Annotated in this window: 52 protein-coding genes, 1 pseudogene and 1 riboswitch (2 of these 54 running past the window's edge); of the genes and pseudogenes, 7 read left to right on the top strand and 46 right to left on the bottom strand. The window is 72.9% G+C overall.

From position 1 onward, the window contains the following. The 23 genes from ABNF97_RS11475 to pyrR form a co-directional block, all read right to left on the bottom strand. Positions 1-63, bottom strand: the start of a protein-coding gene (locus ABNF97_RS11475) for a riboflavin synthase (RefSeq protein WP_349338502.1). Its footprint begins 594 nt before the window's first position; 63 of the gene's 657 nt are visible here — the first part of the coding sequence; the start codon lies at positions 61-63; its stop codon lies off the left edge, out of view. A 2-nt stretch (positions 64-65) separates the two neighbouring features. Continuing rightward, positions 66-1,127 (bottom strand): bifunctional diaminohydroxyphosphoribosylaminopyrimidine deaminase/5-amino-6-(5-phosphoribosylamino)uracil reductase RibD, encoded by a 1,062-nt coding sequence (ribD, locus tag ABNF97_RS11470; RefSeq protein ID WP_349338501.1) that lies wholly within the window; start codon positions 1,125-1,127, stop codon positions 66-68. 160 nt (positions 1,128-1,287) lie between these two features. Continuing rightward, positions 1,288-1,459, bottom strand: a riboswitch (FMN riboswitch). 80 nt (positions 1,460-1,539) lie between these two features. After that, on the bottom strand, positions 1,540-2,547 hold the full coding sequence (locus ABNF97_RS11465; protein WP_130460280.1) for a response regulator: 1,008 nt from the start codon (positions 2,545-2,547) through the stop codon (positions 1,540-1,542). Beyond that, positions 2,544-3,221 (bottom strand): ribulose-phosphate 3-epimerase, encoded by a 678-nt coding sequence (rpe, locus tag ABNF97_RS11460; protein ID WP_130460281.1) that lies wholly within the window; start codon positions 3,219-3,221, stop codon positions 2,544-2,546. Before rpe ends, ABNF97_RS11465 begins: the two co-directional genes overlap by 4 nt. A 38-nt stretch (positions 3,222-3,259) precedes the next feature. Next, positions 3,260-5,383 carry a xanthine dehydrogenase family protein molybdopterin-binding subunit gene (locus ABNF97_RS11455; protein ID WP_349338500.1) on the bottom strand — a complete coding sequence of 708 codons (2,124 nt, stop codon included), beginning with the start codon at positions 5,381-5,383 and terminating at the stop codon, positions 3,260-3,262. A gap of 152 nt (positions 5,384-5,535) precedes the next feature. After that, positions 5,536-7,059 (bottom strand): RsmB/NOP family class I SAM-dependent RNA methyltransferase, encoded by a 1,524-nt coding sequence (locus ABNF97_RS11450; RefSeq protein ID WP_130460282.1) that lies wholly within the window; start codon positions 7,057-7,059, stop codon positions 5,536-5,538. Beyond that, entirely contained in the window at positions 7,014-7,940 is a 927-nt protein-coding gene (gene fmt, locus ABNF97_RS11445; protein ID WP_130460283.1) for a methionyl-tRNA formyltransferase, read from the bottom strand. Before fmt ends, ABNF97_RS11450 begins: the two co-directional genes overlap by 46 nt. 7 nt (positions 7,941-7,947) lie before the next feature. Beyond that, positions 7,948-8,568 carry a peptide deformylase gene (gene def, locus ABNF97_RS11440; protein ID WP_130460284.1) on the bottom strand — a complete coding sequence of 207 codons (621 nt, stop codon included), beginning with the start codon at positions 8,566-8,568 and terminating at the stop codon, positions 7,948-7,950. Positions 8,569-8,758: 190 nt separating this feature from the next. Continuing rightward, complete coding sequence (locus ABNF97_RS11435; protein WP_130460285.1) at positions 8,759-9,742, bottom strand: AAA family ATPase; 984 nt, start codon at positions 9,740-9,742, stop codon at positions 8,759-8,761. A 218-nt stretch (positions 9,743-9,960) separates the two neighbouring features. After that, complete coding sequence (locus tag ABNF97_RS11430; RefSeq protein ID WP_349338572.1) at positions 9,961-11,904, bottom strand: primosomal protein N'; 1,944 nt, start codon at positions 11,902-11,904, stop codon at positions 9,961-9,963. Between the two features lie 38 nt (positions 11,905-11,942). Next, entirely contained in the window at positions 11,943-13,136 is a 1,194-nt protein-coding gene (gene metK, locus ABNF97_RS11425; RefSeq protein ID WP_130460287.1) for a methionine adenosyltransferase, read from the bottom strand. Between the two features lie 87 nt (positions 13,137-13,223). Continuing rightward, entirely contained in the window at positions 13,224-14,429 is a 1,206-nt protein-coding gene (gene coaBC, locus ABNF97_RS11420; protein WP_130460288.1) for a bifunctional phosphopantothenoylcysteine decarboxylase/phosphopantothenate--cysteine ligase CoaBC, read from the bottom strand. A gap of 19 nt (positions 14,430-14,448) precedes the next feature. Continuing rightward, the gene (gene rpoZ / locus ABNF97_RS11415; RefSeq protein WP_101366725.1) at positions 14,449-14,712 is read right to left on the bottom strand and encodes a DNA-directed RNA polymerase subunit omega; all 264 of its coding nucleotides are present in this window, start codon (positions 14,710-14,712) and stop codon (positions 14,449-14,451) included. Between the two features lie 197 nt (positions 14,713-14,909). After that, complete coding sequence (locus tag ABNF97_RS11410) at positions 14,910-15,422, bottom strand: nucleoside/nucleotide kinase family protein (RefSeq protein ID WP_130460289.1); 513 nt, start codon at positions 15,420-15,422, stop codon at positions 14,910-14,912. Between the two features lie 26 nt (positions 15,423-15,448). Next, entirely contained in the window at positions 15,449-15,766 is a 318-nt protein-coding gene (gene mihF / locus ABNF97_RS11405; RefSeq protein WP_130460290.1) for an integration host factor, actinobacterial type, read from the bottom strand. A gap of 171 nt (positions 15,767-15,937) precedes the next feature. Then, entirely contained in the window at positions 15,938-16,780 is an 843-nt protein-coding gene (gene pyrF, locus ABNF97_RS11400; protein ID WP_349338498.1) for an orotidine-5'-phosphate decarboxylase, read from the bottom strand. Positions 16,781-16,820: 40 nt separating this feature from the next. After that, positions 16,821-18,080, bottom strand: a complete 1,260-nt coding sequence (locus ABNF97_RS11395; RefSeq protein WP_349338571.1) for an adenosylmethionine--8-amino-7-oxononanoate transaminase — start codon at positions 18,078-18,080, stop codon at positions 16,821-16,823. A 74-nt stretch (positions 18,081-18,154) separates the two neighbouring features. Continuing rightward, positions 18,155-19,165 carry a quinone-dependent dihydroorotate dehydrogenase gene (locus tag ABNF97_RS11390; protein WP_349338570.1) on the bottom strand — a complete coding sequence of 337 codons (1,011 nt, stop codon included), beginning with the start codon at positions 19,163-19,165 and terminating at the stop codon, positions 18,155-18,157. A gap of 53 nt (positions 19,166-19,218) precedes the next feature. After that, positions 19,219-22,587 (bottom strand): carbamoyl-phosphate synthase large subunit, encoded by a 3,369-nt coding sequence (carB, locus tag ABNF97_RS11385; RefSeq protein ID WP_349338497.1) that lies wholly within the window; start codon positions 22,585-22,587, stop codon positions 19,219-19,221. Continuing rightward, complete coding sequence (gene carA / locus ABNF97_RS11380) at positions 22,587-23,777, bottom strand: glutamine-hydrolyzing carbamoyl-phosphate synthase small subunit (RefSeq protein ID WP_349338496.1); 1,191 nt, start codon at positions 23,775-23,777, stop codon at positions 22,587-22,589. The genes carB and carA overlap by 1 nt, the downstream gene beginning before the upstream one ends. A gap of 19 nt (positions 23,778-23,796) precedes the next feature. Next, positions 23,797-25,110 carry a dihydroorotase gene (locus tag ABNF97_RS11375; protein ID WP_349338495.1) on the bottom strand — a complete coding sequence of 438 codons (1,314 nt, stop codon included), beginning with the start codon at positions 25,108-25,110 and terminating at the stop codon, positions 23,797-23,799. Further along, the gene (locus ABNF97_RS11370) at positions 25,110-26,033 is read right to left on the bottom strand and encodes an aspartate carbamoyltransferase catalytic subunit (RefSeq protein ID WP_130460295.1); all 924 of its coding nucleotides are present in this window, start codon (positions 26,031-26,033) and stop codon (positions 25,110-25,112) included. Before ABNF97_RS11370 ends, ABNF97_RS11375 begins: the two co-directional genes overlap by 1 nt. Next, entirely contained in the window at positions 26,033-26,614 is a 582-nt protein-coding gene (gene pyrR / locus ABNF97_RS11365) for a bifunctional pyr operon transcriptional regulator/uracil phosphoribosyltransferase PyrR (RefSeq protein ID WP_349338494.1), read from the bottom strand. Before pyrR ends, ABNF97_RS11370 begins: the two co-directional genes overlap by 1 nt. Positions 26,615-26,897: 283 nt before the next feature. Here pyrR and bldD point away from each other — a divergent pair, with 283 nt between their 5' ends. Continuing rightward, positions 26,898-27,386, top strand: coding sequence for a transcriptional regulator BldD (gene bldD / locus ABNF97_RS11360; protein ID WP_101366736.1), 489 nt, complete (start codon positions 26,898-26,900; stop codon positions 27,384-27,386). Between the two features lie 52 nt (positions 27,387-27,438). Here the strand turns inward: bldD and nusB are convergent, their stop codons facing one another. The 4 genes from nusB to aroB form a co-directional block, all read right to left on the bottom strand. Continuing rightward, positions 27,439-27,849 carry a transcription antitermination factor NusB gene (gene nusB / locus ABNF97_RS11355; RefSeq protein ID WP_207230676.1) on the bottom strand — a complete coding sequence of 137 codons (411 nt, stop codon included), beginning with the start codon at positions 27,847-27,849 and terminating at the stop codon, positions 27,439-27,441. A 23-nt stretch (positions 27,850-27,872) separates the two neighbouring features. Then, on the bottom strand, positions 27,873-28,430 hold the full coding sequence (gene efp / locus ABNF97_RS11350; RefSeq protein ID WP_130460298.1) for an elongation factor P: 558 nt from the start codon (positions 28,428-28,430) through the stop codon (positions 27,873-27,875). A 101-nt stretch (positions 28,431-28,531) separates the two neighbouring features. After that, the gene (gene aroQ / locus ABNF97_RS11345; RefSeq protein ID WP_349338493.1) at positions 28,532-28,978 is read right to left on the bottom strand and encodes a type II 3-dehydroquinate dehydratase; all 447 of its coding nucleotides are present in this window, start codon (positions 28,976-28,978) and stop codon (positions 28,532-28,534) included. Continuing rightward, positions 28,975-30,051, bottom strand: coding sequence for a 3-dehydroquinate synthase (gene aroB / locus ABNF97_RS11340; protein ID WP_130460300.1), 1,077 nt, complete (start codon positions 30,049-30,051; stop codon positions 28,975-28,977). Before aroB ends, aroQ begins: the two co-directional genes overlap by 4 nt. Before the next feature lie 168 nt (positions 30,052-30,219). On the opposite strand from aroB, the gene ABNF97_RS11335 reads away from it, so the two are divergent. Genes ABNF97_RS11335 through ABNF97_RS11325 form a run of 3 tightly spaced genes read left to right on the top strand, consistent with a single transcriptional unit; the run spans position 30,220 to position 33,249 of the window. After that, positions 30,220-30,759, top strand: a complete 540-nt coding sequence (locus ABNF97_RS11335) for a PadR family transcriptional regulator (RefSeq protein WP_349338492.1) — start codon at positions 30,220-30,222, stop codon at positions 30,757-30,759. Further along, a complete protein-coding gene (locus ABNF97_RS11330) occupies positions 30,756-31,484 on the top strand; it encodes an ATP-binding cassette domain-containing protein (RefSeq protein WP_130460302.1) in 729 nt (242 codons plus the stop codon). Before ABNF97_RS11335 ends, ABNF97_RS11330 begins: the two co-directional genes overlap by 4 nt. Position 31,485: 1 nt before the next feature. After that, a complete protein-coding gene (locus ABNF97_RS11325) occupies positions 31,486-33,249 on the top strand; it encodes an ABC transporter permease (protein WP_349338491.1) in 1,764 nt (587 codons plus the stop codon). 117 nt (positions 33,250-33,366) lie between these two features. Here the strand turns inward: ABNF97_RS11325 and yczR are convergent, their stop codons facing one another. Next, positions 33,367-34,851, bottom strand: coding sequence for a MocR-like transcription factor YczR (gene yczR / locus ABNF97_RS11320; protein WP_349338490.1), 1,485 nt, complete (start codon positions 34,849-34,851; stop codon positions 33,367-33,369). Between the two features lie 25 nt (positions 34,852-34,876). On the opposite strand from yczR, the gene ABNF97_RS11315 reads away from it, so the two are divergent. Continuing rightward, complete coding sequence (locus ABNF97_RS11315) at positions 34,877-35,518, top strand: YczE/YyaS/YitT family protein (RefSeq protein WP_349338489.1); 642 nt, start codon at positions 34,877-34,879, stop codon at positions 35,516-35,518. Here the strand turns inward: ABNF97_RS11315 and ABNF97_RS11310 are convergent. The 3 genes from ABNF97_RS11310 to ABNF97_RS11300 all read right to left on the bottom strand — a co-directional run bounded on the left by ABNF97_RS11310 (position 35,445) and on the right by ABNF97_RS11300 (position 37,828). Next, positions 35,445-35,930: a shikimate kinase gene (locus ABNF97_RS11310; protein WP_130465547.1), complete on the bottom strand. Its 486-nt coding sequence runs from the start codon at positions 35,928-35,930 to the stop codon at positions 35,445-35,447. The genes ABNF97_RS11315 and ABNF97_RS11310 overlap by 74 nt on opposite strands. Positions 35,931-36,030: 100 nt before the next feature. Continuing rightward, positions 36,031-37,209 (bottom strand): chorismate synthase, encoded by a 1,179-nt coding sequence (gene aroC, locus ABNF97_RS11305; RefSeq protein WP_130460305.1) that lies wholly within the window; start codon positions 37,207-37,209, stop codon positions 36,031-36,033. Positions 37,210-37,303: 94 nt separating this feature from the next. Further along, a complete protein-coding gene (locus ABNF97_RS11300) occupies positions 37,304-37,828 on the bottom strand; it encodes a MarR family winged helix-turn-helix transcriptional regulator (protein WP_349338488.1) in 525 nt (174 codons plus the stop codon). Between the two features lie 94 nt (positions 37,829-37,922). Between ABNF97_RS11300 and ABNF97_RS11295 the strand changes: the two are divergent. Beyond that, positions 37,923-39,116 (top strand): annotated as a pseudogene (locus tag ABNF97_RS11295) (multidrug effflux MFS transporter); the annotation flags it as partial. 161 nt (positions 39,117-39,277) lie between these two features. Here the strand turns inward: ABNF97_RS11295 and ABNF97_RS11290 are convergent. Continuing rightward, positions 39,278-39,463 carry a DUF397 domain-containing protein gene (locus ABNF97_RS11290; RefSeq protein WP_349338487.1) on the bottom strand — a complete coding sequence of 62 codons (186 nt, stop codon included), beginning with the start codon at positions 39,461-39,463 and terminating at the stop codon, positions 39,278-39,280. Further along, a complete protein-coding gene (locus tag ABNF97_RS11285; RefSeq protein ID WP_349338486.1) occupies positions 39,456-40,232 on the bottom strand; it encodes a helix-turn-helix domain-containing protein in 777 nt (258 codons plus the stop codon). Before ABNF97_RS11285 ends, ABNF97_RS11290 begins: the two co-directional genes overlap by 8 nt. Before the next feature lie 506 nt (positions 40,233-40,738). Here ABNF97_RS11285 and ABNF97_RS11280 point away from each other — a divergent pair. Continuing rightward, entirely contained in the window at positions 40,739-41,029 is a 291-nt protein-coding gene (locus tag ABNF97_RS11280; RefSeq protein ID WP_349338485.1) for a hypothetical protein, read from the top strand. Between the two features lie 130 nt (positions 41,030-41,159). Here ABNF97_RS11280 and ABNF97_RS11275 read toward each other — a convergent pair whose 3' ends face one another. The 13 genes from ABNF97_RS11275 to aspS form a co-directional block, all read right to left on the bottom strand. Continuing rightward, on the bottom strand, positions 41,160-41,990 hold the full coding sequence (locus tag ABNF97_RS11275) for a shikimate dehydrogenase (RefSeq protein ID WP_130460311.1): 831 nt from the start codon (positions 41,988-41,990) through the stop codon (positions 41,160-41,162). A gap of 12 nt (positions 41,991-42,002) precedes the next feature. Then, a complete protein-coding gene (gene mltG, locus ABNF97_RS11270; RefSeq protein ID WP_349338484.1) occupies positions 42,003-43,223 on the bottom strand; it encodes an endolytic transglycosylase MltG in 1,221 nt (406 codons plus the stop codon). After that, positions 43,220-43,681: a Holliday junction resolvase RuvX gene (gene ruvX / locus ABNF97_RS11265; protein WP_130460313.1), complete on the bottom strand. Its 462-nt coding sequence runs from the start codon at positions 43,679-43,681 to the stop codon at positions 43,220-43,222. The genes mltG and ruvX overlap by 4 nt, the downstream gene beginning before the upstream one ends. 33 nt (positions 43,682-43,714) lie before the next feature. Continuing rightward, a complete protein-coding gene (gene alaS / locus ABNF97_RS11260) occupies positions 43,715-46,396 on the bottom strand; it encodes an alanine--tRNA ligase (protein WP_349338483.1) in 2,682 nt (893 codons plus the stop codon). Next, positions 46,393-46,698 (bottom strand): hypothetical protein, encoded by a 306-nt coding sequence (locus tag ABNF97_RS11255; RefSeq protein WP_130460315.1) that lies wholly within the window; start codon positions 46,696-46,698, stop codon positions 46,393-46,395. The genes alaS and ABNF97_RS11255 overlap by 4 nt, the downstream gene beginning before the upstream one ends. Before the next feature lie 42 nt (positions 46,699-46,740). Beyond that, positions 46,741-47,211 carry a DUF948 domain-containing protein gene (locus ABNF97_RS11250; RefSeq protein WP_130460316.1) on the bottom strand — a complete coding sequence of 157 codons (471 nt, stop codon included), beginning with the start codon at positions 47,209-47,211 and terminating at the stop codon, positions 46,741-46,743. 139 nt (positions 47,212-47,350) lie between these two features. Next, positions 47,351-48,028: a hypothetical protein gene (locus ABNF97_RS11245; protein ID WP_130465548.1), complete on the bottom strand. Its 678-nt coding sequence runs from the start codon at positions 48,026-48,028 to the stop codon at positions 47,351-47,353. A gap of 2,540 nt (positions 48,029-50,568) precedes the next feature. Beyond that, positions 50,569-52,080 (bottom strand): replication-associated recombination protein A, encoded by a 1,512-nt coding sequence (locus ABNF97_RS11240; RefSeq protein WP_349338482.1) that lies wholly within the window; start codon positions 52,078-52,080, stop codon positions 50,569-50,571. A 76-nt stretch (positions 52,081-52,156) separates the two neighbouring features. After that, on the bottom strand, positions 52,157-52,378 hold the full coding sequence (locus tag ABNF97_RS11235) for a hypothetical protein (RefSeq protein ID WP_107262832.1): 222 nt from the start codon (positions 52,376-52,378) through the stop codon (positions 52,157-52,159). Between the two features lie 126 nt (positions 52,379-52,504). Further along, complete coding sequence (locus ABNF97_RS11230; protein WP_349338481.1) at positions 52,505-53,773, bottom strand: MFS transporter; 1,269 nt, start codon at positions 53,771-53,773, stop codon at positions 52,505-52,507. Continuing rightward, on the bottom strand, positions 53,770-54,432 hold the full coding sequence (locus ABNF97_RS11225; protein ID WP_349338480.1) for an ArsR/SmtB family transcription factor: 663 nt from the start codon (positions 54,430-54,432) through the stop codon (positions 53,770-53,772). The genes ABNF97_RS11230 and ABNF97_RS11225 overlap by 4 nt, the downstream gene beginning before the upstream one ends. Positions 54,433-54,665: 233 nt before the next feature. Further along, entirely contained in the window at positions 54,666-56,234 is a 1,569-nt protein-coding gene (locus ABNF97_RS11220; protein ID WP_130460320.1) for a hypothetical protein, read from the bottom strand. A gap of 170 nt (positions 56,235-56,404) precedes the next feature. Continuing rightward, a protein-coding gene (gene aspS, locus ABNF97_RS11215) for an aspartate--tRNA ligase (RefSeq protein ID WP_349338479.1) crosses the window boundary here: on the bottom strand, positions 56,405-56,721 show its 3' end. 1,510 nt of this gene lie beyond the right edge of the window; the window shows 317 of its 1,827 coding nt (coding positions 1,511-1,827); its start codon lies beyond the right edge, outside the window; its stop codon occupies positions 56,405-56,407.

Genomic DNA, 56,721 nt, shown 5'->3' with positions numbered 1-56,721 from the left:
GTCGCCGCCGGTCTCGTCCCGCCGGACCAGTTCGCCCAACTCCTCCACGATGCCGGTGAACATCCTCAGCCCTCCGTCTTCCGGGGAAACGCGGTGACCCGCAGATCGGGGCCGACCGGTGCGATGTCGGTGAACTCCAGGTCGATGACCTCGGAGATCGTCTGTGGACCGGCGTCGGCCAGGGCCGCCGGGCCGGCGCCGAGCAGCTTGGGTGCCAGGTAGCCGACCACCTTGTCGACCAGGCCGGCGGCGAGGAAGGCGCCGGCCAGCGTCGGGCCGCCCTCCAGCAGCGCCGCCCGGACGCCACGCCGGTAGAGCTCGGCGAGCAGCCGGGTCAGCTCCACCCGGCCGTCCGGGCCGGTGCCGACCTCCCTGGCGGTCGCCACCCAGGTGGGTGCGGCGCCGTCCCGGACCCGGGCGTCGAGCGGGGTACGACCGGCGCTGTCCACCACCACCCGCAGCGGCTGCCGGATGGCGAGGGTGCCGTCGCGCAGGTTCCGGGCGGTCAGCCTCGGGTCGTCGGCGAGGACGGTGCCGACCCCGACGATCACCGCGTCGACGGTGCCGCGCAGCGCGTGCACGTCGATCCGGGCCGCCTCGGAGGTGATCCACATGCTGGTGCCGTCCGCCGCCGCGATCCGCCCGTCCAGGGTCGCCGCGTACTTCCAGATCAGGTACGGCCGGCCCCGGCGTACCGCGGTGAGCCAGGCGAGGTTGCCGGCCTCCGCCTCGGCGGCCCGTAGCCCGACCTCGACCTCGACGCCGGCCGCCCGCAGCCGCTCGATCCCGCCGGCCGCGACCGGGTTCGGATCGGGCACGCCGACCAGCACCCGGCGGATCCCGGCCGAGATCAGCGCCCCGCTGCACGGCCCGGTACGCCCGGTGTGGTCGCAGGGTTCCAGGGTCACCACCGCGGTGCCGCCGCGGGCCCGCTCACCGGCCTGGGCCAGCGCGACGATCTCGGCGTGCGGCCCACCGGCGTACGCGTGGAAGCCCTCACCGACGATCTCGCCGTGCGGGTCGAGCAACACGCAGCCGACCAGGGGGTTGGGACTCGTCGTGCCCAGGCCACGGGCTGCCAGCCCGATAGCCCGGCGCATCGCCTCGTCGGCGGAGACGCCCCCCATGCCGCTCCCGTTCCTTTCGCCCGTCGTCGTGGCGCGCGGGCGGGGCGGGAGGGCGCCGGCCGATGGCCGGGTGTGCGGCGGCGGAGCGTGGGGACGGCAGGCGCCGACCCCGGGGGACCACAGGGCGGCGCAGAGGCCGGCCCGGCGGGCCATCCGTCCCGCGCGCTGTCTCCCATCCGGACTGTCTGGGCGCGGGCACTGCCGCCCCCAACCGTCGGCCCTGGGTTCTCACCAGGTCCACCGGGCGGCCGAGGCCGACCGGGTCGCGGGCTTACCGGGCTTGCGCCCGGATCACCGCCGGTTCGGAATTACACCGAGTCCCGCCAGCGCGTGGTGGGTACGGATCGAGTCTTGCACGGAATCGGGGTCGTCGGGCAGGGGGGCGACCGACCTCACAGCAACGTGACCGTGCTCACTTCGCCCCGCGGCGCCGCTCCCCCGCCTCGGCCGCCGGTGTCCCCGGGGTACGCCGCCGGTCCATCGCCACGTACGACCCCGGCTGGCTCTTGGCCACCGTCTTCATCTCGGAGGCCGCCGCGATCACCTCCAGCGGGTCGGTGAACCGGCGCTCGGGCACCGACAGCGAGACCCCGATGGAGAGGGTGACCAGGTGGGCCCGCTGGATGTTGCCGCGCCGGTCCTTCAGCTCGACGTAGCCGCGCTTGGCGTCCTCCGGGTCGTAGAGCTCGTCGGCGGTCTTCTCGAAGTCGACCACGGCCCGCTCGGTCAGCGGCCGGACCTGCTCGGGCGCGCAGACGATCACGAAGTCGTCGCCGCCGATGTGCCCGAGGAAGGCCGGCGGCAGCCCGACCGAGACCACCGCCCGGTGCAGGCTGCGGGCCAGGGCGCTGATGAACTCGTCACCGCGGACGAAGCCGTACCGGTCGTTGACGCTCTTGAACCGGTCGATGTCGATGTAACCGACCGCGTAGTCGACGCCGCTGCGTACCCGGTCGCCGATCTCCCGGCGGACCCGGGTGTTGCCGGGCAGCCCGGTCAGCGGCGAGACCTCGCGGAACTCCTTGTTGCGGCGCAGCGTGGAGCTGATCCGGGCGACGAGTTCGGCGGTGTCGAAGGGTTTGACCAGGTAGTCGTCGGCACCGGCGGTGAGCCCGTGCACCTTGTCCACGGTCAGTCCCTTGGCGGTGAGCATGATCACCGGCAGTGCCGAGGTCATCGGGTTGGCCCGCAGCCGGCGGGTCAGCTCCAGCCCGTCGATCCGGGGCATCCGCAGGTCGACCACGGCCAGGTCGGGCCGGCGCCGCTCGATCACCTCGAGCGCCTCCTGGCCGTCGCTGGCGTGCACCACGTCGAAGCCGTGCAACCGCAGGTTGAACGAGACGAACCGGACGATGTCCTCGTCGTCGTCGACCACCAGGATCAGATCGGGCCGCTCCTCGGCGACCCCGTCGACGCTCACGCGGCGACGGCGCGCTCGGCGAGCCGCCGCAGCTCGGTCACGGCCGCGGCCGGGTCCGCCGCGCCGTAGACGGCGGTACCGGCGACGAAGGCGTCCGCACCGGCCGCCGCCGCCTGCTCGATGGTGTCGGCCGCGATGCCGCCGTCGACCTCGATCCGCAGTTCGAGGTGGCCGGCATCGACGTGCCGGCGGGCGGTCCGGACCTTGTCGAGCAGTTCGGGGATGAACCGCTGCCCCCCGAAACCGGCCTTGATTGTCATGATCAGCAATGTATCGAAGCTGGGCAGCAGGTCAAGGTACGGTTCGATCGGGGTGTCCCGGTCGATCGCCAGCCCGGCCTTCGCCCCGGCCGAGCGGAGGTCCTTGGCCAGCGAGACCGGGTTGTCGCAGGCCTCGGCGTGGAACGTCACGTTGTACGCCCCGGCGTCCGCGTAGCTCGGCGCCCAGCGGCGCGGGTCGGAGATCATCAGGTGTACGTCGAAGGGCAGCGCGGTCACGGCCAGCAGGCTCTGCACCACCGGCAGCCCGATGGTGAGGTTCGGCACGAAGTGGTTGTCCATCACATCGACGTGCAGCCAGTCCGCCGTGGACTCCACCGCCTGCACCTCGTCGGCGAGCCGGGCGAAGTCTGCGGCGAGGATGCTGGGCGCGACGATCGGCGCTGGTACGGTCACCGCGCCAGTGTACGAACGTCGGCCACCCCCCGCGCTCGTCACCCTCGGATCGCGGTACCGCCGGGGAAGAACCGGTCCGGGGTGATCGGCAGGTCCCGGACGCGTACTCCGGTGGCGTGGTACACGGCGTTGGCGACCGCCGCGGCGGTGCCGACGATGCCCAGCTCACCGATGCCCTTCGAGCCCATCGGGTTGACGTAGGGGTCCTCCTCGGCGAGCGTGTGCACCTCCACGCAGCCGACGTCGGCGTTGGTCGCGATGTGGTACTCGGCAAGGTCGTGGTTGACCACGTGCCCGAACCGGGGATCGACCACGCACCGCTCGTGCAGCGCCATCGACAGCCCCATCGTCATCCCGCCGAGGAGTTGGGAACGCCCCGTCTTCGGGTTGATGATCTGCCCGGCGGCGAAGACCCCGATCATTCGCGGCACCCGGACCTCCCCGGTCACCTCGTGCACCCGGGCCTCGACGAACTGGGCGCCGAAGGCGTACATCGACAGGCGCGCCATCTCGGGGTTCTCCGGCATGTCGGCGGCGGCCTCGATGCCGCGCGGCGGCGGGTCGGTGCCCTCTGCGGCGACCCGGGCCCGAAGCCGGCGGGCGGCCTCCACCACCGCGCTGCCCCACGAGGTCATCCCGGACGAGCCGCCGGCCGCCATCGCCGGCGGCAGGTCCGTGTCGCCGATCCGCAGCACGACCCGGTCGAGCGGTACGGCCAGCGCGTCCGCCGCGATCTGGGCCAGCGAGGTCCAGGTGCCGGTGCCGAGGTCGGCGGCGCCGATCGAGACCCGGTACAGGCCGTCCGGCTCCAGCCGGATCGCCGCCGAGGAGCCGGGCAGCCGGTACACCGGGTACATCGAGGCGGCCACCCCGGTGCCGACCAGCCAGCCGCCGGCCGCCCGCCGGCCGCCGGGAGTCGGATCCCGGCCCGCCCAGCCGAACCGGCGGGCGCCTTCGCGCAGGCAGGCCACCAGGTTGCGGCTGGAGAACGGCCGGTCCAGCTCCGGATCGAGCGCCGGCTCGTTCGCGATCCGGAACTCGACCGGGTCCCGTCCGCAGGCGATCGCCATCTCGTCCATCGCCGACTCCAGCGCGTACATCCCCGGGGTCTTGCCCGGGGCACGCATGATCGTCGGCACCGGCACGTCGAGCCGGACCATCCGGTGCGTGGTGCTGCGGTGCGGCGCCGCGTACATCACCCGGGTCGGCGTCGCCGTCTGCTCGGCGAACTCCTTGTGCCGCGCGGTCTGCTGCACCACCTCGTGGTCCACCGCGACCAGCCGGCCGTCCGGCCCGGCACCGAGCCGGACCCGCTGCACCGACGGGGTGCGGTAACCGACCTCGGAGAACATCTGCTGCCGGGTGAGCGCGAGCTTCACCGGACGACCGGGCAGGGCGAGCGCGGCCAGCACCGCGAGTACGACGTCCGGATGGGTGTGCAGCTTGCCGCCGAACGCGCCACCGACGTGCGGCGAGATCACCCGGAGCCGCTCCGGGGCGAGCCCGAGGAGCGTGGCCAGTGACTCCCGCAGCCGGTGCGCCCCCTGGGTACCGACGTGCAGGGTGAGCCGCTCGTCGACCCACTGGGCGATCGTCGAGTGCGGTTCGAGCTGGGCGTGCTGGTACCAGGGCGTGGTGTAGGTGGCGTCCAGCCGTACCGCCGCGTCGGCCAACGCCGCCGCCGGGTCGCCGCGCACGCTGTCGGTGGGGAACCCGCCGTTGACCACCTCCGGGGCGTACCGGTCCGGATGGTCGGCCCGCAGCTCGACGTCGTGCGGTCCGGCCTGGTAGTCCACCCGGACCAGGTTGGCGGCCCGGCGGGCGGCCTCCGAGGTCTCCGCCACCACCCCGGCGACGAACTGCCCCCGGTACGCCACGTCCGGCGTCTGCAGGACCACCAGTTCGGGGTCGTCGAAGGAGGCGACCCGGGGCGCGTTCTCGTGGGTCAGCACCGCCAGCACCCCCGGCTCGGCCCAGGCCAGCTCGGTGTGCACGGCGGTGATCCGCCCCACCGCGACGGTGGCCTGCACCGGAGACAGATAGGCCGGGTGGTCGACGGGGTGCTCGAAGGCGTACCGGGCGGTCCCGGTGACCTTCGCCGGGCCGTCGAACCTGTCCAGCGGAGTGCCGATGGCCCGGACCGGCAGCGTCTTCCCGTCCACACCTGCACTGTATGTAACGGAGTGTCCCCATCGACCCGCTTCCGCGGAAGTCAGGCCACGGCCCGGACAATCCCGACCATCGGCCCGACCGGTCCGGACCGGTCCGACCGGCCCGGCCGGTGCTGCCGGCGTCGCCGCCGGCCCGCCGCCGCTCAGCCCCGGCGCAGCACCGCCAGGAACATCGCGTCGGTGCCGTGCCGGTGTGGCCAGAGCTGCACGGTGGGGCCGTCGCCGAGGCCGGGCATGCCGGCCGGCAGCAGTGGCCGGGCGTCGACGAAGTCGACAGGTACGCCGGAGCGGCGTGCCGCCTCGGTCACCGAGACGTGCGTCTCCACCACGTGTGGCGAGCAGGTCACGTACGCCACCACCCCGCCGGGACGGACCGCCCGGAGCGCGGCACCGAGCAGTTCCCGCTGCAACCGGGTCAGCGCCGGCAGGTCGGAGGGCTGCCGGCGCCAGCGGGACTCCGGACGCCTGCGCAGCGAGCCGAGGCCGGTGCAGGGCGCGTCGACGAGCACCCGGTCGAAGGAGTCCTCCGGCAGGTCCCGATCGCGCCCGACGGTACGCCCGTCGGTGCTCAGCACGGTCACCGGCAGTCCGCGTACGGCCTGGGACACCAGCCGGGCCCGGTGCTCGGCCACCTCGACCGCGGTCAGCCGGGCACCCCGCTGGGCGGCCAGCGCGCCGAGCAGAGCGGCCTTGCCACCCGGTCCGGCGCAGAGGTCGAGCCACCGCTCGTCGGTGCCGTCGATCTCGGCGGCGGTGAGCGCGGCGGCCACCAGTTGGGAGCCCTCGTCCTGGACGTGCGCCCGGCCGTCGGCAAGCACCGCCAGCTCGCCGGGCGCACCTCCGGGCAGGTAGACCGCGTACGGCGAGAAGGCGCCCGGCGCCCCGCCCACCTCGTCGGCGACCTCGACCGCGTCCGCCCGGCCCGGCCGGACGCAGAGGTGCACCGGCGGCCGCTGGTTGTCCTCGATCAGCAGCCGGCCGGTCTCCCCCAGGTCGCCGCCGAGCGCTTCGGCGAAGGCCCGCACGATCCACTCCGGATGGCTGTGGCTGACGGCCAGGTGGCCGACCGGGTCGGTCTCGGCCGGCGGGGCCAGCTCGGCCAGCCAGGTGTCGAGGTCCTTGCCGGCGACCTCCCGGAGCACGGCATTGGCGAAGCCGGCCGCGCCCGGGGCGAGGGAGCGGACCAGGTCGACCGTTGCGGAAACGGCGGCGTGCGCCGGAACCCGGGTGTAGAGGATCTGGTAGGCGCCGAGCCGCAGCGCGTCCCGGGGCTGCGGGTCGATCCGCGCCACGTCCCGGCCGGCGGCGGCGGTGAGGACCGCGTCCAGGGTGCCCCGGACCCGCAGCGTGCCGTAGGTCAGCTCGGTGGCGAAGGCGGCGTCCCGGCCGTGCAGCCGCCGGTCGCGCAGGATGCCCGGGAGGACCAGGTTCGCGTACGCGTCGTCGCGGTGCACCGCCTCGATCGCCTCGTATGCCGCCTGTCGGGGCAGGTCGGCCGCTGGCCGCCCGCTCCGGGGCGACCGCCCGTCCCGGTCCCGTCGGCCCGCGCCCCGACCACCCCGGTCGGCGCCGTCCCGGGTACGGCTCCGGTCGGCGCCGCCGACCCGTCCGGTACGTTCGCTCACCCGAACTGCTCCCCACCGGCGACCCGGACGCCCCGGGCCCAGTCCGGGGCCGGCATGGCGCGTTTGCCGGCCGCCCGCACCTCGCCCAACTCGACCGGGGTGGTGGCGGTACCGGCGAGGACCCGGCCGCGCTCGACCAGCAGCTCGCCGGGCTTGAGCTCGGCGGCGTCGCCGACCGGCCGCACCGGGCCGAGCTTGACCCGGTCGCCGCGGAACCGGGTCCAGGCGCCGGGCGCCGGGGTGGCGGCCCGGATCCGGCGGTCCACCGCGAAGGACGGCTCCGACCAGCGGACCTCGCCGTCGGCGACGGTCAGCTTCGGCGCCAGTGAGACCCCGTCAGCGGGTTGCGGCACCGCCCGGGCGGTGCCCTGCCCGATCGCGTCGAGCACCGCGACCAGCAGTCCCGCGCCGCTGCCGGCGAGGCGTCCCAGCAGGTCGCCGGAGGTGTCGGACGGCCGAATCTCCTCGGTCACGGTGCCGAAGACCGGCCCGGTGTCCAGCCCGGCCTCGAGCTGGAAGACACTGGCGCCGGTGACCTGGTCGCCGTGCAGCACCGCGTGCTGCACGGGCGCGGCACCCCGCCAGGCGGGCAGCAGCGAGAAGTGCAGGTTGACCCAGCCGTGTACGGGGATCTCCAGCGCCTCCGGCGGCACCAGGGCGCCGTAGGCGACCACCGGTACGCACTCCGGGGCGAGCTGGCGCAGCCGGTCGAGGAACTCCGGCTCCCGGGGCCGGGCCGGGGTCAGCACCTCGATGCCCCGCTCGTCGGCCCAGGCACCCACGGGTGACCGGGTCAGCCCCCGGCCCCGGCCGGCCGGGGCGTCCGGCCGGGTCACCACGGCCAGCAGTTCGTGCCCGGACGCGGCGATGGCGTCCAGGCTGGGCAGTGCGACGTCCGGCGTACCGGCGAAGATCAGGCGCACCGGGCCGTCACCGGCCCAGACCGAACGGGCTGGCGGAGCGGTCCGAGCCGCCCAGACCCAGCTTGGCGGCGAGTCCCTGGCGCCGGTTGGCCGGCGGGTCGTGTGGGCTGATCTTGACCACCGGCGGGGCGTCCTGGTCGTACCAGTCCGCCTGCCGGATCGCCTTCATCGCCTCCTTGCGCGCCTCGGCGTCGAGGCGGTCGAGGAAGAGCACCCCGTCGAGGTGGTCGGTCTCGTGCTGCACGCACCGGGACATCAGGCCGGTGCCGACGATCTGCACCGGGTCGCCGTACTCGTTGAAGCCCTTGGCGATCACGTTGAGCCGGCGCTTGGTGTCGAAGTAGAGCCCCGGGATCGAGAGGCAGCCCTCGGGACCGTCCTGCTCGTCGGCGTCGGGGAACTCCAGTACCGGGTTGACCAGGTGCCCGAGCACGTCGTCGACGTCGAAGGCGAACACCCGCAGGCCCACGCCGAGCTGCGGCGCGGCGAGACCGGCGCCGTTCTGCTCGCGCATCGTGTCGGTCAGGTCGGCAACCAGCTTGCGCAGCTCGGCGTCGAAGTCGACGACCGGCTCGGCCGGGGTGCGCAGCACCGGGTCCCCGAAGAGACGGATGGGCTGGACGGTCACGCGGGACGGCTCCTTCACGGGTGGGATCGGTGGTGCCGTACCCAGTCTACGGGCGCACCGCGGGCGGCGACCGGTGCGCCGACCGACGGCGGCGCGACGCGGGTTCGGCGGGCCGGCAGTGAGATCGGTCACGGTGGCGCCGGACCGGGTGGTGGGACGTGCCGGTGCCGAGAGCGGCGGGCGCGACCGGTCAGGGCTGGTTGCCCGGCTCCCCGGCGAGTACGGCGTCGGTGCGCTCGAGGATGTGCTCGGGGAGCGGGAGCTGCGTACCGTGTGCCGCGTCCCAGTCGTAGATCACGCTGAGCCCGACCTCGGAGCGGAAGTACTCGATCGCGCTGAGCCCGCCGACCACCTGCTCGTCGCACTCGGCGACGAGCTGCCCCGGCACCAGCTTGAAGCCGTTGCGCAGCGCCGCGCTGAGCCGGCGGTGCCCGTCGACCACGAAGAACTTCTCGCCGGTGTAGCCGATCCGCAGCGGCTCCAACGCCTCCTCGCCGGCCTGCCCGATCTCGGCGACGAAGTCGGACTCCCAGAGACCGCGCAGACCCTGGATCTCCTGGGTGGGATAGATCCGGGTCGGGTCGAGCAGCAGCAGCGGCGGGGAGTCGCGCAGGATCTCCCGGCCGAACGAGCCCTGGTAGGCGGCGATGACGTGCTCGACCACCTCGTCCGCGGATGCCTTGGTGGTGTCGCAGATCAGGTCGTAGTTGCGCAGTTTCGCCTTGTCGACGCCGTACCGGACGAGGAAGCGGTTCCGCTCGCTCTCGCTGCGCTCGTGCAGCTTGGCCCGGGCCTCCTCGATCGAGGTGTAGCTCTCCGCCGGGCCGGACGGCCGGGCCAGCACCCGGCGGGCCGCCTCGGTCGGCTCGGTGATCATATGGATCTTGAGCGCGTCCTTGAAGAAGTGCCAGGCGAGCCGGCTGTCGACGATCAACTGCTCACCGGAGTCGGCGATGTCCTGCTGGAGCTGGTCGACGTAGCCGTCGACCGCCTGGTCCAGCTCGGCGTGCAGGTTGAGCTGGAGCGCGGTCATCTGCCGCTGCTGGGCCATCTCCCGATAGAGGTCGCCCACGCTGACCCGGCGCAGCCCGAGCCGCTTGGCCAGCTCGATGGAGACGGTGCTCTTGCCGCTGCCAAGGTCACCGTTCAGGACGATCGACTGACGACCGGTCACGACCCTATCCACCCCTGATCCCAGGCTTTTCAAGATCAATAGTTCAACGCCGAACCGGCGCGGTCACTCTCCGTGACGCCTCTCGCGGGGAGCATGAGGGGCGATGGTATCACCCGGATCTCCGACCACAGGTCGGACTCGGCGTGCGTCAACCCTCGGATACCCATTCCGGACCGTAGCCGAAACAACCCTCCGTGTCGGCCTCCGGCGGCACCCTGTCAGAAGATGTCCTGCGGATCGACCTGGATCCGCACCGGCTGGCCGGCCTTACGGGCCGTCCGGAGCGCGGCCGCCTCGTGCAGGGCCTCGGCCAGTGCCGCGGCCTGGGACCGGGGCACCCGGACCAGCATCCGCTCCTGCCCGTCCGCGGCCGGCACCGGACCGAGCACCTCGGCGGCCGGCGGCAGCCGGGCCTCGTCGAGGAACTCCGCCACCGCCGCCGCCACCCCGGTCAGGCTGGCCATCCGGGCGGCCGGTGGGAAGCCCAGTTCCCGCCGCTCGGCCAGCTCCCGGCCGGCGAACCAGCCCGGATCCCAGCGCAGCAGCGCCTGCACCGGCGCCAACGACCCGTCCGCGACCACCACCACCCGGCCGCCGGCGGAACCGGGCCGGGCCAACGCCGCCGCCGCGAGCCAACGACGCAGGGCCTCCTCAGCCGAGCGCAGGTCAGCCCGGGTCAGCAGCGCCCAGGAATCCAGCAGCAGCACCGCGCCGTAACCGCCCTCGGCCACCGGCTCGGCGCCCGGCGTCGCGATCACCAGGCCCGCGTCGCCGGGCACGGCCCGCAGCACCTCCTCCCGGCCCGAGGTCCGCACCGGCACGCCGGGAAAGGCCCGGCCGAGCTCCTCTGCGGTACGCCGGGCACCCACCACCGCCGCCCGGAGCCGCCGCCCGCCGCACTGCCCGCAGGCGTACCCGGCGGCCACCCGGGCGCACCACCGGCAGGCGGGAACGGCGCTGGCCGAACGCAGGGCGAGCGGACCGGAGCAGTGTGGGCACCGGGCCGGCGCCCGGCACTGCGCGCAGGCCACCGCCGGCAGGTAGCCCCGCCGGGGCACCTGGACCAGTACCGGCGCGTCGGCCTTCAGCGCCGCCCGGGCCGCGTCCCAGGCCAGGCTCGGCAGCCGAGCCGAGGCCGCGGCGGGATCCCGGGCCAGCTGGGGGTCATCGCCGGTCGGGGTGATCCTCGGGGTACGCGCCCGCAGCGTCGACCGGTCGGCCGTGATCTCCCTCGCCCAGCCGGTCTCGACCAGCAGCCGCGACTCGGCGGTCCGGGCGTACCCGCCGAGCAGCACCGCCGCGTCACCGAGCTGCGCCCTGGTCAGCAGCACCTCCCGGGCGTGCGGGTACGGCGCCCGGGGCTCGGCGTGCAGGTCGTCCCCGTCGTCCCAGATCGCCACCAGTCCGAGGTCGACGACCGGGGCGAACATCGCGGCCCGGGTACCGATCACCACCGGTACCCGCCCCCGCGAGGCGGCCAGGAACGCCCGGTAGCGCCGGGCCGGCCCGAGCGCCGCCGAGAGCGCCACGTGCCGACCGGTGCCGAGCCGCCCGGTCAGCGCGGCGTCGAGCCGGTCCAGGTCCCGGGCGTCGGCCACCACCGCCACCACGCCACGGCCACCGCGTACGGTCGCCTCGGCCGCCTCGGCGAACCGGGCTGCCCAGTCCTCGCCGGGCAGCGCCGACCAGACCGCCCGGGGCGCCCTCCCCTCGGCCAGGGCCCGCAGGAATCCCGGGCCGGCCGGATAGGTCCGCCAGCCCTCCTCCTCGGCCGGCGCCGCCGACGACGGCCCGGGACCGGTCTGCTCGGCGGCCGGCGCGGGTTCGCGCTCGACCCGGGCGTGCCGGGGCGGGATGGCCAGCCGCAGCACGTCGGCGAGGTTGCCGGCGTACCGGTCGGCGACCACCCGGGCCAGCCGGGCGACCTCCGGGGTCAGCACCGGCTCGGGCGAGACCAGTCGCTCCAGGTAGCTCAGCCGACCGTCGTGTGCGGAGAGCTCGGCCCGATCCAGCAGCCAGCCGTCGACCAACTGGCCGGCGAAGCGCACCCGGATCCGGGTGCCCGGCCGGGCCTGGTCGGCCAGCTCGGCCGGGACCAGATAGTCGAAGGGCCGGTCCAGGTGGGCCAGCGGCACATCAACGCAGACGCGAGCGACCGGCAGCCCGGGTGCGGGCTGCCGGTCGCTGCGCTTACCGGTGGTCAGGCTCCCGCGGCCGACTTGAGGTCGGCGGCGCGGTCCGTGTTCTCCCAGGTCAGGTCGGGTAGCTCGCGGCCGAAGTGGCCGTAGGCGGCGGTCTGCCGGTAGATCGGACGGAGCAGGTGCAGGTCCCGGATGATCGCCGCCGGGCGGAGGTCGAAGACCTCGCCGACCGCCCGTTCGATCCGGTCCACCGGCACGTTCTCGGTGCCGAAGGTCTCGATGAAGAGGCTCACCGGGTGCGCCTTGCCGATCGCGTACGCGACCTGGACCTCGCAGCGCTCGGCCAGCCCGGCGGCCACCACGTTCTTCGCCACCCAGCGGGTCGCGTACGCGGCCGAACGGTCGACCTTGGACGGGTCCTTGCCGGAGAACGCCCCACCGCCGTGCCGGGCGTACCCGCCGTAGGTGTCGACGATGATCTTGCGACCGGTCAGCCCGGCGTCACCCATCGGGCCACCGATCTCGAACCGGCCGGTGGGGTTGACCAGCAGCCGGTACCCGTCGATGTCGAGGCCCAGCTCCTCCAGCTCCGGCGCGATGACGTGCTCGCGGATGTCCGGGGTGAGCAGCGACTCCAGCGAGATGTCCGCGGCGTGCTGGCTGGAGACCACCACCGTGTCGAGCCGGACGGGGCGCAGCCCGTCGTACTCGATGGTGACCTGGGTCTTGCCGTCCGGCCGCAGGTACGGAATCGTGCCGTCCTTGCGGGTGGCGGAGAGCCGCCGGGCGAGCCGGTGCGCCAGGGCGATCGGCAGCGGCATCAGCTCCGGCGTCTCGGAGCAGGCGAAGCCGAACATCATGCCCTGGTCGCCGGCGCCCTGGGCGTCCAGCGCGCTCTCCGACGAGCCGGAGCGCAGCTCGATGGCGCTGTCCACCCCCTGCGCGATGTCCGGCGACTGCGAACCGATCGACACGCTGACACCGCACGACGCGCCGTCGAAGCCCTTCTTCGACGAGTCGTAGCCGATGTCGAGGATCGTTCCGCGGACGATCGCCGGAATGTCGGCGTACGCCTTCGTGGTCACCTCGCCCGCGACGTGCACCTGGCCGGTCGTGATGAGAGTTTCGACCGCGACCCTGCTACGCGGATCCTGGTCCAGCAGCGCGTCGAGGATTCCGTCGCTGATCTGGTCAGCGATCTTGTCCGGGTGGCCTTCCGTGACCGACTCCGAGGTGAACAAGCGACGTACCACGGTGCTCCTAAAGATCTCGAATTCAGTTGACGCGGCAGTGTAGTCACGACCGCCTGATGACCCATCACCGGAAAGCGTGCCTGCCGGTCATGACAGGCCGGTTAAGCGCGTTACTACCAGATCCCAGACGCCGTCGGCGAGATCTTCCTTGGATTGCTCGGGAAACGCTGTCGTCGAACCGTCAGCACCGAGCACTACCGCGACGTTGGTGTCGGCACCGAACACCCGGTCCGGCCCCACCTCGTTGACCACGATCAGGTCGGCCCGCTTGCGGGCCAACTTGGCCCGGGCGTTCGCCTCGGCGTTGCTGGTCTCGGCGGCGAAGGCGACCAGCACCTGCTCCGGCCGTCGACGTTCGCCCAGCTCGGCGGCGATGTCGGGGTTGGCCACCAGCTCGACGGTGAGCGCGCCGTCCCCGCCCGACTTCTTGATCTTGTCGGTGGCGTACGTCGCCGGCCGGAAGTCCGCCGGAGCCGCCGCCATCACCACCACGTCGGCCGTCCCGGCCGCCTCCAGGGTGGCCTTGCGCAGCTCCTCCGTGGTGGAGACCCGGACCACGTCCGCCCCGGCCGGGTCCGGCAGCGACACGTTCGCGGCGACCACCGTCACCCGGGCGCCCCGGGCCACCGCCGTCCGGGCGAACGCGTAGCCCTGCTTGCCCGACGACCGGTTGCCGAGGAACCGCACCGGGTCCAGCGGCTCGCGGGTGCCGCCGGCCGTGACCACCACCCGGCGACCCGTCAGGTCCCGGGGTTCGGCGACGCCACGGGCGAGCACCCGGCGGGCCACCGCGAAGATCTCGGCCGGGTCGGGCAGCCGACCCTTGCCGGTGTCGACGCCGGTCAGCCGGCCACTCGCCGGCTCGATCACCAGGACACCCCGGCGACGCAGCACCGCGACGTTCTCCACCGTCGCCGGGTGCTCCCACATCTCGGTGTGCATCGCCGGAGCCAGCACCACCGGGCAGCGGGCGGTCAGCAGGGTGTTGGTGAGCAGGTCGTCGGCGAGACCGTGCGCGGCCCTGGCCAGCAGATCGGCCGTTGCCGGGGCGACGACCACCAGGTCGGCGGCCTGACCGAGCCGGACGTGCGGCACCTCGTGCACCTCGGCCCAGACGTCGTCGGCGACCGGTTGCCCGCTCAGCGCCGCCCAGGTCGGCGCGCCGACGAAGCGCAGCGCGGAGGCGGTCGGCACGACCCGGACCCGATGCCCCGACTCGGTGAAGAGCCGGAGCAGCTCACAGGCCTTGTAGGCGGCGATCCCACCGCCCACCCCGAGTACGACCGCGGTCATCGCCGATGCCCGGACGACCCTACGGCTGGTCGGTCGGCTCGGCGGTGAGCAGACCGGCGTTGATCTCCCGCATCGCGATCGAGAGCGGCTTCTCCTGCGGAGTGGTCTCCACCAGCGGGCCGACGTACTCCAGCAGGCCCTCGCCGAGCTGGCTGTAGTAGGCGTTCACCTGGCGGGCGCGCTTGGCGGCGAAGATCACCAGCGCGTACTTCGAGGTGGTCTTCTCGAGCAGCTCGTCGATCGGCGGGTTGGTGATGCCTTCGGGACTGGCGATGGATCCCACGGAGATAAACCTCGGTGTCTTCTCGACCGCCGGGCGCGGCGGTCGGCTCGGAGTTGGCTTCGGGTCGTGCCCGACCCGGATCCGCGTCGACCGCGTCGGCCGTGCTCGCCGCGCTGGCCCGGACCGGTTGGTAGCCCGGATCGGGTTGCCCGCGTCGGCATTGCCTCAGGTCTGTGTCAGATCAGGTCGGTATCAGATCAGGTCGGTGTCAGGAAGGACGAACCGAGCAAGCTTACCAGTTCGTCCGCAGCGCGCCCGAGTACGTCGTTCACGACCGCCGCGTCGAATTCCCGACCGGCCGCGCGGGCATCGGACCAGGTCGGGGCGAGGTAGACCAGCCGGGCCTGTGGCATCGCCGCCCGCACCTGGCACGCCCCGCGCAGGTCGATCGGGAGCAGCACCGGTCGACCGGCCGACAACCGGGTCCGTACCGGCTCGCCGGCCGTCCCGTACCGATGGACGCCGATCTGCGACCACTCCAGCAGCTGCCCGTCGTCGAGCAGCCGGCGGAATTCGGCCGGGGCGACGAAGTGGTAGTGCACCCCGTCGATCTCGTACCGCCCCGCCGGGCGGGTGGTGACCGGAACCGGGAGCCACAATTGGGGCGACCGGGCCCGGACGAGTTCCGTCACGCTGTCCTTGCCGGCCCCGGCGGGACCGGCAAGGACCGTGAGACGAGCCGCTGGGCGGACATCGTCATGCGTACCCACTGCTTGTTTCTACACGGCGGGTGGAACTAGTTCGCCGAGAATTCTCCAAGCAGTGCCTTGCGCTGCTGCTCACCGAGGCCACGGAGGCGACGGCTCTCGGCAATCTTGAGCTTCTCCATGATCTGGGTGGCCCGGATCTTGCCGATTCCCGGCATGGCCTGAAGTACGGCCGACACCTTCAGCTTGCCGACAACGTCGTCCGACTCCGCACGGTCGAGGACGGTGGCGAGGTTGGTCTTGCCCTGCTTGAGCTCTTCCTTGAGCTTCGCCCGGGCCTTGCGGATCTCCGCGGCCTTCTCCAGCGCGGCTGCGCGCTGTTCGGGGCTCAGTTGGGGGAGCGGCACCAGTTCTCCTCAGGTCCCTATCGCGACGGGCGGGACGCGCCGTCGCATCTGTGAAACGTGGTGTGCCTGGCAACCAAAGGGGTATGTGGTTCCCAGCGCGGGGAAAACTAGCGGCCAACGAAGGTTTCGGCAACGTGGGCGCGCCATGATCATGTCAGCGTAACCGAGAGATCACTGACCGGCAGCGGTCAGCGCGGCCCGACAATCGGCCAGCGCCCGCTCCGCGGCGGCGCGCAGCGCGGCCGGATCGGGACCCGCCCCGAGCACCTCCCGGGAGTACGACGGAAGCACCCGACGGAGCTCACCGCCGAAGACGGTACGCAGGTCGTCGGCGCGTCCGCCCTGCGCGCCGAGGCCCGGCGCGAGCAGTGGACCGCCCACCCCGGAGAGGTCGTGCCCGGTCTCGCCGACGGTGGCGCCGACCACCAACCCGAAGCTACCGAGCGGCTCCGCACCCGCGTTGAGCTGCGAAATCTCTTCAATGATCGTCTGCGCGACGGTGCGCCCGTCCGCGCCGACGGCGCGCTGGACGCTGGCGCCCTCGGGGTTCGAGGTGAGCGCCAACACGAAGACGCCGCCGCCGTGCTTGCGCGCTGTGTCGAACATCGGGGCGAGCGAGCCGACCCCCAGGAAGGGGCTCGCGGTGACCGCGTCGACATACATCGGGCTGGATGGATCCAGGTACGCGTCGGCGTACGCGGCGACCGTGGAGCCGATGTCGCCGCGCTTGACGTCAAGCAGAACGAGCGCACCCGCGCCCCGCAACTGTCGGATAATTGACTCAAGTACGGCGACGCCCCGCGCGCCGAACCGCTCGAAAAACGCCGACTGCGGCTTGACCACCGCGACCCGGTCGCCGAGCGCCTCGACCACGGTCTGGCTGAACCGGGCCAGCCCGTCGACGTCGTCGGTCAGGCCCCACCGGGCCAGCAGCCCGGGATGGGGGTCGATGCCGACGCAGAGCGGCCCGCGCTGCGCCATCGCCCGGTGCAGCCGACTCCCGAAGGTCTCCATTTCGCCTCTCCTCTCCGCCGGAGACGTCACCGCGTCCCGGTCAGCCGGCCGCGGCGGCCGCGCCGATCGCCGTACAGATCCGGGCCAGGTCGTCGTCCCCGGTCAGGTACGGCGGCATGGTGTAGATCAGATTCCGGAACGGACGCAGCCAGACCCCGTGCGCCGCCGCGGCCTCGGTCGCCACCGACATCTTCACGTCGTGGTCGAGCTGCACCACGCCGATCGCGCCCAGCACCCGCACGTCGGCCACCCCGGCAGCGCCCCGTAACGGCGCCAGGCCGGCCGAGAGGGCGGCGGAGATCCTCGACACGTCCGCCGCCCAGTTTCCGGCCTCCAGCAGCCCGATGGAGGCGTTTGCGACCGCACAGGCAAGCGGGTTCCCCATGAAGGTGGGGCCGTGCGCCAGCACCCCGGTCGCGGAGATGCCCTCGGCGACCGCGGGGGTGCAGAGCGTGGCCGCCAGGCTCAGGTAGCCACCGGTGAGCGCCTTGCCCAGACACATCACGTCCGGGGTCACCCGGGCGTGCTCCGCCGCGAAGAGCGCGCCGGTCCGGCCGAAGCCGGTGGCGATCTCGTCGAAGATCAGCACGATGTCGTGCTCGGTGCAGAGGTCGCGGAGCAGCCGCAGGTACTCCGGGTTGTGGAAGCGCATCCCACCGGCACCCTGCACCACCGGCTCGACGATCACCGCGGCGAGTTCACCGGCGTGCCGGTGCAGCGCGTCGGCGAGCGCGGTCGCGTACCCAGGGTCGACCGGGGCGGTGAAGCCGGGCGGCGGAAGGTCGGCGAAGACCTGCCGGGGCAGCACGCCGGTCCAGAGCGAGTGCATCCCGCCGACCGGGTCGCAGACGCTCATCGGATGGAAGGTGTCCCCGTGGTAGCCGCCCCGCCAGGTGGCCAGCCGGTGCCGCCGAGGCCGCCCCCGGCCGCGCTGGTACTGCACCGCCATCTTGATCGCCACCTCGACGGAGACCGAACCGGAGTCGCAGAGGAAGACGTGCTCCAGGCCGGGCGGGGTGATCTCCACCAGGGTGCCGGCCAGCCGGACGGCGGGCTCGTGGGTGAGCCCGCCGAACATCACGTGACTCATCCGGCCGAGCTGGTCGGTGACGGCGGCGTCCAGCACCGGATGCCGGTACCCGTGGATCGCCGCCCACCACGACGACATGCCGTCGACGAGTTCCCGGCCGTCGGCCAGGCGCAGCCGGACCCCCTCGGCGCCGGACACCAGGTAGGGGTCGACGCCGGCCGGCATCGGGGCGTACGGGTGCCAGACGTGTGCCCGGTCGGCCGCGACGATCTCCTCCGGCGTCCGATACCCCTCCGACTCCTCCGGCGTCCGACGCCCCGCCGACCCTCGCCCGGCCCCGGCGCTCACGGCCCTGCCGCCCGGGCCACCGCGCGGACCAGTCCCGGCCCCCGGTAGACGAAGCCGGTGTAGAGCTGCACGAGGCTGGCTCCGGCGTCCAGCAGCGCGGTGCCGTCCGCCGGGTCGAGGATGCCGCCCACCCCGACCACCGGCAGCGCACCGTCCGTCTCGGCGTGCACGAACGAGACCACCGCCCGGGTACGCGCGGTCAGCGGCCGCCCGGAGAGCCCGCCCGCCTCGCCGGCCCGGTGCGCGTCGGACCCGGCGATCCCGTCCCGGCCCAGCGTGGTGTTGGTGGCGATCACCCCGGCGGCGCCCCGGTCGAGGCAGACCTGGAGCACCTCGGCGATGGCGGCCTCGGTCAGATCCGGGGCGATCTTGACCAGGATCGGCTTCTCCCCCACCAGGGCGGTCAGCAGCGCGTCGAGGTGCGCCCGGTCCTGGAGCGCCCGCAATCCGGGCGTGTTCGGCGAGGAGACGTTCACCGCGAAGTAGTCGCCATACGGCGCCAGCGCCCGGTACGAGGCCAGGTAGTCGGCGACCGCGTCGTCCAACGCGGTGATCTTGGACTTGCCGAGCGATATGCCGAGCGGCACCCCCAGCGGCCGGCGCAGCGCGGCCAGCCGGGCGGCCAGCGCCTCCGCCCCGGCGTTGTTGAAGCCCATCCTGTTGATCACCGCCGCGCTCTCCGGCAGCCGGAACAGCCTCGGTCGGGGATTGCCCGGCTGCGGGTGCGCGGTGACCGTACCCACCTCGACAAAGCCGAAGCCCAGCGCCGGCCAGGCCGGCAGCGCGGCGCCGTCCTTGTCCATCCCGGCGGCCAGCCCCACCGGATTGGGGAACCTGACCCCGAAGACGGTGCGCGGGGCGGAGACGGCGTACCGGGCCCGCAACACCGCGAGCGCGGCCGGAGAGCGGGACAGCCCGGCGAGCCGGCGCAGCGTCCACTCGTGCGCGGTCTCGGCGTCCCCGCCGCCGAGCCGGAACAGCGCCGGCCGGACGATCCGGTCGAACACCCCTGCCCCGCCCGCCGTACCCCGGCCCGGCTCCGCCGTCGTCGTCGGCGTACTCACTCGCCGGCCCGCAGCGCCGCGTGCAACTCCTGCAACGGCCGGACCGCCATGTCGCCCCGGATCAGCGCCTCGATCCCCATCACCGCCGCCGCCGCACCGGGCACGGTGGTGATGCACGGGATGCCGGCGCCGACCGCCGCGCTGCGGATCTCGTACCCGTCGGAGCGGGCACTCGCCCCGGAACCCTGCGGGGTGTTGATCACCAGGTCCACCTCGCCGGCCGCAATCAGCGACACCGCGTCCGGCGAGTCGGCGCCCTCCTCGTAGTGCTTGCGGATCAGCTGGCAGGAGATGCCGTGCCGGCGCAGCACCTCACCGGTGCCGGTGGTGGCGACGATCTCGAAGCCGAGGTCGGCGAGGCGCTTGACCGGGAAGATCATGCCGCGCTTGTCCCGGTTGGCCACCGAGACGAAGATCCTGCCCCGGATCGGCAGCGAACCGTACGCCGCCGCCTGCGACTTGGCGAAGGCGTGCCCAAAGGCGGTGTCGATGCCCATCACCTCGCCGGTGGACTTCATCTCCGGACCGAGCAGCGAGTCGATGCCCTTACCGGTCGGGGTGCGGAAACGCGTGAACGGCAGCACCGCCTCCTTCACCGCCACCGGCGCGTCGACGGGGGTGGTCGTGCCGTCGCCGGTCGGCGGGAGCAGCCGCTCGGCGCGCAGCTCGGCGATGGTGGCGCCGAGCATGATCCGGGCGGCCGCCTTGGCCAGCGGCACGGCCGTCGCCTTGGAGACGAACGGCACGGTCCGGGACGCCCGGGGATTCGCCTCCAGCACGTAGAGGGTGTCGTCCTTCAGCGCGTACTGCACGTTGAGCAGGCCGCGTACGCCGATCCCCCGGGCGATCTGCACGGTGTAGTGGCGTACCGCCGCCAGGTGCGAGCTGGCCAGGGTGATCGGCGGCAGCGCGCAGGCCGAGTCACCGGAGTGGATCCCGGCCTCCTCGATGTGCTCCATCACCCCGCCGACGTAGACCTCTCCGTCGGCGTCGCAGAGCGCGTCCACGTCGATCTCGATCGCGTCGTCGAGGAAGCGGTCCACCAGCACCGGATGGTTCGGGGAGATGTCGGTGGCCCGGGCGATGTACCCGCGCAGCGTCTCGTCGTCGTAGACGATCTCCATGCCCCGCCCGCCGAGCACGTACGACGGCCGTACCAGCACCGGATAGCCGATCTCGGCGGCGATCGCGTGCGCCTCGTCGTACGAGGTGGCGGTGCCGTGCGCCGGGGAGCGCAACCCGGCCCGGTCCAGCAGCGCGCCGAACGCGCCCCGCTCCTCGGCCAGGTGGATCGACTCCGGGCTGGTACCGACGATCGGCACCCCGGCGTCCTTGAGCCGCTGCGCCAGGCCCAGCGGGGTCTGCCCGCCGAGCTGGACGATCACCCCGACCACGCCCGGCCCGCCGGCCGCCCTGCCGGAACTCTCCTCGGCGTGCCAGACCTCCAGCACGTCCTCGAAGGTCAGCGGTTCGAAGTAGAGCCGGTCGGCCGTGTCGTAGTCGGTGGAGACGGTCTCCGGATTGCAGTTGACCATCACCGTCTCGTAGCCGGCGCCCTCGGCGCCGGAACCGGACGCGGCGGCCGAGCCCAACGGCGCGCTCCGCAGCGCCTGTACCGCGTGCACGCAGGAGTAGTCGAACTCGATCCCCTGGCCGATCCGGTTCGGCCCGGAGCCCAGGATCAGCACCTTGGGCCTGGCCGAGGGGGCGACCTCGGTCTCCTCGTCGTAACTGCTGTAGTGGTACGGCGTACCGGCGGCGAACTCGGCGGCGCAGGTGTCCACGGTCTTGTAGACCGGGCGTACCCCGAGCCGGTGCCGGAGCGTCCGTACCCCGTCCTCGGCGGCCAGCTCCGGGCGGAGCGCGGCGAGCTGCCGGTCGGAGATCCCGGCCCGCTTCGCCCGACGCAGCAGCTCCTCGTCGAGTACGGCGGCGGCGACGATCTCGGCGCGCAGCTCGACCAGCCCGGCGATCTGGTCCAGGAACCACGGGTCGATCCCGCCGGAGGCCTCCGACACCTGCGCCACCGAGGCGCCGAGCCGCAGCGCCCGCTCGACGCTGTAGAGCCGCCCGTCGTGCGGGGTACCCAGCGCCGCGAGGGTGTTCTCCAGGGTCGCGCCGGCCGGGTCCGGCACGGTCCAGAACCCGCCCTCCTTCGTCTCCATCGAGCGCATCGCCTTGTTCAGCGCCTCGGAGAAGTTCCGGCCCAGACTCATCGCCTCGCCGACCGACTTCATCGTGGTGGTGAGTTCCCGGTCGGCGGCCGGGAACTTCTCGAAGGCGAACCGGGGGATCTTCACCACCACGTAGTCGAGGGTCGGCTCGAACGCGGCCGGGGTCTTGCACGTGATGTCGTTCGGAATCTCGTCCAGGGTGTAGCCGACGGCCAGCTTCGCGGCGATCTTGGCGATCGGGAAGCCGGTCGCCTTGGAGGCCAGCGCGGAGGAGCGGGAGACCCGGGGGTTCATCTCGATCACGACCAGCCGGCCGTCGCGCGGGTTGACCGCGAACTGGATGTTGCAGCCGCCGGTGTCCACCCCGACCTCGCGGAGCACCGCGATGCCGAGGTCGCGCAGCCGCTGGTACTCCCGGTCGGTCAGCGTCATCGCGGGTGCGACGGTGACGCTGTCCCCGGTGTGCACGCCCATCGGGTCGACGTTCTCGATCGAGCAGACCACCACCACGTTGTCGTGCCGGTCCCGCATCAGTTCGAGCTCGTACTCCTTCCAGCCGAGCACGCTCTCCTCGATGAGTACCTCGTGCACCGGGCTGGCGGCGAGTCCCGCCCCGGCGATCCGCTCCAGGTCCTCGTCGGTGTGCGCCATCCCGGAGCCGAGGCCACCCATCGTGAACGACGGCCGGATCACCACCGGCAGGCCCAGGTCGGCGACGGTGGCCCGAACCTCGTCCATCGAGTGGCAGACCCGGCTGCGTGGGGTCTCGCCGCCGGCCTTGGCGACGATCTCCTTGAAGAGCTGCCGGTCCTCGCCGCGCCGGATGGCGTCGATGTCGGCACCGATCAGCTCGACGCCGTACTTGGCGAGCACCCCGGACTCGTGCAGCGCCACGGCGGTGTTCAGCGCGGTCTGGCCGCCCAGGGTGGGCAGCAACGCGTCCGGCCGCTCCCTGGCGATGACCAGCTCGACGAACTCCGGGGTGATCGGCTCGACGTAGGTGGCGTCGGCGAACTCCGGGTCGGTCATGATGGTCGCCGGGTTGGAGTTGACCAGGCTGACCCGCAGCCCCTCGGCGCGCAGCACCCGGCATGCCTGGGTGCCGGAGTAGTCGAACTCGCAGGCCTGACCGATCACGATCGGCCCCGAGCCGATCACCAGGACGTGCTTGAGGTCTGTCCGCCTGGGCATCAGGAGCCCTTCTTCTCGATCAGTTCCATGAAGCGGTCGAAGAGGTAGTCCGCGTCGCGCGGACCGGCCGCCGCCTCCGGGTGGTACTGCACGGTGAACGCGGGTACGTCCTTCGCCCGCAGCCCCTCGACCACGTTGTCGTTCAGGCAGACATGGCTCACCTCGACCCCGCCGAAGTCGGTGTCGATCACCTCGTTCAGCGGCGCGTCGACCGCACTGAGCCCCTGTTCGCGGCCCGGCCAGGCGACCGCACTGAGCCCCTGTTCGCGGCCCGGCCAGGCGACCGCGAAGCCGTGGTTGTGGCTGGTCACCTCGACCTTGCCGGTGGCCCGGTCCAGCACCGGCTGGTTGATGCCCCGGTGACCGTACCCCAGCTTGTAGGTGCCGAAGCCGAGCGCCCGGCCGAGGATCTGGCTGCCGAAGCAGATCCCGAACAGCGGGATCTGCCGGCGCATCACCTCGCGGGCCAGCCCGGCCGGATGGTCGGCGGTGGCCGGGTCGCCCGGGCCGGGTGAGAAGAAGACCGCGTCGGCGCCGGTGGCCAGCAGGTCCTCGATGCTCGACGAGGCCGGCAGCACGTGCGTGGTGACCCCCCGTGCGGCGAGCCGGCGCGGCACGTTCCGCTTGATCCCCAGGTCGAGCGCGGCCACCGTGAACCGGTGCTCCCCCTCGGCCGGCACCACGTACGGTCGCGCGGTGGTCACCTCGGCGGAGAGGTCGGCCCCCTCCATCCTCGGCGTCTCGCGGACCCGGGCCAGCAGCTCCACCGGGTCATCGGTCAGGCTGGAGACCCCGACCCGCATCGCCCCGCGCTCCCGCAGGTGCCGGGTGAGTGCCCGGGTGTCCACCCCGGCGATCCCGACCACGCCCTCGGTGGCGAGCCGGTCCTCCAGGGCACCGGTGGCCCGCCAGTTCGAGCCGATCCGGGCCGGGTCCCGGACGACGTACCCGGCCACCCAGATCCGGCCGGACTCGTCGTCCTCGGCGTTCACCCCGGTGTTGCCGATGTGCGGTGCGGTCTGCACCACCACCTGGCGGTGGTACGACGGGTCGGTCAGCGTCTCCTGGTAACCGGTCATCCCGGTGTTGAAGACCGCCTCGCCGAAGGTCTCCCCCACGCTGCCGTACGCCTCACCGCGGAAGGTCCGGCCGTCCTCCAGGACCAGGATCGCCGCTCGCCGCCGGTTCATGCCCAGCCTCCGGTCCAACTCACTTCACGGCCTTTCCGTCCAGCACCGTCGGCTCACCGCGCAGGAAGGTCGCGACGATCCGGCCGGGCAGGGTGAGCCCGGCGTACGGGGTGTTGCGGCTGCGGCTGGCCTGCTCGCCCGGGTCGATGGTGCGGCGGGCCGCCGGGTCCACCAGGGTCAGGTTCGCCGGTACGCCCGGTGCCGGATCGCGGCCGTGCTCGGACAGCCCGGCGATCCGGGCCGGTGTCCGGGACATCCGCTCGGCGATCAGGTCCCACCGTTGCCCGAGTACGTCGAGGAGCACCGAGAGCGCCGTCTCCAGCCCGAGCATGCCCGGCCGGGCGTACGCCCACTCGCACTCCTTGTCCTCCAGCGCGTGCGGGGCGTGGTCGGTGGCGACGATGTCGATGATCCCCTCGACCAGCGCCTCGCGCAGCGCGCTGACGTCGGCGGCGGTCCGCAGCGGCGGATTCACCTTGAAGACCGGGTCGTAGCTGACCGCACGTTCGTCGGTGAGCAGCAGGTGGTGCGGGGTCACCTCGGCGGTGACCCGGACGCCGCGCTTCTTGGCGTGCCGGAGCACCTCGACGCTGCCGGCGGTGGAGAGGTGGCAGACGTGCAGCCGGCTGCCGACGTGCTCGGCCAGGAGCACGTCCCGGGCGATGATCGCCTCCTCGGCCACCGCCGGCCAGCCGGTCAGGCCGAGCCGGGTCGAGACCTCGCCCTCGTGCATCTGGGCGCCCTCGGTCAGTCGGGGCTCCTCGGCATGCTGCGCGATCACCCCGTCGAACGCCTTGACGTACTCCAGGGCGCGGCGCATCAGCCGGGGATCGGCCACGCAGTGCCCGTCGTCGGAGAAGATCCGCACCCGGGCCGCGGACTCGGCCATCGCGCCCAGCTCGGCCAGGCGCTCGCCGGCCAGCCCGACGGTGACGGCGCCGATCGGCTGCACGTCGACCAGCCCGGCCTCGCGGCCCAGCCGCCACACCTGCTCGACCACCCCGGCGGTGTCGGCGACCGGCGAGGTGTTGGCCATCGCGCAGACGGCGGTGTAGCCGCCCAGCGCCGCCGCCCGCGATCCGGACTCGACGGTCTCGGCGTCCTCCCGGCCGGGTTCGCGCAGGTGCGTGTGCAGGTCGACCAGGCCGGGCAGCGCGACCAGCCCGTCACCGTCGACGACCCTGGCCCCCCGGGCGTCGAGGCCACGGCCCGTCTGGGCCACCACGCCGCCGGAGAGCAGCAGGTCGGTCGGCTCGGCGCCGACCACCCGCACCCCCCGGATCAGGTACGCGGGCGTCGCCGCCTCCGGGTCACCCCCGGTGAAATCGGTCATCACTTCATTCCCCCCAGCAGCAGGTACAGGACGGCCATCCGGACGGAGACGCCGTTGGCGACCTGTTCGACGATCGTGGAGCGGGGCGAGTCGGCCACCTCGGGCGCGATCTCCATCCCGCGGTTCATCGGACCCGGGTGCATCACGATGGCGTGGTCCGGCAGCCGGGCCATCCGGGGTCCGTCGAGTCCGTAGCGCCGGGCGTACTCCCGGGCGGACGGGAAGTAGGAGTCGGCCATCCGCTCCCGCTGCACCCGCAGCATCATCACCACGTCCGAGGTGGGCAGCACGGCGTCGAGGTCGTACGACACCTCGGTGCCGGGCGCGAGCGCAGCTCCGATGTCGACCGGGATCAGCGTCGGCGGACCGACCAGGGTCACCTTGGCGCCCAGGGTGGCCAGCAGCAGCACGTTGGAGCGGGCGACCCGGCTGTGCAGCACGTCGCCGACGACCGCGACCGACAGCCCGGCGACCCGCCCCAGCCGGGCCCGCATCGTGTACGCATCCAGCAGCGCCTGGGTCGGGTGCTCGTGGGTGCCGTCCCCGGCGTTGAGCACGGAGCCGTCGACCCAGTTGGCGAGCCGGTGCGGCGCACCGGACGCCGGATGCCGGATCACCACCGCGTCGGCACCCATCGCCTGGAGGGTCAGCGCGGTGTCCTTCAGGCTCTCGCCCTTGGAGACGCTGGAGCCCTTGGCCGAGAAGTTGATCACGTCGGCGGAGAGCCGCTTCGCCGCCGCCTCGAAGGAGATCCGGGTCCGGGTGGAGTCCTCGTAGAAGAGGTTGACCACGGTCCGCCCGCGCAGTGCGGGCAACTTCTTGACCTCGCGGCCGGCCACCGTCGCCATCTCGGCGGCGGTGTCCAGGATCAGCGTCGCGGTGGCCGCGTCGAGGTCCGCACCGGAAAGTAGGTGTTTGAGCACTATGCCGCCCCTCCGATCAGCTTGACCTCGTCGGTGCCGTCGGTCTCCGCGAGAGTCACCTTGACGCTCTCGGCGAGCGCCGTCGGGATGTTCTTCCCCACGTAGTCGGCCCGGATCGGCAGTTCGCGGTGGCCGCGGTCGACCAGCACGGCGAGCTGCACCGAGCTTGGCCGGCCGATGTCGCCGAGCGCGTCGAGGGCGGCCCGGACGGTCCGGCCGGAGAAGAGGACGTCGTCGACCAGGATCACCCGTTTGCCGTCGATCCCCTCCGGGGGCACCTGGGTCGGGCCGATCGCGCGTACGGCGTGCCGGCGGAGATCGTCGCGGTAGAGAGTGATATCGAGCACACCCACCGGTACGGCGATGCCCTCGAAGGCGTTGATCCGGGCCGCCAGCCGGTGGGCCAGCGGGGCGCCCCGGGTGGGGATGCCGAGCAGCACGGTGTCGGCCGCGCCCTGGGTCTTCTCCAGAATCTGGTGTGCGATCCGGTCCACCACCCGGGCCAGTTCGGCGCTGGTCAGGATGACCTTCACGGACGGTGGTGGGACCGGCTGCGGCTGAGCAGCCTGCGGGTACGCCACGGCGGACCCCCTTCCCCGCCTCACGGGACGGGTCGTTAAAGGACGTCGGATTCCGGCGCTTGCCTGACGCGGCCCGGGCCGGGGCTCTAGTCACGTTACCACTGGCCACAGGGCCGCCCCTGGCGGGCCGCTGACCCCCGGATCAGCGAGTCGAAACCGCCCGGCCGAACACGATCTTTGTAATAGGTAGGTAACTAGCACTTGACCACGTGTCGTAATCCCCGTACCGTCACGCTCCGTAGCGATCGCTGGGGAGATCCCCGACCAGCACTGGGAGTGCCGAATGCCCTCTGAATACGCCAAGTCGTTGGGCGCGCGCCTGCGCTCTATCCGTCAGCAGCAGGGACTTTCCCTGCAGGGGGTGGAGGAGAAGTCAAACGGGCGGTGGAAAGCCGTCGTGGTCGGCTCGTACGAGCGGGGCGACCGGGCGGTGACGGTGTCCCGTCTCGCCGAACTCGCGGACTTCTACCGGGTGCCCGTCTCGGAGCTGCTGCCGGACGGCAGTGGCGTCCGTCACGAGCCGACGAACAAGATCGTGCTCGACCTCGAGCGCCTGTACGACGAGGCTTCCGAGGACCTTGCCTACGTCGCCCGCTATGCCCGAGCAATCCAGCAACAGCGCGGTGACTACAACGGACGGGTGCTGTCGATTCGTGCGGACGACCTGCGGGCGCTCGCGATCGTCTACGACTCCTCCCCCTCCGGCCTGATCGAGCGGCTCACCGAGCACGGTGTGCTCGTCGCCGACCCCCGGGCGCTCTTCGCGTCCTGATCCCCCCGGCTCGCGGGGTCCGTGCCCCCCCGGGCCCGGGCCCCGCGACGGTTCAGCGGGTCGCGTACTCGGCGATCCGGCCCAGGAGGCCGTTGAGGAACCGGGGAGAGTCGTCGGTCGACATCTGCCGGGCGAGTTCGACGGCTTCGCTGATCGCCACCGCATCGTCGATCTCGTCGACGTAGAGGAGCTCGTAGATGGCGATCCGGGCGAGGTTGCGGTCGACGACCGGCATCCGGTCCAGCGTCCAGCCCTCGGCATAGCTGTCGATCAGCTCGTCGATCCGGGCCCGGTGTTTCGCCACACCCTCCATCAGGCCCACCGCGTAACCCAGGTGCTCCGGGTGCGGCTGTTCCAGCCGGTCCAGGTAGCCGACGAGCACCTCGGCGACGGGCCGGTCCCGCATGTCCGCCTCGTAGAGAACGTCCAGGGCCCGCTTGCGCGCCTTACGGCGGGCCGGCATCTGCTGCTTGGCGCCCTCCGCCATCAGGCTCGGCCGAGATAGCGGCCGTCGCGGGTGTCGACCTTGATCTTCTCGCCGGTGGTGATGAAGAGCGGCACCTGGACGGTGGCGCCGGTCTCGACCGTCGCCGGCTTGTTGCCGCCGGTGGAGCGGTCGCCCTGCAGGCCCGGCTCGGTGTAGGTGATCTCCAGCACGACGCTGGTCGGCAGCTCGACGTAGAGCGGGACGCCCTCGTGGGTGGCGACGATCACCTCCGCCTCGGGAAGCAGGTAGTTGGCCGCCTCGCCGATCGTGCCGCCGGGGACGGGGATCTGGTCGTACGTCTCCAGGTCCATGAAGACGTAGTCCTCGCCGTCGGCGTACAGATACTGCATGGTGCGCTTGTCGACGGTGGCGGTGTCGACCTTGGTGCCCGCGTTGAACGTCTTGTCGACCACCTTGCCGGACAGCACGTTCTTCAGCGTGGTGCGGACGAAGGCACCGCCTTTGCCGGGCTTGACGTGCTGGAACTCGACGACAGCCCAGAGTTCGCCGTCGAGGTTGAGAACCAGACCGTTCTTCAGGTCGTTGGTGGTCGCCATTTCCTGCCTTGATCTTCAATTCGGGCGGACGGACCCGGCAAGTCTACTAGGGGCGTCCAATTGATCAGGACCAGCCCGCTTTCCGGTAACGGAGCGGTCGCTCAGGCGCGGGTGGACCGGTCCCGGAGCGCGGCCAGGTGGAGCAGGGCCAGCCGGTAGCCGTCGACGCCGAGGCCGCAGATCACCCCGGTCGCGACCGCCGAGACCACGGAGTGGTGCCGGAACTCCTCCCGGGCGTGGATGTTGGAGATGTGCACCTCTACCAGCGGGCCGCGCAGCATGGCGCAGGCGTCCCGGACCGCGTAGGAGTAGTGCGACCAGGCGGCCGGGTTGAGTACCACCCCCGCCTCCTCGTCGGCCGCCTGGTGCAGCCAGCCGATCAACTCCGCCTCGGCGTCGGTCTGCCGGACCTCGACGTCCAGCCCCACCTCCCGGCCGGTGGCCTGGCAACTCGCCACCAGGTCGGCGTAGCTGGTGGCGCCGTACACCTCGGGCTGCCGGGTGCCGAGCCGGCCCAGGTTGGGCCCGTTGAGCACGTAGACCCTCATCCCGCCACCTCGGCGTACGCGTCGAGCAGCAGCTCGTCGTCCGGGCCCTCCAGGATGCCGGTCTCGGCCAGCCCGTCCAGCACCACGAACCGCAGCCGGCTGCCCCGGGCCTTCTTGTCCACCCGCATCGCGGCCAGCAGCTCCGGCCAGGCGTCCGCCCGGTAGCTCGTCGGCAGCCCGAGCGTGGTCAGCACCGTGCGGTGCCGGGCCGCCGTCGGCTCGTCCAGCCGGCCGGCCCGCCAGGCCAGCCCGGCGGCGTAGACCAGGCCGACGGAGATCGCGTGCCCGTGCCGCCAGCGGTAGCCCTCGACCTTCTCGATCGCGTGCCCGAGGGTGTGACCGTAGTTGAGGATCTCCCGCCGCCCCGCCTCGCGCAGGTCGCCGGAGACCACGTCCGCCTTCACCCGGATCGCCCGCTCGACCAGCTCGCGGACCACCGGGCCGGCCGGATCCGTCGCGGCGTTCGGGTCGGACTCGATCAGGTCGAGGATGACCGGGTCGGCGATGAAGCCGCACTTCACCACCTCGGCCAGCCCGGCGGTCAGGTCGACCGCCGGTAGCGAGTCCAGCATCGCCAGGTCGCAGAGCACCCCGGCCGGCGGGTGGAAGGCACCGACCAGGTTCTTGCCGGCGGCGGTGTTGATCCCGGTCTTGCCGCCGACCGCCGCGTCGACCATGCCGAGCAGCGAGGTCGAGACCGGCACCCAGCGGACCCCGCGCAGCCAGCAGGCGGCGACGAAGCCGGCCAGGTCGGTCGCCGCGCCGCCGCCCAGCCCGACCACCGCGTCGGTACGGGTGAAGCCCGCCGCGCCCAGCCGCGCCCAGCAGCCGGCGGCGACCTCGATGTCCTTTCCGGCCTCGGCGTCCGGCACCGGCACGGTCAGCGGCTCGATCCCGGCGGCGCGAAGCCGCTCGGCCAGCTCGTCGGCGCGCACCTTCAGCGGCGGGGCGTGCAGCACGGCGGCGCGCTCGGCACCGTCCAGCAGGGGCGGCAGCGCGGCCAGCAGGTCCCGGCCGACGAGGACGTCGTACGGCCGGTCACCGCCGACCGGAATTCGGGTCAGCTTGTCCATCGGGTCAGAGCCTAGACGAGTGGGTCCGAAGTCGTTTGCGGCTGCGGGCATGGGTGCAGGGGAACGCCGCCGCTGCCGATCCGGCCGAACGGTCGACCCCCGCCGGATTTGACAGAGCCATAGCTACCGGCTATCTATTAGCGCTCCGGAACGAAGGGGTGTGCCCTGGTGCAGGACGTGGTGCTGGCCATGCTGGCGAAGGAGCCGGCGCACGGGTACGAGCTGCGCAGCCGGATGCGTGACGCACTCGGTCCGCTGGGCGGGGCGATGAACGCCGGACAGATCTACGTGGCGCTGGCCCGGCTGGGCAGGGCCGGACTGGTGACTTCGGAGCGGGCCGACGGCCTGCCGGACCGGCCTGACCGCCGGGTCTACGCCCTCACCGCGGCCGGACAGCAGCGGGTCGCCGGCTGGCTGACCGAGGTGAGCTGGCCGAAGCCGGACCTTACGGAGTTCCACCTGAAGCTGGTGGCCGCCGCGGCCGGCCGGCTGGCCGATCCGGTGGCACTGGCCGACGCACAGCGGCGCGAGGTGCTGCGCCGGCTGCGCGACACCCAGCGCGCCGCGCTGGACCGGTCGGTGGATCCGGTCGCCGGGTTGCTGCTGGAGGGCGTCGTGCTGCGGCTGCGGGCCGACCTGGAGTGGCTGGAGGCATGCGAGCGCATGTGGGCCGAGCGTGACCGGACGGGGCGGAGGGCGCAGGCATGACCGGATCGATGGCGTTGCGGACGCGTGGGCTGAGCAAACGGTACGGCTCGAACGACACCCTGGTACGCGCCGTCGACGAGGTCGACCTGGACGTGCCCGTCGGACAGACGTTGGCGATCATGGGCCCGAGCGGCTGCGGCAAGTCCACCCTGCTGCATCTGCTCGGCGGGCTGCAACGCCCGACCGACGGGCAGGTGTGGCTGGCCGAGCGCCGGATCGACACGATGAGTGAACGGACCCTGGCCCGGCTGCGGCGCGACGGCATCGGGTTCGTCTTCCAGGCGTTCCACCTCATGGACGAACTCACCGCGGTGGAGAACGTCGAGCTGGCCGCGCTGCTCGCCGGCCAGTCACCGGGGCGGGCCCGCAAGCGGGCGATGTACCTGCTGGATCGGGTCGGGCTCGCCGACCGCGCCGCGCACCTGCCCTCGGCGCTCTCCGGTGGGCAGCGCCAGCGGGTCGCCATCGCCCGCGCGATGAGCAACGAGCCGCTGGTCGTACTGGCCGACGAACCCACCGGCAACCTGGACAGCGCCGCCACCCTGGAGGTACTGCGGCTGTTCGAGGAGTTGCACGCCGCCGGACAGACCCTCGTGGTGGTCACCCACGACGCCCGCGTCGCCGCGGTCGCCGACCGGGTGATCGCGATGCGGGACGGGGCGTTCGCCGACGACAACCGGTTCGCCAGCACCGTTACCGGCACCGTCTACGACGGGCGGCGCTGACATGTCCGGCCGCCTGCTGCTCGTCTGCCGGCTGATGCTGCGGGACCTGCGCCGCCGCCGTACCGAGACCATCCTGCTGCTGGTCGCCATCACCGCCGCCACCGGCACCTTGACCCTCGGCCTCACCCTCAACGAGGTCGCCGACCGGCCGTACCAGCAGACCCGGACCGCCACCGCCGGACCGGACGTGATCGTGACGCCCCGGGCCACCGGTCAGGCCGCCTTGGACGAACTCGCGGCAATGGCCACCGCGGCTGGCGTCACCGAGCACAGTGGCCCCTTCCCGATCGCGTACCTGACGATGACGGCTGGCGGCATATCCGCGCACGCCGTCGTCGAGGGCCGGGACACCGCACCGGCATCGATCAACCGGCCCGCCGTGACCGACGGCACCTGGGTACGCCCCGGCGGCGTGGTCGTCGAGCGCTTCTTCGCCGACGCCCTCGGCGTTCGCGTCGGCGACACGGTCGACATCGACGGCCATCCGCTGCGGGTGATCGGGACCGCGGTCACGGCCGCGAGGGCGACCTATCCGTACGCCGGGTGGCACTACCCGGGCAGCATCCTGGTCGAGCGCGGCGGCCTGGTCTGGGTGGACCGCAGCGACATCGCCACGCTCGCGGGCGGCCGGCCGCTGTCGTACACCCTGAACCTCAAGCTCGCCGACCCGGCGGCCAGCACCACATACACCACCAGCGACCAACTCACCACCTGGCAGGCGATCGACGACCTCAACGGTCGGCTGTACGGCGACGCGCAGGAAACGCTGCTCGTCGGCAGCTGGCTGCTCAGCGGCCTGGCGCTGGCCGGCGTCGCCGGCATCGTCGCGGGCCGGATCATCGGCCAGCGTCGCCGGGTGGGTCTGCTCAAGGCCGTCGGCGCCGGACCGGCCATGATCGCCGCCGTCCACCTCGCCGAGTACCTCGTGATCGGGCTTGCCGCCGCCACCACCGGCCTGGCCGGCGGCTGGTTCGCCGCCCCCGCGCTGATCCGCCCCAGCGCCGGACTCATCGGCTCGGTCAACACCCAGCCACCCGCGCTGCGTACGGTGGTCGCCGTCACGGTCCTCGCCCTCACGATCGCCGTGGCGGCGACTCTGGTACCGGTGGTGCGCGCCGCCGTCACCAGCACCGTGCACGCGCTGGCCGACGCCGCGACGCCGCCGCAGCGCAGACGGTGGCGAATCCGGCTGTCGCGGCGGCTGCCCGTCGCCCTGCTGATCGGGGTGCGCATCAACGCACGCCGGCCGCGCCGGGCCCGGCTGATCACCGTGAACACCCTGATCACCACGACCGCACTCGTCGCCATGCTCGCGGTCAACACCCGGGTGGAACACTTCAACCTCGGCTACACGGAACTCGCCAACCCCCGCACCGAGCGGAGGGACCAGGCATTGCTCGTCGCCACCCTCGTACTCTGCCTCCTGGCGCTCATCAACGCCGTCGTGAGCACCTGGACCGCGGTCCTCGACGCCCGGCAGCCGCTGGCCGTCGCGCGGACGCTCGGCGCCACGCCCGCGCAGGCCGGCGTGGGCCTGGCGGTGGCGCAACTGCTTCCCGCCGTACCCGGCGTCGTCGCGGGGATCCCGGCCGGCCTCGGGCTCGTCACGTTCGTCAGTCGGGTGGAGGTCCGGTACCCACCCAATTCCTGGCTGCTCGCCACCGCGCTCGGAGTCCTGCTCGCCATCGCCGCGCTCACCGCCATCCCCGCAATGCTCGCCACCCGGCGCACGGTCGTGGATACGCTCCAGGCCGTACCGAGCTGACACCGCTCATGCTGGTAGTGCCGTGCCGTGCGGTGCCGCGCCTCGAAACGGCTGGCCGAGCGAGCGCCGGGTTCCGCAACGCAGCGGTCCCGGGGTCAGCGGTCCGGGCGGGCGGGCTCAGGCGATCCAGTGCGGGCGTCGGGCGGACGACGACGGGGGCGACCCGGCGGCCAGCGCGGCGGCCAGCCGGCGTACCGCCTCGCGCAGCGTCTCCGACGGCAGCGTGTACGGGATCCGCAACCGCTGCTCGAAGACGCCCGGATCGGAGGTGAAGTAGCTGCCACTTTCGATCCGTACCCCGTAGTCCAGTGCCCGGTCGGCCAGGGTGGAGGCGACCGGCTCGGCCAGGTCCACCCAGAGCGACAGGCCGCCTGGCGGGAGCCGCCAGCTCCACCGTGGAAGGTTCTCGGTCAGCGCGGCGGCGAGCGCGGCGCGCTGTTCACGCAGCCGTGCCAGCCGGGACGGCAGAAGTTCTCCGGCCCGGTCGAGCAGGTTGAGCGCCAGCAACTGGTCCAGCACCGAGCCGCCCATGTCGGTGGCGACGCGCTGCCCGGCCAGTTCGGTAATCAGCTTCGCCGGGGCGCGCAGCCAGCCGATCCGCAGCCCGGCCCAGTGGGTCTTGCTCATCGAGCCGATCGTGACGACCTGACCGGTGCCGCCGGGCGCACTCCGCGTGGCGATGGGCGGCGGGGCGGGAACGTCGAGGGCGAGGTCGGTCAGGGTCTCGTCGACGACCAGCCAGCTACCGGAGCGGGCCGCGGCGCGCAGCAGGCGGTCCCGCTCCGGGTCGGGCATCAGGCAACCGGTCGGGTTGTGAAAGTCCGGGATCAGGTACGCCAGCCGGGGCACCGCCTGGCGCAGCGTCGACTCCAGGATCTCGACGTCCCAGCCGGCGTCGGTGACCGGGACGGACACGGTGCGCAGCCGGGCCCGGCGCAGCGCCTCCAGCGCGTTCGGATAGGACGGGCTCTCCACCATCACCCGGTCACCGGGCCGACACAGCACCCCGACGACCAGCGTGAACGCGTGCTGGGCGCCGGAGGTCACCAGGATCTGCTCGGGCACCGTGGCCAGGCCGCGCCGGGTGAACCGCTCGGCGATGGCGGAACGCAGTCCCGGCAGCCCGTACGGGTGATAGCCGGGGGTGTGTGCGTGCTCCGCGAGCTGCGGGGTGACCTGGGCGAGCGCGTCGGCGAGCAGCTGCGCCGGCAGTCCGGTGGGCGCGGCCCGGGCCAGGTCGATCGCGCTCTCCTCCGGGGCGAGCAGCCGGTCGACGCCGCTGGGCCGGCGCCCTTCCGGCAACTCCGTCCAGGTGCCGGAACCCTGGCGGCTGCGCGCGAACCCACCCTCGCGCAGCAGGTCGTAGCCGGCGGTCACGGTGGCCCGGCTGACGTTCAGGGCGGTGGCCAGCTCCCGCTCGGCGGGGAGCCTGACGTGCAGCGCGATCCGGCCGTCCAGGATCAACGCGCCGATCGCCCGCGCCAGGTTGCGGTACGCGGGGCGCGCTCCGGCCAGGTCGGGCAGCATGGCGGCGAGCTGGCGGCTGCCCAGCATCCGGTCGTCCCGATCCAGGGTCACCGGCGGCAGCGGGGTCGGGTGCATACCGACCATTCTCCAGGGATTGGCCATGTTATCCAGGCCAACCACCGGACAGGCTTGCCGGATTGGCTCGCGGGATTGGCCTCGACGGAGCCGGCACAACCTGGAGGACCTCCCGCTGAGCTTCGGCACGGTCAGCGCCATCGTCGGGCTACTCGTCCTGCTGCTCTGGATCCCGCTGCGGCAGGTGCCGACGCTCGGTACCGGCGCGAACATCGTGGTCCTGGCGCTCTCGGCCGACCTCGGCCTGGCGCTGCTGCCCGAGCGGCTGAGCCTGCCCGCCCGGGTCGGCCTGCTGGCTGGCGGGATCCTGCTCAACGGACTCTCCACCGCCGTCTACGTCGGCGCGCGGCTCGGCCCCGGACCCCGGGACGGCCTGATGACCGGCGCGTCCCGGTCGACCGGACGCTCGATCCGGCTGGTCCGTACCCTCATCGAACTCACCGTGCTCGGCACGGGCTGGCTGCTCGGCGGGACGGTCGGCGTCGGCACGGTGCTCTACGCCCTCGCGGTCGGCCCGATCACCCAGACCTGTCTGCGCTGGTTCGCCTACCGGAGCACCGCCGAACGCGCCGGGCCGAGCCTTGGCCGAGCCGTTAGCCGAGCCGGTCGCCGGCCAGCCCGGCCAGGATCTCCTCGGCCACCTCTTCCGGGGTCCGCCCGTCGGTGACCACGGTCCAGGTCGCCACCTCGGTGTAGAGCGGGCGCCGCTGTTCGAGCAGGTGCTTGAGGGTGGCCCGGGGGTTGATCGCGAGGAGTGGCCGGCCGGCGCCCAGGCCGACCCGCTTGACCGCGTCCGGCAGCTCGACCGAAAGGTAGATGACCCGGTGCCCGGCCAGCGCGGCCCGGTTCTCCTCGGCGAGGATCGCGCCACCGCCGAGCGCCAGCACCCCGTCGAAGGAGGCCAGCGCGTCCGCCACCGCGGCCCGTTCCAGGGTACGGAAGTGCTCCTCGCCGTCGTCGACGAAGATCTCCGGGATCGGCTTGCCGGCCGTCGCCTCGATGTCGCTGTCGGTGTCCCGGAAGTCGACCCCTAGCCCCTTGGCGACCAGCAGCCCGGTGCTGGTCTTGCCGGCACCCATCACACCGACCAGGACGCAGACCGGCGCCTTCCTCGCGCTCACCGGTGCTCCCGTTCCGTTCGCGACTGCGGGGCTCGCAAACCCGGCTCACTCCTCGCGCTCACCGGATCACCAGGTTGTCCAGGTAGCCGGCGAGGTTGCGGCGGATCTCGGCAACCGAGTCGCCACCGAACTTCTCCAGCGCCGCCTCGGCCAGCACCAGCGCGACCATGGTCTCGGCGACGATCGCGGCGGCGGGTACGGCGCAGACGTCCGAGCGCTGATTGATCGCGGTCGCCGGCTCACCGGTCGCCACATCCACGGTGGAGAGCGCCCGGTTGAGCGAGGAGATCGGCTTCATCGCGGCGCGTACCCGCAGTGGCTCGCCGGTGGTGATCCCGCCCTCCAGGCCACCGGCCCGGTCGGTGACCCGGCGTACGCCGGTCGCGGTGGGGACGATCTCGTCGTGCGCCACCGAGCCCCGGGACCGGGCCTGCTGCCAGGCGTCGCCGATCTCCACCCCCTTGATCGCCTGGATGGACATCAGCGCGGCGGCGAGCCGGGCGTCGAGCTTGCGGTCCCACTGCACGTGGCTGCCCAACCCCGGCGGTACGCCGTAGCCGAGCACCTCGACGATGCCGCCGAGGGTGTCGGCGTCGGACTTGGCCGCGTCCACCTCGGCGACCATCCGGGCACTGGCCTCCGGGTCGAGACAGCGCAGCGGGTCGGCGTCGATCCGCTCGGCGTCCTCGGGGCGGGGCTGGAGCCCGGGTTTCGCGGCCACCGAGCCGAGTTCCACCACGTGCGAGACGATCTCGATGCCGAGCGCCTGCCGGAGCAGAGCCCGGGCGACGGTGCCGACCGCGACCCGGGCGGCGGTCTCCCGGGCACTGGCCCGTTCCAGGATCGGCCGGGCGTCGGTGTGACCGTACTTCTGCATGCCGGCCAGGTCGGCGTGCCCGGGTCGGGGACGGGTCAGCGGCGCGTTGCGGGCCTGTCCGGCCAGCACCTCCTCGTCGACCGGGTCGGCCGCCATCACCGTCTGCCACTTCGGCCACTCGGAGTTGCCCACCCGGATCGCCACCGGGCTGCCCAGGGTCAGGCCGTGCCGGAGACCGCCGATGATCTCGACCTCGTCCCGCTCGAAGGACATCCGGGCACCCCGGCCGTAGCCGAGCCGGCGGCGACCCAGCTGGCGGACGATCTCCTCGCTGGTCACCTCGACCCCGGCCGGCACCCCTTCCAGCACCGCGACCAGGGCCGGACCATGGGACTCTCCCGCCGTCAACCAGCGCAACACGACCAAACCCTCTCCTCGCCGCGGCCGGGCCGGCCGCCGGTCAAGTTTGGCATGGCACCGGTACGCCACCCCGGGTCGCCCACGCCATCCCGCTCTACGGACGGGCCGCGCCGGACGGCTCGATCGGCGGGTCGGCACGCTCCTGGTCGGCGAGCAGGTCCGCGAGCAGGTCCGCGAGCCGGCGCAGTTGGCCTGCGGCCCGCACGATGTCGCGCCGGGCCGGTTCGTCGAGCCGGGCGAGTGCGTCGAGCAGCAGGTCGCGCCGGTGCCCGGCGTAGTCGCGGATCCGCAGGTGCGCCGCCGGGGTCAGCCGGAGCCGGACGACGCGTCGGTTGTGCGGATCCCGGGTGCGCTCCAGCAGCCCGGCGGCGGCGAGGTCGCTGACCAGGGTGCTGACCGTGTTGGCGGCGGTGCGCAGCCGCTCCGCCGTCTCCTTGACGCTGATCTCCGGGCAGCGTTCGACCAACCGCAGCACCTCCACCTGGGCGTCCGGCAGCGGCGTCCGGCCGGTACGCCGAACGGTCGACCGGCGCAGCACCCGGTGCAGGTCGGCCACGGCGCCGCCGAGCGTCTCCACCGCGCCGGCCGTCGCGTCGGCAGCCGCTGTGTCGTCGCTCATCCCTGATCCCTTCGTCACGTTCTCGTCCGCCGCAATCGCAATACCTCTGCCTACAGAGCTAAAGTGTCGGCCTGCTCCAACATTAGGGGGACCAGTGGACACGGGGCGCTGCACGGCACCGCCGGGCCGGACCGCAGGAGTCGGACAACTGCTGCTGCTCGGTACCCTGACCGCGGTCGGTCCGCTCTCCCTGGACATGTACCTGCCGGCGTTTCCCCAGATGACCGGCGACCTCTCCGCCACCCCGGCACAGGTGCAGCTCTCGCTCACCACCTTCCTGTTCGGTCTCGCCCTCGGCCAGCTCGTCACCGGACCGCTCAGCGACCGGTGGGGCCGGCGCCGGCCGGTACTGGTCGGCGTCGTCGCGTACACCGCGACCAGCCTGCTCTGCGCGTTCGCCCCGTCGACCGAGACCCTGGCCGCGCTCCGACTGTTCCAGGGCCTGGCCAGCGGCACCGGTGTGGTCGTCGCCCGGGCCATCGTCCGGGATCTCTACTCCGGAACGGCGGCGGCGAAGTACTTCTCCCGGCTGATCCTGGTCTTCGGGGTCGCCCCGGCCGCCGCACCGGCCCTGGGCAACCTCGTGCTCCGGTTCGGCTCCTGGCGGGCCGTCTTCGTCGCGCTGTCGGCGATCGGTCTGCTGCTGTTCGCCGCCGTCGTCTGGCGGCTGCCGGAGACGCTTCCGCCCCAGCGGCGGCACACCGGCGGGCCGGCGGACACCGCCCGGGCGATGTGGGGGCTGCTGACCGACCGGGTCTACCTCGGCTACGTACTCACCCAGGGGCTGGCCTTCGCCGCGCTCTTCGCGTACATCTCCGGGTCCTCGTTCGTGATCCAGGACGTCTTCGCGCTCTCCGCCGACTGGTTCACCCTGGTCTTCGCGGTGAACGCCGTCGGAATGACGACGGTCGGGCAACTCAACGCCCGGCTGCTCGACCGGTACAGCGCCCGCCGGCTGCTCAGCGGCGCCCTGCTCGCCAGCCTGCTGGCCGCTGCGGCACTCGTCGGCGGCGCGGTCAGGGAGAACGTTCCGACCGTACTGGTCGCGCTCTTCGTCTTCGTCTCCTGCCTCGGGATGGTCCTGCCGAACGGGCTGGCCCTGGCGCTGGACCGGCACCCCCGGCACGCCGGCAGCGCCGCCGCGCTGCTCGGCGCGCTCCAACTCGGCATCGCCGCCGCCGTGGCACCGCTGGCCGGCCTCGGCCCCGACGACAGCGCGACGCCGATGGCCGTACTGGTGCTCGGCAGCGCCGCGCTCTCCGCGCTGGTGGTCTTCACCATCGCCCGGGGACGCGAACCGGCCGAGCCGGCGGCGGACCGGAGACGCCCGAGCCGGCGGAAAACCGAGCGATCGGGTACGTCCGCCGGGCCCGCCCCACCGAGACGCAAATGAGCGCCCCGCCGCCCGGGTCGTCCGGGGCAGCGGGGCGCTGGTCGTGGCTCTGGCGGCTACGGCCGCTGCGTCACCGCACCGACGAACGCCCGCCAGGCGGCCGGCCCGAACGTCAGGGTCCCGCCGTCCCGATGCTTGGTGTCCCGGACCAGCACCCGGCCCGGAAGGTTGTCGGCAACCTCCACGCAGTTGCCCTGGTTGGTGCTGCTGCGGCTGCTCTTGTGCCAGTTCGGCTCAGTCATGGTTGTTGACCGCCTTCATGATCAGGTCTTGCGACAAGCTTACCGGCAGGGCCAGACCGCGGACGATCTCCCACACTCGCTCCAGTTCGTCCACGTCCGCCCCGTCGGTCACCGAGCGTCCTCGAAGCTGATCGTCAAGATAGACGGCCCGGCCCCGGGCCGGCAGGGTCGCCAACACGAACGCTCCCGCTAAGCCAGGGTGCAGGCCAGCGGCCCGGGGCACAACCATGATCTGCACCTGCGGCCGGCGGCTCACCTCGATCAGATGCTCCAACTGCTCCTTCATGACGTCGGCAGGCCCATAGCTGAGGGCCACCTCACAGATGACCGCAGACAGCATCGGCGGGTTGGGGCGGTCGATCGTCGCGGCTTGCCGTTCACGCCGCACCTGCGTCGTCCGGTCGATCACATCCTCGGGCAGCCTGGCGCTGTCCAGCAGCGCCCGAGTGTATCCCTCGGTCTGGAGTAGTCCGGGAATCAGGCTGTGCTCGAAGCAGCGCAACATGGTTGCCCGCTGCTCCTGCTCCGTCCAGGGGCGCAGCCAGATGGGCCGGGCGTCATCCCGCGCCTCCCTGGTGGCACGCCGGATCTCGTCGCCGGTCTTGAAAAGGACGTCCAGGCGTTCGGCGGTGTCCGGCTGGGGAATCATCCGGCCCTGCTCGAACGCCGCGATCGACGCTCCGCTCAGGCCAACGGCCGCGCCCACCTGATCCCGGGTTCGCTTCGCCCGCGTTCGCTGTGTCCTGAGGATCTCGCGTAGGTCGTTCATCTAATCCACCCGGCTCCAGATCAACTAATCAGTATCTCTCGATACTCTCGCTCGCTCATCTTCCGCTCCAGGTGGCTTTGAGTCCAGGGTGGAGGGCAGACGAAGATGCTGAGAGGTGACCCAATGACTCACGGAAGGCGGCCCCACCGACGAGACTGGCGGCGACTCTGGCTGTATTGCCGGTGTGGCCACCGCTGGGTCTGCCCGGACTCACCGCAACGGATGCCACTACCGTTCGGCCCCCTGCTGGGACCGATGACCGAGGCGGAGTACCGGGCCGGAATGGAAGTGTTCTCGCCCAAGGTCACGCGCTCGGAGCCGATCGGTCCGCCGCCGCCGGGCTCACGCTGGACGCGGGAGGGCAGCCACGGCAGGGCCCCGCTCGGGAACTCGCGGCCCGGTCGACGCCAGATCGGCCGAGCCGGCGCGCCGACACCGACCCAGAACCACCGGGGCCACTACGGGGAACGAGCGGCGGATGCCGAGCGCGCCGGTCGGAGGTAGCGGTGATCGGGCCGCAGGAGCGCTGGTACCGGCACATGCGACGGCTCGCCCAGCGGCGCTACCCGCCCGGCAGCCACACTCCGGCGCGATCGTACAGCTGCGAGATCTGCCGGGACCCCTGGCCCTGTGCGCCGGCCCGGCTGGCCCTGCTGATCGGCTTCAAAGGCAACCGGGTGGGACTGATGATGTACCTCGGCGTACACCTCACCCGCGCACTGCAAGCCATGCCCGACACGCACCCGGCGCTGATCGCCGGACAGATCCTCTACTGGGTGCCCCGGCGCCGCCAGTGACCTGCCTCATCACCCGATCGGCCCGCCCCGGTTCGCCGCCTCCCCCTCGGCGTTCCGGGGCGGGCCCTCACGTGGTGGGCCGGTCGAGTCTCCGAACCACGTCGACCTCGCGAGCGGTCCGGAGCCGGGCTCAGTGCGGGGCGCGGGCGGCGGCGAGCGCGGAACGCATCTCGGACACCGGGGCGGGCACCCCGGTGAACTGCTCGAACTGCCCGACCGCCTGGGCCAGCAGCAGGTCGAGGCCGGAGACGATCCGGCAGCCGGCCGCCGACGCTGCGGCGGCGAGCGGCGTCGGCCACGGGTCGTAGACGACGTCGAAGAAGACCGTCTCGGGCCGCCAGGACCGGGCCGCCGCCGCGAAACCGTCGGCGGCGCCCTTCGGCACGGTGGAGATCACCAGATCCGCACCGTCCCGCCCGGCCGGCGCCGCCCAGTCCGCGATCTCGAACCGCAGCCCGAGCGTGCCGGCCAACCGGGCCAGTTCGGCACCGGCGGCGTGCCGGCGTACCCGGCAGGTGACCCGGCGGGCGGTCAGCTGGACGGCGGCGGCGAGCGCGGCCCGGGCCGTACCGCCGGCACCGAGCAACACCACCTCGGCACCGGCCGGCACACCAGCGCCGGTCAGCACGTCGACCATCCCCGGTACGTCCGTGTTGTCGGCGGCCCAGGAGCCGTCCGGTCGGCGTACCAGAGTGTTGGCCGCGCCGATCGCGGCGGCGACCGGCGAGACCTCGCCGGCCACCGCGAGCGCCGCCTCCTTCAGCGGCATGGTCAGGGAGAGCCCCGCCCACTCGGGGCCGAACCCGGCCACCCGGTCGGCGAGCTCGGCCTCGGCGCACTCGATCGCGGTGTACGACCACCCGGTCAACCCGGCCGCCGCGTAACCGGCGTTGTGGATGACCGGGGAGAGCGAGTGCGCGATCGGCTTGCCCAGCACCGCCGCCCGGCGCTCCTGCGTCACCTCGCCGTCACCTCAGAGCACGCCGTTCTTTCGGGCCTCGGCGATATTGCGCTCGTGCTCCTCGTTCGTGGTGGCGAACTTGGAGCGGCCCTCCTTGTCGACCGCCACGAAGAACAGCCAGTCGCCCTTCGGCGGGTCCATCGCGCCCTCCAGGGCCTTCTGTCCGGGGTTGTTGATCGGCCCCGGTGGCAGCCCCGCCTTACCGTGCATCCGGTACGGGTTCTTCTTGTCGAAGAGTTCCGTGTCCGTCATGTCCCCGGAGCGCTTGGTCTTCTTGCCGGTCAGCTCCCAGTAGTAGTTGACCCCGACGTCGAACTCCAGGCAGCCGACCAGGCCGTTGCCGTCCTTGCAGTAGTGGTTGCCGCTGTAGATCCGGTTGTAGGCCACCCGGGCGACCTTGCCGAGGTCGACTTCGTTGCCGGCCTCCGCCTGGGCCAGCGACGCCACGATCAGCGCCTCGTACGGGGTGATCTCGCGCTCCTTCTGCACCCGGTCGACGAAGTCGATCTCCTCGGCGACCGACATGAAGCGCTGGACCATCATCTTGAGGATCGCCTCGGCACTGGCGTTCGGCGGAAGCTCGTAGGTGTCGGGGAAGAGGAAACCCTCGATCGACTTGCGTGCCGACTGCTTGTCGTCGCGTTTGAACCAGAAGTCGGCGATGCCGAGTCCCTCAAGGTCCTTGGCGGCGGTCTCGAAGTCCTTGACCGGCAGTTTCGTCTCGGCGGCCAGCGCCTTGAAGATCTGCTTGGCGGTGGCGCCCTCCTTGACCAGGAAGCCGTTGACGATCTTGTTCTTCAGGTCGAGCAGCAGGCCCAGCGCCGCCTTCGCGTTCATCTCCTTGCGGACCTTGTAGACGCCCGGCTGGATGTTCTCGGCCCGCGAGTTCTCCTGAGCCGCCTCGATGAACGCCTTGGTGCTCTTGATGACGCCGGCCGCGACCAGGGTGTCGGCGATCTCGGCGATGCTCTGGCCGTCCTCGACCTGGACCTGGACCTCACCGCTGCCGTTGCCGTCGTAGTCCGGGGTGACGAAGTAGCCCTGGACCCGGTCGAAGCCGTACCATCCGGCGCCGCCGAGGACGCCGAGCAGCACGAACGTCATCAGCAGGGCCGCTACCGTACGCCCCCGCCCGCCCCGCTTCTTCTTGCCGTTACGTTTGCGCTGCGCGCCGCGGCGGTGCCGTCCCTTCTCCGCACGCTCGTCGAACGCGAGCTCCAACTCGTCGATCATTCCGTCCGCCTCCGCTGCCTGTCCAGCCAGCTCTGCAGAATCTCCACCGCGGCCGCCTGATCGACCACCGCCCGTTGACGCCGTCCTCGGACGCCCCGCTCGGCTAGCCTACGAGAAGCCACGACGGTCGACATCCTTTCATCCACCAGATCGACCTGCACCGGCGCGATCGCCGCGGCCAGCCGCCGAGCGTACGCCTTCGCCTGGGTCGCCGCCGGTCCGTGCGCCCCGGCGAGGGTCACCGGCAGACCGACCACCACCGTGACCACCTCGTGGAGTCCAACGAGCCGCGCGATTTCCGAGATGTCGGTCGGGATCGCCTCGGCATCGGTCTTCAGGTCCCTGGGCAGCGTCACCAGCGGGGTGGCCAGGATCCCGTCCGGGTCGGAGAGCGCCACGCCGACGCGTACCTGGCCGACGTCCACGCCGAGCCGCACCCCCCGGGAAAGAGGGGTCATCGGGCCACGCCGAAGTGAGATCGGGTCACCGGCTCACGCCTCGGCGAGCGCCTTCTCGACCGCGGCCAGCAGGCTCGGTGCCTCGCCGGCCGGCAGGCCACCGCCCTGGGCCAGGTCGGCGTTGCCGCCGCCCCGGCCGGACAGCGCCCCCTTGACCAGCGTCGCCGCCGAGACGCCCCGCTCCCTGGCCGCGCCGTTCACCGCCACCACCAGCGACGCCTTACCGTTCGCCCGGGCCGCCACCGCGACCACCGCCGGGCGGGCCGGATCGATCTTGCCCCGGATCTCCTGGGCGAGGGTACGCACGTCGTTGCCGCCCGCGCCCTCCGGCGCCTCGGTGCCGACGAAGGCGACCCCACGGAGGTCCCGGGCCCCCGCGGCGAGCGCCGCAGCACCGCCGAGCACCAGCTGGGCGCGCAGCTTCTCCAGCTCCCGCTCGGCGTCCCGAAGCTGCGCGATCGTCTGCTCGACCCGGTCCGCCACCTGGTCACCGGGGACCCGGTAGAGCTCGGCCAGCCGGGAGACCAGCAGGTGCTCCTTGGCCAGGAACCGGAACGCGTCCAGCCCGACCAGCGCCTCGACCCGGCGTACGCCGGAGCCGATCGAGGACTCGGAGAGGATCTTCACCAGGCCGAGCTGCGCCGACCGGGCCACGTGGGTGCCGCCGCACAGCTCCCGGGCGTAGTCGCCGACCTCGACGACCCGCACCTCGTCGCCGTACTTCTCGCCGAACAGCGCCATCGCGCCGAGCCGACGCGCCTCCTCCTGGGAGGTGATGAAGGCGTGCACCTCCAGGTCGGCCAGGAGCACCTCGTTGACCTGTTGTTCGACGTCGCGCAGCACGCTCGGCGCCACCCCGGTCGGAGTGTTGAAGTCGAACCGGAGCCGGCCCGGCGCGTTCAGTGAACCGGCCTGGGTCGCCGACTCGCCGAGGAAGTTGCGCATCGTCTGGTGCACCAGGTGGGTGGCGGTGTGCGAGCGGGAGATCGCCCGCCGGCGCAGTACGTCGATCTCGGCGAGACCGGCCTCGCCGGTGCGTACCTCGCCCCGGACGACCCGGGCCCGGTGCACGATCAGTCCCGGGACCGGCTGCTGCACGTCGAGCACCTCGACCTGGCCGGCGCCGACGGTGATCAGCCCGATGTCCGGCTGCTGGCCGCCGCCCTCGGCGTAGAACGGGGTCGCGTCCAGCACCAGCTCGATCGTGTCGCCCTCACCGGCCACCTCGACCGGTGCGCCACCGGCGCCGAGCAGCGCCCGGACCGACGACTCCCGGGAGACCTCGGTGTAGCCGGTGAACTGCACCGGCCCGCCCGAGTCCAGCACCGAACGGTACGCCGACAGGTCCACGTGCCCGGTCTTGCGGGCCTGCGCGTCGGCCTTGGCCCGGGCCCGCTGGTCGGCCATCAACCGGCGGAACCCGTCCTGGTCCACCGAGAGCCCCTGCTCGGCGGCGATCTCCAGGGTCAGGTCGATCGGGAAGCCGTAGGTGTCGTGCAGCTGGAACGCCTTGGCACCCGACAGCTTCGCCCCGCCCGCCGACCGGGTCTCGGCGATCGCGGTGTCCAGGATCGTGGTACCCGCCCGCAGGGTGGAGAGGAACGCGTCCTCCTCCGCGTAGGCGTACGACGAGATCCGGTCGAACTCGGTCGCCAGCTCCGGGTAGGACGGGGACATGCAGTCCCGGGCCACCGGCAGCAGCTCCGGCAGCGCCCGGTCCTGCCAGCCGAGCAGCCGCATCGCCCGGATCGCCCGCCGCATGATCCGGCGCAACACGTAGCCACGCCCCTCGTTGCCGGGGGTCACCCCGTCACCGATCAGCATCAGCGCGGTCCGCACGTGGTCGGCGACCACCCGCAGCCGTACGTCGTCCGGGTGCGACTCGCTCGCCACGTGCCCGGAGTGCGCGCCGTACCGCCGGCCGGTCAGCTCCGCCGCCCGGTCCAGGATCGGCCGCACCTCGTCGATCTCGTAGAGGTTGTCGACACCCTGGAGGATCGCGGCCATCCGCTCCAGGCCCATCCCGGTGTCGATGTTCTTCGCCGGCAGGTCGCCCAGGATCGGGAAGTTCTCCTTGTCGCTGCCCGGACCCCGCTCGAACTGCATGAAGACCAGGTTCCAGAACTCCAGGTAGCGGTCCTCGTCGACCGCCGGCCCACCCTCGGCGCCGTACGCCGGGCCCCGGTCGTAGTAGATCTCCGAACAGGGCCCGCAGGGCCCGGGGATCCCCATCGACCAGAAGTTGTCCGCCTTGCCCCGCCGGACGATCCGCTCCGCCGGCACCCCGGTCTTGCGCCAGATCGCCTCGGCCTCGTCGTCGTCGAAGTAGACCGTCGGCCAGATCCGCTCCGGGTCCAGCCCGAAACCGCCCTCGGCGACCGGCTTGGTGACCAGGTCCCAGGCGAGCGCGATCGCACCGGACTTGAAGTAGTCACCGAAGGAGAAGTTCCCGTTCATCTGGAAGAAGGTGCCGTGCCGCGAGGTCTTCCCCACCTCGTCGATGTCCGGGGTACGGATGCACTTCTGCACCGACACCGCCCGCCGGAACGGCGGCGTCTGCTGCCCGAGGAAGTACGGCACGAACTGCACCATGCCGGCGTTGACGAAGAGGAGGTTCGGGTCGTCGATCGCCGGCAGCGGAGCGGACGGCACCACCGTGTGCCCGTTGGCCTCGAAGTGCGCCAGGAAGCGCCGCTTGACTTCCGCCGTTCTCATCGGGTGCCTTCCTCCGGAAACAACTCACGGTCGCCGATCCGCGGGTCCTCGCGCAGCTCCTCGAACTGGTCGTCGAACGCGACGCCCTCGGCGAACGCCTGGTGGATCTGCTGCTCACGCTCGGCCATGCCGTCCCGGACATCGTCCGCGAAGTCCCGTAGGGACTGCACCAGACCACCGGCCGACTCCGCCAGCGAATTCGCGATGCCACCCGGCGTGTACGCCTGGGCGGTGCGGGTCAGCTTGCGGACGACCAGCGCGCCGACGGCCAGCCCGATGCCCAACCAGAGCAGTCGCTTCATGGCCTCATCCTTCCTCCGTAGCGGATCGCCGTACCCGGCGGGTCAGCGCCCGCCCCGCCGGGCGGCCCGGCGCTGCTGCTTCAGGGTGGCCCGGACCTCGCGCTCCTGTTCGGCGTGCCGCCGGGCGGAGGCGGCCTTGCGCACGCCGTACCCGAAAGCGGCCACCTTGACCAGCGGGTTCGCCGCGGCGGCCGAGACCACGGTGCTGAGGTTGGCGATGTTGGCCGTGACGTTCTGGGCGTGACCGGTCATCGTGTCGATCTTGGCGAGCTGGATGTTCACCCCGTCCAGCGAGGTGTGCACCTGCCCCAGCGCGGTGTTCACGTTCTCCACCGTGACATTCATGTTGGCGAGCAGCGGGGCCGTGCGGTCGTTGATGTCGTTGATCGCCTGGGTCGCCGCGTCCACCGTGTTGCCCAGCCGCCAGATGGGCCTGGCCAGCACCAACACCAGCATCAGGAACGCACCGGCCGCGACGAGCGCGGCGATCTGACCGATCTCTCCAGCGTCCACCCGTGTCCTCCTCCATGCACCGTCTCGGAAATCGCGCGGGGCGTCTCACCAGGACGCCCGGCGCCGTGTCACGACGCTTACCCGGAAAGCCCCTCGGAGTACCAACCCCGAACCCTACCGTCGGTGACGTTCGCCGGCCTCACGACGGGGTGGGTGTAACCGTCAGTCCGCCGAGCGGATCGTCGGTGAAGAGCGGATCCGGGTCCACTCCGGTGAGCGACGGATCGGTGGTCGGCTGCGGGCCGACCCGGTCGTCCGCGATCGCGTTGCGGACCTTGATCGACACGAGCGCACCTTCGCAGTTCACGCCCTCGGGCCCGGTGGTGGGCGGCGACTGGGCCACGCCCGGGACGGTGACCGCCGGGTCAGGGCAGGCCGGCTCCCGTACCCACATGTCGAGGGTCAACTCGTCCCGACGCCAGCAGGTGTAGTGCCCCTCGACCGGCTGTTCGGGGCAGAGCGCCACCTTCCACGGGCGCCATCCCTCACGGGTCAGCGCGGCCTCGTACACCTGCGCCGTCTCCTCCCACTTCCGGTCCGACTCCACGGTCCGCTCCCGGAAACGGCACTCGATGAAGCACCACCGGCTGCCGCTGACCCCGTCGACGGTGTCGGTGGCGGCCCAGGCCGGCACCGCCAGCGCGTCGAGGGAGTTGAACACCGGATCACGGGTCGCGGCCCGGACCCCGAAGTACGTCGGCAGCGCGCCGAGCACCAGCAGGCTGGCCAGCAGCAGGGCGATCGTCTTCAGTCGACGCTGCTCGCGGAGTTGCCGCCGCAGCTCCGCCCGGGCACCCCGGGCCGGTTCAGCCGACACTTCCGCCGGGGCGGTCCGGTCCGCTCCGCCGTCGGGGCGGGGACCGCCGACCGGCGGAACGGCGGCGGAACGCGCGGCGTCCGGCCGGGGCGGGCCGTCGGGGCGGCCGACGCCGGCCGGCCGTACCTGCGCACGGGGCGGGGCCTCGGGCCGGACCGGCGGGTCGGGCCGGACCCTCTCGTCCCGGGGTGGACCGTCCGGCCGCCCCGGAGCGGGCCGGATCGTGGCCGCCCGGCCTGCCTCGGCCTGGTTGGCTGGGGTGATCCGCCCGGCTTCCCTGCGGTCGGCCGGTGCGGGACGGGCGGGCGAACCCGCACCATCCCTGGTCGGCCCGGCCGGCGAGCCGGGCGCGGGTCCCGGGTGGACCGGCGTGACCGGTCCACGGGCCGATGCCCGAGCGGGGCTGCCGGGCGCGATCGGCCGGTCGTGTGGGGTGGACGGGGCCGCAGCGGCAGAACCGGGCCGGCCCGGCCCCGATTCCGGCGGGCCGCTCCGGTCGGCCGGCTCGACGGCGTACCTGCCGCCAGGTGCAGCACGCCGGCCCGCCGGTTCGACGCCGGACCGGCCGAGCCCGGCGGCCCGGGACGACGACCCCGGCTCGCCAGCCGGTTCGACCGGACGCGGGACACCGGCACGCGGCGCGGTTCGGGGGCCGCCCGGCGCTGGCGCAGCGCCGGCTCCGGACGGGCCTCCGGTGGCCGGAAGATCACCATGTGGCCCGGCTCCGGCCGGTGGTGCGACCGCACCGTGCCGCCCCGGTACGACCGGTGGCAGCCCACCGTGCCGCCCACCGCTGCCCGTACCGTCACCGCCGTGGGGCGGACCGGACGGACCCGCGCCCGGGCGGCCCCGGCCGATCCGACCGCCGTCCCGGGAGTCCTCGCTCGATGGTGCCCCGTGCCGGCCCGGGCCCGGGTGCCCGCCGTCGAAGCCGTCCGGCCCGGACGGCACCCGGTTGGCCGACCTGCCCGGCCCGCCCGCCGAACCGGGACCGCCTGCCGGACCAGGACCACCTGCCGAACCGGGACCGGTTCCCGAGCCATGACCGGTCACCGAACCCGGTCGGGCGGACGGACCCGGTCCGCCGGCCGACCGGCTGGCCGGGTCCGGCGCCGACGAGCCGCCCGGGACCGGCGGAAATCCGGGCGCCCCGGCGTCGGACGTCGGCGCCGGTGGACCGTACCCGGCGGCCGGGGTGACCGGACGGGCACTGCCACGGCCGGCCTTGCGGATCCAGTCCGCCGGCCGTTCCGGATGGTCGGACGGGCGGGACTCCCGCTCACCGGCGGCGTGTGCACCGCCCGGTGCCGGCCGTACCCCCGGGCCGGGCGGACCGCTGACCGCGGCGTGCGCACCCCCGCCGCCGCCCGAGTGCGGCCCACCGCCCGGCGAGTGCGGCCCACCGCCCGGCGAGTGCGCGCCGGGGCCTGCGGAGTGCGCGCCACCGGAGGTGTGCGTTCCGGTCGGAGCGTAGCCGCCGGCAGCCGGCTGCGTACCGGTGCCGGCGGCGTGGGCCCCGGCGGGCGGCGGGGCGGCACCGGGCCGGCGCGCGCCGAGAACCGGACCGCCCCGTCCCGGCCCGTCCGGGTCACGCTCGGGCACGCCAGGACGTTTCGGTACGGCCGGACCGGGTGGTACCGCTGGCGCGTTGCCGGAGGCCGGTACGACGAATTCGCCGCCGGTGGTCGGCGCGGCCGGAGCCCCGAACCGCCCGGCGGGTCCGGCCGGGCTGCCCGGACCGGCGATGTCAACGGGAGCGGCGCCGGCCGACCGGCCGGGCCGACCGTCGTCGGGTTCGCTGGGCGGGACCGCCCGGCGTCCCGGGGGCGGCTCCTCACCCCGGACACCCGCTGCCCGGCGCCCCACACCCGGTTCGACCGGGGCGGCGCCGTGCCGGGGGTGGTGCCCGGCGGGCGGTACCGGCTCACCCGGCCACGGCGTGGCACCGGGCCGCACCGCCGGCTCGCCCCGGTCGCCCGCCGGGCGGCGCTCCGTCGGTGGCCCGGGCCAGTCCGTCGGGTGGCCCGGCTCGGCCGGGCGTCCCGGCCGACCGAGCGGTGGCGCCGGCACGACCGGCGGCACCGCGGACGGCGGCGTCGACGGTGGCCGCGGTGGCGGGGGGCCGGAGCCCCGGGCGGGCTGGACCGGCTCCGGGGACTCCGGCGCCCGCCTGGGCGGTACCGCCGCTCCCGGCTCCGGCTCGCCGCCTCGACGTCGACCGGGCGCGGCCGTCGGACCCACCGGCGAACCGGGAGACGTCACCGAGCCGGTGTCGTCCGGTCCGGCCTCCGGCAGTCGCTCGTAGGCGGCGGGAAGCCGGGCTGGCGGGTCGGCCGTCGTGGTCCCGTCGGCCGGACCGATGTCGACCTTCTGCTCCTTGGCGGTACGCAGGTCGGTGATCCAGCCGAGCTCCTCGCCGCTGACCTCCGGCTCCACGGGCGGAGCCTCCTCCGACCTGCCCCGGCCCCAGCGGCGTCCCTTGCCCCGTGGTTCCCGCCGCTCGTCGTGGCCGTCGTCGCCCCGGTCCGAACCGCGCGATCTCACTGATGTTCCTCCCCCTCGGGCGTCCCGCCGCCGCGTGCTGTCACCTTGCCGTTCAGGCCATCCCCCGGCACCCCTCCGGCCACGGCATCCCCCGGCTCCTTGGCCGGCGTGGCGTCGTCGGCCGGCCGTGGTGTGGGCTGCCCCCGGACGATCCGGCGCAGCACCGGCAGCCGGGTGCCGACGGCGCGCTCCGCGCCATGCCCGCTCGGCCGGTAGTAGTCCACCCCGACCAGGTCGTCCGGGGCGTACTGCTGGGTGACCACCCCCCGATGGTCGTCGTGCGGATAACGGTAACCGGTGCCGTGCCCCAGTCCACGAGCCCCGGGATAGTGCGCGTCGCGCAATGCCCGGGGCACCGAACCGCCCCGACCGGCCCGTACGTCACCGATCGCCGCGCCGATCGCCGCGGTCGCCGAGTTGGACTTCGGCGCGGTGGCCATGTGGATCACCGCCTGGGCCAGGTTGAGTTGCGCCTCGGGCAGGCCGACGTACTCCACGGCATGCGCCGTGGCGGTGGCCACGCTCAGTGCGGTGGGATCGGCCATCCCGACGTCCTCGCTCGCGAAGATCACGATCCGCCGGGCGATGAACCGGGCGTCCTCGCCGGCCACCAGCATCCGGGCCAGCCAGTGCAGCGCGGCGTCCACGTCGGAACCCCGCATGCTCTTGATGAACGCGCTCACCACGTCGTAGTGGGCGTCGCCGTCCCGGTCGTAGCGCACCGCCGCCACGTCGACCGCCTGCTCGGCGGTGGCCAGGTCGATCACCTTCTCGCCCAGCGCCGTGGCCGAGCCGGCCGCCGCCTCCAGCGCGGTGAGCGCCTTGCGTACGTCTCCACCGGCGAGCCGGACCAGGTGGTCCTCGGCGTCGGGTGCGAGAGTGAGCGCGCCGGCCAGTCCGCGCTCGTCGGCGACGGCGCGACGGAGTAGTCCGCGCACCGCGTCGTCGTCCAGCGCTTGCAGGGTGAGCAGTACGCACCGGGACAGCAGCGGCGAGATGACCGAGAAGTACGGGTTCTCCGTGGTGGCCGCCAAGAGGGTGACCGTACGGTCCTCGACTGCGGCCAGCAGGGAGTCCTGCTGGGTCTTGCTGAACCGGTGCACCTCGTCGATGAAGAGCACCGTCGGGGGCCCGCCGGACCGCCGTTCGCGACGGGCGGCCTCGATCACCGCGCGGACGTCCTTGACTCCGGCGGAGAGCGCCGACATCGCCACGAAACGGCGCTCGGTGGCGCGCGCCACCAGATGGGCGATGGTGGTCTTGCCGCTGCCCGGCGGCCCCCACAGGATCACCGACATCGGTGACGTACCCGTGACCAGCTGTCGCAGCGGGGCACCGGGCGCCAGCAGGTGGTCCTGCCCGACCAGCTCGTCCAGGCTGGCCGGACGCATCCGGACCGGCAACGGCGAGTCGGCGGAGGGTACGGTGAAGCCGTCGGCGGCGGCCCCGGCCGGCGCGGTGCGCCCGGCGGCGGGATCGACGAGTGGGAACAGGCCGTCGGACTCCATCACGAAGACAGTACCGGCCCGGTTTCCGGTGCCGGAAATGCACCGATAACCGGGCCGGTCGTGGTTCCGACGAATATCAGCCCCGACCAGGCCGCCGACCCCGGTACCAACGTCCGCCACCGCCGCCACCCGCGGTGCGCGGGCCACGGCCCACCCCGGCGAGGTACAGGGCGAGGCAGAGCAGCCCGATCAGCACGAGCGTGGAGAAGTTGAACAGGTCGGGCGCGCCCAGGTCCTCCTCGAACAGGTCCAGCAGCAGCGCAAAGGCGAAAACTCCGGCGGCGATGTAGGCGAGCATGTGTTCCTCCCGGCGGGGGTCCCAGTAGGTCGGCCAGGATGTACCCGACGACGGCCCGGGCCAATCCACCGGGACCGCCGGGCTGCACCGACCAGGTAAGCCCGGCGGGACCTCGGTGCCGGTCGGCTACCCGGTCGGCGCCAACTCGGCGGGCGGCACCGCGCGACGGGTCGCCCACCAGGCGGGCAGGTAGAGCGGGGCGGCGACGGCCAGCACGATCCCGCCGACCACCATCGCGGTGCTCACCGAGGTCGCCGCGGCCAGCGAGGTGAGCAGGACACCGCCGAGCGCGCCGGCCGGCTGGGCCACCATCGAGTTCAGCGAGATGACGCTGTTCCGGTACGGGCCGTCGACCTGGCGGTGCAGCAGTCCGGAGTGCAGCGGGTTGGACGCGCCGTGCACGGCGTAGCAGAGCAGGTAGGCGGCGATGATCCCGGCCGGCCCGGCCAGCAGCCCCATCCCGACGACAGTGGCCCCCTGGAGGATCCGGAGCAGCGCGGCGCTGATCGGCACCCCCAGCCACCGGCTCGCGTACACGATCAGCGCCGCACCGCCCGCCGAGGCGAGCCAGGCCACCGAGGCGGTCGGTCCGAGCAGGGCCGCCGCCCGGTCCGGGTCGCCGAGCACCTCGGCGAGCCGGAGCGGCAGCAACACCTCGAAGGTGACCATCCCGAAGCCCCAGAACAGCTCCACCGCGATCAGCGCGAGCACGATCCGGGAGCGGCGGACCAGCCCGAGTGCGCCGCCGATCACCCGCGGCACCGCCCGGAGCGAGGTGCGCAGCGCGACGACACCGGCGGCTGGGCGCACCTCCACCATGAGCAGGAGCAGGGCGGCCAGGCCGACGACCTCCAGGACGATCGACACCAGCACCGGCAGGCTGAGCGCGCTGACCGTGCCGACCGGACCGAGCGCGACGAGGCCGCCGCTGAGCAGCGCGCCCGCGCCGATGCCGACACCGAGCACGACTCCGCCGGCGCTGAGTCCGCGCTCGATCGGCGCGTCCGGATCGGCGGCCAGGGCGGCGTCGACGTACCAGGATTCGAGCGGGCCGCTGTCCAGGGCCCGGAAGATCCCCTGGAGTACGAAGGCCAGGAGGAACAGTCCGAAGGAGTCTGCCGTCAGCAGGAGCAGCAGTGATCCGAGGTTGACCAGCCCGGCCACCACCAGCAGGGGTTTGCGGCCCAGCGCGTCGGCGAGCCCGGCGGTCGGCAGTTCCAGCGCGAGCACCAGCAGTCCCTGGGCCGCGGCGACGAACCCGAGCTGGGGAAGGCTGAGCCCGCGTTCCAACAGCAGCAGCATGAGCACGGGGATCAGCAGCCCGGAGGGCAGCCAGCGCAGCCCGTGCAGGATCAGGTAACGTCGCCGGACCTGCCTGCCGGTAAGGGTGGTCACGACCGTTCTCCCCTCTCGTCGACTCCCCCGGCCAGGGGAATCCGCCCGCGTACCGGAAAGCTGTGCAGGTAGAGCAGGACCTGCTCGGTGCCGTCCTCCGGCGCGGCCGGGTCCGTGCCGTCGACCGCCGGTACGGCGTGCCGGTAGCGGTCCACCACCGCGTGCAGTTCGTCGGTGAGCTGCCGCAACTGCGCCGGGGTCAGCCGGAGCAGCACGTCGGAGAAGGTCGCCGCGTCATGCCACTCGGCCGGGTAGTCGTGCTGCTCGGTCACCCAGCGCTCGGTCAGGTCGGCGTGCAGCCGTACCGCGTGCCGGTGCAGCCAGTCGGACGCGGCCAGCGCGTCCGGGTCGCCGGCGAAGTCGCTCCGGCGCCAACTGCTGAACTGGTGCATGGCCCGCCACCAGCGCTGCCGTCCGGACGCCCGGTCCGGCTCCTCCACCACCAGGCCGGCGTCGGCGAGCTGCCGCAGGTGATAGCTGGTGGCGCCGGTGTTGGTGCCGAGCGCCTGGGCCAGCCGGGTCGCGGTGGCCGGGCCGTCCGAGCGGAGCGCGATCAGCAGTCGGGCGCGCAGCGGGTGGGCCAGCACGCGGATCTGCGCGCTGTCCAGCGCCACCACCGAGGCCGGCGGTTCGGCGGAGGGCGAGGCATCAGGTTCCATAGATGCACAATAACTGTGCACAGATTCTGTGCACAATAGTTGTGCACAGAATCTGTGCACGATCTTGAGACCTCTGCGCAGAGGTGGTCCGACAGCGCGGGGATCTCAGGGGGTGGTCCGGCGACCGGGAGAGGTCAGCGCTGACAGACGTACCGGCCGGGTCCGTGGACCCGGCCGGTACGTCGTCGCTGGCACCGCCCCCGCCGCCCGCCGGGAGGGCATGTCGCCTCCGGTCAGCCGCCCGGGAACGAGTCCGGGTCGACCTCGCTGGTCTGTGCGTTGCCACCCGCGACCGGAGTCAACGTGATCGTCCAGATCGTGTACTGGGAGGAGGTGGTGGTGAACTTGAAGGTGTCCTCGAACCGTTGGAAGTTGCAGCTCCGGCTGAACCCCTTGGCCCGGGCGTCCCAGTCCTTGCCACCGGTCATGTAGATCCGGTACGTGCCGTCCTTGATCGACGAGACGGTGTGCTTGCCCTTGGCCCGGACGTAGACGCTGACCGTCGGGGTCTTGGCGCTGCCCAGCACCAGGTTGATGACCGCGTCGCTGCTGCCACCGTTTTCGATCTTGAGCTTCCCCTGGCCGCTGCGCACCCGCTTGATGTATGCGCCGTTGCTCAACCGCCGGTTGGTGTCGGAGGTCTTCTTCGGCACGAACTTGCCGACCTCGAACGGCTGTGCCGGGTCCGCCGCCGCCAGCGCCTGCTGCGCCGTGCGTACGTCCTCGGCGGCCGGATCCCGGCTGACCCGGGCCAACGCCGACGAGCCGAGGCAGACCTCGCCGGCCCCGGCGGCCGAGCCGGTCTCGGTGATCGAGTCGACCATGCCCTCCAACCCGCGCAGCAGGTCGGCGTGCGCCGTCGCGGCGTTCTCCGGCGGCACGACGGCGGACAGCGTGGTGATCTGCTGGTCGAGTGCCCGCCCGATGGCGCCGGCGGCGGTGCCGATCGCCTTGGGGCTCTTGGCCGCGCCGAGCTGGGTGAAGCCCGGCGTCAACGCCTTGTCGACCTCGGCCAGTAGCGCCTGGTACTCCTGTGCGCTGACCGGCGCGGCGCTCGGCGAGGGCTCCCCGCCCTGGCCGGCGGCGGTCCGGTCCGAGGGCGAGCCCCCGTCGTCACGGTTGCCGGCCCAGATCAGCAGCGGCACCGCCAGCGCGACCAGCAGGACCACCGCGACGGCGCCGCCGACGATGGCGATGATCTTGCCGCGTCCGGACTTGGCGGGCGGCGGCGGAAACGCACCGAACTGCGGCGGTCCACCGAACTGCGGCGGTCCACCGAACTGCGGCCCGGGCGGGTTGGCCCCGAAGGGCGCGGTCGGCGGACCCGACACCGGCGGCGGCGCCCCGAACGGCGGAGCCGACATCGGCGGCTGCGCCCCGAACGGGGTGGTCGGCGGACCGGACACCGGCGGGGTGCCGTAGGGAGCGGTCGGCGCGGCCGGAGGGCCCGCGCCGAACGGCGTGGTGGGCGGGGCGGAGACCGGCGGTGACCCGAACGGGGTGGTCGGCGGGGCCGACGTCACCGGACCGGGCATGCCGGAGGGTGCCGTTCCGAAGCTCGCGGGGACCGCACCGCCTCCGCCCGGCACGATCCGGACCTGGACGTACGCGTCCCGGGGCGGTCCACCGGGCACGGTCGCCGGGCCGATGCCGGGCAGCCGCAGCATGCTGCCGTCGCTGAGCCCGGCCGGAATCCGCAAGGGGGTGCTCTGGCCCGACCAGGGCAGGACGACGGTCTTGACGACCTCGGACCCCACCTCGCTCGGGTCCAAGTCGATGATCAGATCAGGGTTGGGCGCCATGGACCGAGTATGAGCATCCGAAGCAAGTCGATTGCCCCCACCCCCGGTCGTCGGCGGATCGCCGCGCGACCCCCGCCGAGCGGGTCGCCCGGGAGCAGCGGCCCGGCGAACCATGGCAGGCGATACCGCCGGGACGCCTTACGGCGTTCCGGCGGCATCGGCTCGGATCCTCAGGAGGGCTCGACCGGGGCTGCCACCCCGGCGGTGCCGCCGTGCGACGGTGCCGCCGGCTTCGGCTTGGCATCGATGCCCGCCTCGGCCCGCTGCTGGGCCGTGATCGGGGTTGGGGCGCTGGTCAGCGGATCGAACCCACCCCGGGTCTTCGGGAAGGCGATCACCTCGCGGATCGAGTCGGCCCCGGAGAGCAGCATGCAGACCCGGTCCCAGCCGAACGCGATCCCGCCGTGCGGCGGCGGCCCGTACTTGAACGCCTCCAACAGGAAGCCGAACTTGTCCGCCGCGTCCTCCGGGCTGATGCCGAGCAGGT

This window comes from Plantactinospora sp. B6F1 (assembly GCF_040120695.1).
In the GTDB taxonomy this organism is placed as follows: Bacteria; Actinomycetota; Actinomycetes; order Mycobacteriales; family Micromonosporaceae; genus Plantactinospora.
Note: the sequence above shows the minus strand (reverse complement) of the source record. Positions and strands in the feature narration are given on the sequence as shown.

What these genes read in the sequence shown, in the direction of transcription:
- ABNF97_RS11220 (WP_130460320.1), bottom strand. Translation starts at nt 56,234, where the DNA reads ATGGCGCCCAACCCTGATCTGATCATCGACTTGGACCCGAGCGAGGTG.
- pyrF (WP_349338498.1), bottom strand. Translation starts at nt 16,780, where the DNA reads ATGGAGACCTTCGGGAGTCGGCTGCACCGGGCGATGGCGCAGCGCGGG.
- aroB (WP_130460300.1), bottom strand. Translation starts at nt 30,051, where the DNA reads ATGGACAAGCTGACCCGAATTCCGGTCGGCGGTGACCGGCCGTACGAC.
- aroQ (WP_349338493.1), bottom strand. Translation starts at nt 28,978, where the DNA reads ATGAGGGTCTACGTGCTCAACGGGCCCAACCTGGGCCGGCTCGGCACC.
- ABNF97_RS11255 (WP_130460315.1), bottom strand. Translation starts at nt 46,698, where the DNA reads ATGAAGCGACTGCTCTGGTTGGGCATCGGGCTGGCCGTCGGCGCGCTG.
- carB (WP_349338497.1), bottom strand. Translation starts at nt 22,587, where the DNA reads ATGCCCAGGCGGACAGACCTCAAGCACGTCCTGGTGATCGGCTCGGGG.
- yczR (WP_349338490.1), bottom strand. Translation starts at nt 34,851, where the DNA reads ATGCACCCGACCCCGCTGCCGCCGGTGACCCTGGATCGGGACGACCGG.
- carA (WP_349338496.1), bottom strand. Translation starts at nt 23,777, where the DNA reads ATGAACCGGCGGCGAGCGGCGATCCTGGTCCTGGAGGACGGCCGGACC.
- bldD (WP_101366736.1), top strand. Translation starts at nt 26,898, where the DNA reads ATGCCCTCTGAATACGCCAAGTCGTTGGGCGCGCGCCTGCGCTCTATC.
- ABNF97_RS11330 (WP_130460302.1), top strand. Translation starts at nt 30,756, where the DNA reads ATGACCGGATCGATGGCGTTGCGGACGCGTGGGCTGAGCAAACGGTAC.
- ABNF97_RS11310 (WP_130465547.1), bottom strand. Translation starts at nt 35,930, where the DNA reads ATGGGTGCCGGCAAGACCAGCACCGGGCTGCTGGTCGCCAAGGGGCTA.
- nusB (WP_207230676.1), bottom strand. Translation starts at nt 27,849, where the DNA reads ATGCCGGCCCGCCGTAAGGCGCGCAAGCGGGCCCTGGACGTTCTCTAC.
- alaS (WP_349338483.1), bottom strand. Translation starts at nt 46,396, where the DNA reads ATGAGAACGGCGGAAGTCAAGCGGCGCTTCCTGGCGCACTTCGAGGCC.
- ABNF97_RS11325 (WP_349338491.1), top strand. Translation starts at nt 31,486, where the DNA reads ATGTCCGGCCGCCTGCTGCTCGTCTGCCGGCTGATGCTGCGGGACCTG.
- ruvX (WP_130460313.1), bottom strand. Translation starts at nt 43,681, where the DNA reads ATGACCCCTCTTTCCCGGGGGGTGCGGCTCGGCGTGGACGTCGGCCAG.
- ABNF97_RS11225 (WP_349338480.1), bottom strand. Translation starts at nt 54,432, where the DNA reads ATGGAACCTGATGCCTCGCCCTCCGCCGAACCGCCGGCCTCGGTGGTG.
- ABNF97_RS11290 (WP_349338487.1), bottom strand. Translation starts at nt 39,463, where the DNA reads ATGACTGAGCCGAACTGGCACAAGAGCAGCCGCAGCAGCACCAACCAG.
- ABNF97_RS11240 (WP_349338482.1), bottom strand. Translation starts at nt 52,080, where the DNA reads ATGGAGTCCGACGGCCTGTTCCCACTCGTCGATCCCGCCGCCGGGCGC.
- mltG (WP_349338484.1), bottom strand. Translation starts at nt 43,223, where the DNA reads ATGATCGACGAGTTGGAGCTCGCGTTCGACGAGCGTGCGGAGAAGGGA.
- ribD (WP_349338501.1), bottom strand. Translation starts at nt 1,127, where the DNA reads ATGGGGGGCGTCTCCGCCGACGAGGCGATGCGCCGGGCTATCGGGCTG.
- ABNF97_RS11285 (WP_349338486.1), bottom strand. Translation starts at nt 40,232, where the DNA reads ATGAACGACCTACGCGAGATCCTCAGGACACAGCGAACGCGGGCGAAG.
- ABNF97_RS11375 (WP_349338495.1), bottom strand. Translation starts at nt 25,110, where the DNA reads ATGACCGATTTCACCGGGGGTGACCCGGAGGCGGCGACGCCCGCGTAC.
- ABNF97_RS11315 (WP_349338489.1), top strand. Translation starts at nt 34,877, where the DNA reads ATGTTATCCAGGCCAACCACCGGACAGGCTTGCCGGATTGGCTCGCGG.
- ABNF97_RS11235 (WP_107262832.1), bottom strand. Translation starts at nt 52,378, where the DNA reads ATGCTCGCCTACATCGCCGCCGGAGTTTTCGCCTTTGCGCTGCTGCTG.
- coaBC (WP_130460288.1), bottom strand. Translation starts at nt 14,429, where the DNA reads ATGACCGCGGTCGTACTCGGGGTGGGCGGTGGGATCGCCGCCTACAAG.
- efp (WP_130460298.1), bottom strand. Translation starts at nt 28,430, where the DNA reads ATGGCGACCACCAACGACCTGAAGAACGGTCTGGTTCTCAACCTCGAC.
- ABNF97_RS11300 (WP_349338488.1), bottom strand. Translation starts at nt 37,828, where the DNA reads ATGAGCGACGACACAGCGGCTGCCGACGCGACGGCCGGCGCGGTGGAG.